The organism is Microbacterium sp. dk485 (assembly GCF_004570445.1).
Classification (GTDB): domain Bacteria; phylum Actinomycetota; class Actinomycetes; order Actinomycetales; family Microbacteriaceae; genus Microbacterium; species Microbacterium wangchenii.
This window is the reverse complement of the sequence record NZ_SPQW01000001.1, coordinates 339,600-396,827: the sequence shown is the minus strand read 5'-3', so window position 1 is coordinate 396,827 and position 57,228 is coordinate 339,600. Positions and strand designations below refer to the sequence as shown.

Here is a 57,228-nt window from a genome sequence, read left to right as displayed (position 1 = left end):
CTTCTTCGGCGTGGCCCCCGGGACGGGGGAGTCCACCAACGTCGCGGCGGTGGAGACGATGTGGGGCAACACCATCTTCACCAACGTCGCGCTGCGCCCCGACGGCGATGTGTGGTGGGAGGGTCTGACCGATGACGCCCCGCCGCACCTGACCGACTGGGAGGGGAACCCCTGGACGCCGGAGTCCGGCCGCCCCGCCGCGCACCCCAACTCCCGCTTCACCGTCGCGGCGGCCCAGTGCCCGCAGATCGCCGCCGACTGGGACGCGCCCCAGGGCGTGCCGCTGGATGTCATCCTGTTCGGCGGGCGCCGCGCCACCAACGTCCCGCTCGTGGTGGAGGCCACCGACTGGACGCACGGGGTGTTCCTGGGCTCCACGATCTCGTCGGAGAAGACCGCCGCCGCCGAGGGGACCGTCGGGGAGCTGCGCCGCGATCCCTTCGCCATGCTGCCGTTCTGCGGCTACAACATGGCGGACTACTTCGCCCACTGGCTGAAGGTCGGTCAGCAGCTGCGGTTCGACCGTGCGCCGCGCATTTTCCAGGTCAACTGGTTCCGCAAGGGCGCCGACGGCCGGTTCCTGTGGCCGGGCTTCGGTGAGAACGCCCGCGTGATCGACTGGATCATCCGCCGCATCGAGGGTCAGGCCGGGGCGGTGGAGACGCCCATCGGCCGCATCCCGCGCGCCGAGGACCTCAACCTCGACGGCATCGATGTGCCCGAGGCCGACCTGCAGGAGCTGTTCGCCGTCGACACCGACTCGTGGCTGCAGGAGGCCGACCTGACCGAGGAGTTCTACGCGACCTTCGGCGGCCGCATCCCCGCCGCCCTCAACGCGGAGCTGGCCTCCCTGCGCTACCGCCTGAAGCAGACCCGCGCCTGACGCCCCTGCCGCCCCCTGCCCGCTCGAAACACCACATCCCGGCCGAGACACCACGCGACGCGTGGTGTCTCGGCCGGGATGTGATGTCTCACGCCGCGGCGTTCAGACGAGCAGCTGGTGGCGGGCGAGCTCGCGATACAGGGGCGTGGATGCGACGAGCTCCGAGTGCGTGCCCTGGCCCACGACGCGGCCGTGGTCGAGCACCACGATGAGGTCGCTGTCGACGACCGTGGACAGGCGGTGGGCGATCACCAGGAGCGTGCGGCCCGCCGCGACGGCGTCGATGGCCTCCCGCATCCGCTGCTCGTTCACGCCGTCCAGGGACGACGTGGACTCATCCAGCAGCAGGATCGGGGGAGCGGCCAGGAGTGCGCGCGCGATCGCGAGACGCTGACGCTCGCCGCCCGAGAGCATGACGCCGGCCTCGCCCACGGGGGCGTGCAGGCCCAGCGGATCGCGCTCGAGCACGTCGCCGAGGTTCACCGCACGCAGCACGCGCTCGCAGTCGGCATCCGTCGCCTCGGGGGAGGCCAGGCGCAGGTTGTCGGCGATCGTGCCGGCGAGGGTCGGGGCGTCCTGCTCGACGTACCCGAAGCGCGCGCGGAGCGTGTCGCGGTCCAGGCGCCGGGCGTCGACGCCGTCGATGAGGATCGCGCCGCCGGTGGGATCGTAGAACCGCTCGATGAGGGAGAGCACGGTGCTCTTGCCCGCTCCCGAGGGCCCGACCAGCGCGACCCTGGCACCCCGCGGCACGTCGAAGGACACCCCGCGCAGCACGTCGCGGTCGGCCTCGTCCTCCGCTGCGGCGACCTCGTCCGCCGCCCGTTCGAGGTGCGCACCCTCCAGCACCGCGCGCGCCTCCTTGGCGGCGGCCTCGCGCGCCTGCACGACGTGCTCGGGGTAGCGGAAGCGCACGTCGCGGAACGCGATGGCGGGGGCTCCCGGATCGGACGCGGCCGTGGCATCCGGCTGGTCGGACGCGGTCTCGGTGGGCAGCTCGAGGATCTCCTGGATGCGGCCGAGGGCGCCGAGGGCCTGGCTGACCGAGGTGATCGCCCCGAACGTCGAGCCCAGCGGCGCGATCAGCATGAACAGGAACATGATGAAGGTCACCAGGCTCGCGATCTCGATCGCGCCGGAGGCCACGCGGAATCCGCCGACGCCCAGCACGACCAGCAGCGACACCTGCAGCGCGACGCTCGCGATGGGCACCACGAGCGCGGAGACCTTCGCGATCCGCACGCCCACGCCGTACGCCTCGCCGGCCAGGCCCGTGACCGATTCGGTCTCGCGTTCGGTCGCTCCGGAGGCGCGCACCGTGCGGATCGATCCCACCGCGCGCTCCACGGCGGAGGCGAGCTCGCCGACCTTCACTTGCTGCTCGGTGGAGGCGGTGCGGATCCGCCCGCTCAGGAGCACCACCACCAGCACCGACACACCGATCACCAGGACGATGAGCGCGAGGAGGACGATGTCGATGACCGCCATCGCGATGAGCGCGCCCACGAAGATGAGGACGTTGCCCACGGCATCGGCGAGACCCTGGGTGAGCACGGCGTACAGAAGCGTCGTGTCGGTGCCCACGCGCGAGACGAGGTCGCCGGTGCGGCGCGCGTCGAACTCGCTGATCGGCAGGTGCAGGATGCGGGCGATCAGGCGGCGCCGGCTCGAATAGACCACCGCGGTGCCGGTGCGCTGCAGGAGGTAGTGCTGGTAGCCGGAGATGACGGAGGCGGCCACGACGAAACCGACGAGGATCCAGATGAGGCTCCCGAGGTCCGAGCCGTCCTGCACCCGCGAGATCACTTCGCCCACCAGCAGCGGCTGGGCGAGGGTGGCGACGGCGCCGAGGACGCTGAGGACGGCCACGACGACGAGCACGCGCTTGTGCTCGAAGATGAACGGCAGCAGCTGGCCGAGGGTGGCGCGCGGGCCTTCGGGCTGGGCGCGACGCCCGCGGCGCGCGCGGGCGGGGGATGAGGTCGACATGGGTTTCCTCGATCGGGTGGGGGTCACTTTCGACCGTACTTCTTGTGCACGGCCTGCTTGCTCACGCCGAGGGCTCCGGCGATGGCTTGCCAGGAGAATCCCTGGTTGCGAGCGCGACGGACCTGCACCTCTTCGGCGCGGGCGAGCTCTCGGCGCACCTCGGCGAGGCGCCGCAGTTCGCGGATCGGCTCGGGTTCGGGCATCGCCCCGATGGCGGTCCGGATGCCGTCTCCGCTCATGAGCGCTCCTCTCGTCGTTGGTCAACAATAGTTGACGCACGACGACAGGTCAACATACGTTGACGCGTGCGGATGTCTCGTGCGGATGTCGGAGCGCGTGGCTAAGGTGGTCCGGTGCCAGAACCGGTGATCCATGCCCGCGACCTCGTGAAGGCCTACCGGACGAAGGGCAAGCCCGACTTCCTCGCCGTCGACGGGCTGTCCTTCGACGTCGCCCCCGGAGAGTCCTTCGGACTTCTCGGACCCAACGGCGCGGGCAAGTCCACGACCATGAAGATGATCGGCGCCGTGTCCACCCGCACAGGCGGAGACCTCAGCATCCTGGGCCTGGACCCCGACGCGTACGGTCCGGAGATCCGCTCGCGCCTGGGCGTCGTGCCGCAGCAGGACAACCTCGACGGCGAGCTCAACGCCCGCGAGAACCTCTACATCTACGGGCGCTATTTCGGCTTGCCCGGCAAGGTGTGCGCGCAGAAGGCCGACGAGCTGCTCGCCTTCGCGGCGCTGGAGGACAAGGCCAAGAGCAAGGTGGATCAGCTCTCCGGCGGCATGAAGCGGCGCCTCACGATCGCCCGCGGCCTCATCAACGACCCGCGCATCCTGCTGCTGGACGAGCCGACGACGGGTCTGGATCCGCAGGCGCGCCACGTGCTGTGGGACCGCCTGTTCCGACTCAAGGAGCGCGGCACGACGCTCGTACTGACGACGCACTACATGGATGAGGCCGAGCAGCTGTGCGATCGGATCATCGTGGTGGACAAGGGCCGCATCATGGCCGAGGGCACTCCGGCCTCCCTCATCCGCGAGCACTCCAGCCGGGAGGTGCTCGAGGTGCGCTTCGGATCCGACCGCAACGAGCAGGTCGCCGCGCAGGTGCAGGGGATCGGCGACCGCGTGGAGGTGCTGCCCGACCGGGTGCTCGTCTACGCCGGCGACGGCGAAGCCGCCCTCGAACGCATCACCGGGTTGGGCCTGCAGCCGATCACCTCGTTGGTGCGCCGCTCGAGCCTGGAGGACGTCTTCCTGCGCCTGACCGGAAGGTCGCTGATCGAATGAGCGACGCGACCCGCACCCACCCCTCGCTGGACGAGCTGCGCGCCGAGGCGCTGGAGTGGGGCCGCAAGCCGCGCGCGCGCGGATCCTGGTACGTCACCGAGCACATGGTGCGCGCGATGCGGGCCTACGGCTGGACGATCGTCGTGGGCGCACTCGGGCAGCCGATCCTGTATCTGCTCGGACTCGGGCTGGGGCTTGCCGCCCTCATCCAGACCGACATCGACGACGGCGGTCGGGCGGTGCCCTACCTCGTCTTCATCGCGCCCGCCCTGCTCATGACGGCAGCGATCTCGGTCGCCTCCGAGGAGTTCACCTACCCGGTCATGGCGGGGTTCAAGTGGCGCAGGTACTTCTACGGCTTCAACGCCTCCCCGCTGTCGTCGCCGCAGATCGCCAACGGCGTCATCCTCGGCGCGACGGCCCGCATGTTCATCGCCGTCGCCGCGTACTACCTGTTCATCTGGGTGTTCGGCGCCGTGCCCGATCCTTCTCTCGGCTGGATCGCGATCCCGGTGGGCGTGCTCGCGGGCGTGAGCTTCGGCATCCCGCTGATGGCGTACGCGGCATCCATCGAAGACGACAAGGGCCAGTTCGCCCTCGTGCAGCGGTTCATCTTCATGCCGATGTTCCTGTTCTCGGGCACCTTCTACCCGCTGGAGACGCTGCCGGGGTGGCTGCAGTGGATCGGGTGGATCTCGCCGCTGTGGCATGCGTCCGAGCTGGGCCGGATGCTCACGTACGGTCCGGTGGGCGGGGCGGCCGCCGGCGTCCACCTGGCGTATCTGCTGGTGCTCGCGGCGGTGGGCTACCTGCTCGGCCGGCGCATCTTCGAACGGAGGCTGGCGAAGTGACCCTCGCCGCCGCATCCGACACCACCCGCCGCCGGGGCGGCGTGCGCGCCCTGTGGGCGGGCAATCCGCAGGCCGTCGTGCAGCGCGGACTCCTCGCCGCGCGCTCGTCGAGCTGGATCGTCGTCCTGTCGGGATTCTTCGAACCCGTGTTCTTCCTCGCCTCGATGGGCATCGGGCTCGGTTCCCTCGTCGGCGACGTGCAGACCTCCGCCGGACTTGACGTCCCCTACGCCGCCTTCATCGCACCGGCGCTGCTGGCGGTGTCGGCGATGAACGGGGCGATCTACGACTCGACGTGGAACGTCTTCTTCAAGCTCAACTACGGCCGGCTCTACGAGGGGATGCTGTCGACCTCGCTGGGTCCGCTGGATGTCGCGCTCGGTGAGATCCTGTACGCCCTGCTGCGTGGGCTGCTGTACGCCACCGGCTTCATGATCATCATGCAGGTGCTCGGGCTGAACCTGGCGCCCACCGCGATCCTCGCCCTGCCGGCCGTGCTGCTGATCGCCTTCGGGTTCGCCAGCGTCGGCATGGCGATCACGAGCTACATGAAGACGTTCCAGCACATGGACTGGATCAACTTCGTCCTGCTGCCGATGTTCCTGTTCTCGGCCACCTTCTACCCGATCACGGTGTACCCCGAGCCCGTGCAGGTGATCGTGCAGGCGCTCCCGCTGTGGCACGGGGTCGAGCTCATCCGGGGGCTGACGACCGGGGCGCTGAGCGCCGGCATGCTGTGGCACGTGCTGTACTACGTCGTCATGATCGGCATCGGCCTGGTCTTCACGACCAAGCGGCTGCGCGCCCTCTTCCTGGACTGACGCCCGGCCGGCCGGCCGCGGCGGCGGTGGCGGCGGCGGTGGCGTCGGGCCCGGGGCGCGTCGGCGGCGGCGGAGGCTGTGACGCGTGGGTGTTTCGGTGTGCCCTGCGTTTCCGAACTCCTCAAAACCGCGGGCTCGCGCGGCTCCGAGGGCCCGAACCGGCGGTATCGGCGCCGGATTTGAGGAGTTCGGGCGAGTGGGTGGCGGCCGGGTCGGGACGGCGGGGTGGGCGGCGGGTGGCTGCGCCGGGGGTGAAGCCGCAGACGGATCCGCGGAGCGGAGGCCTGCGCCGCGTTCCGGACTGGTCGGCCGTAGGTCCTCCGGCCTCCCGAACTCCTCAAGAACGCGGACGAATGGGCCGAAACCGGCCCAGATCGGCGCCGTCCGGCGTGGTCTTGAGGAGTTCGGGAAGCTGGTGGCAGCGACAGGACAGCGGCGGCGGCGCGGCGGGGTGGCAGCGGCGGGTGGCAGCGGGAGGGGTGCCAGCGGCAGGACCCGGCGGATGCCGCGGAGCGAGGCCCCGCGGCATCCGCCCGCGCACGTCAGAGCGAGCCGGTGGCGCCCAGACCGATGTTCTCGTCGTAGTCGACGTCCTTGGTCTCCTTGGAGAGCACGAGCGCGATGAACGTCAGGATCGCCGAACCCGTCAGATACAGCCCGACGAGCCACGGCTGCCCGTCGGAGGCAGCCTACAGCGCGACGGAGATCAGCGGCGCCACGGCGGCGCCGAGGATCGACGACACGTTGTACGAGATCGCCGAGCCGGTGTAGCGCACGTTGGTGGGGAACAGCTCGGGCAGCACCGCGCCCATCGGCCCGAACGTCAGCCCCATCAGCAGGAAACCGAGAACGAGGAAGGCCTGGGTCAGGGCGCCGGTGAACTGCGGATCCAGCTGCGGCATGAGGAAGACGTTGAACATCACGCCGAACACGGCGATCGCGGCGGTCACCCACAGCAGGAGCTTGCGGCGTCCGATGGCGTCGGCGACGGGGCCCGACAGCAGCGTGAAGATGCCGAAGAAGACCACGCCGATGATCTGCATGATGACGAAGTCGGTGTACCCGAACCCGAGCCCGGGGACGTAGGCCGCCGCGTCGAAGGACTGCCCGGCCGCCTCGGCGGCCGCGCGTGCCCCCTCGGTGGTGGCCTTCGTGCCGTACGAGAGCGTGAAGCTGGTCATCAGGTAGAACAGCACGTACGTGGCGAGCATGATGAACGTGCCCAGCAGCAGCTGGCGCCAATGCCGGCGCACGACCTCGCCGAGGGGGAACTTGCGGATGGCTCCGGTCTTCTCGGCGCGCGCGAAGGTGTCGGATTCGACGAGCTTGAGGCGCACCCACAGGCCGATGATGACCATGACGGCCGAGAACAGGAACGGCACGCGCCATCCCCATGCGAGGAACTCCTCGGATCGCTGCGCGGGACCGTCGGGGTGCGGCAGCGCGAAGTTGATCACCAGGAACACGGTGTTGGCGATGATGAACCCGATCGGGGCGCCCAGCTGCGGGAACGTGCCGTACCACGCGCGCTTGCCGCGGGGGGCGTTCTCGGTGGCCACCAGGGCGGCGCCGGACCACTCCCCGCCGAGCGCGAAGCCCTGTGCGAGGCGGAGGAACAGGAGGATGAGCGCAGCCCACCATCCGATGTCGTTGTTGGTGGGCAGCAGGCCGATCAGGAACGTCGCGATGCCCATGGTGAGGAGGGAGGCGACGAGGGTGGCTTTGCGTCCGAACCGGTCGCCGAAGTGTCCGAAGACGACCGCACCGATGGGACGGGCGACCATCGCGGCGCCGAACACGGCGAACGACGACAGCAGCGAGGTGGTCTCGTTACCGGTGGGGAAGAAGAGGATCGGGAAGACGAGCACCGCGGCGGTGGCGTAGACGTAGAAGTCGTAGAACTCGATCGTCGTGCCGACGAGGCTCGCGGTGATGACGCGCGAGCGCGGGTTGGCCGGGGCGGGGGCGGGGGGATTGGCGGTGGTCATGGGTACCTGTCGGGGAGGCGCGGGAGCCGTCGTTGTGCGACATCACGGCGGTGGGTCGAGGCACCGGCGCGGGGTGGTGCGCCCGGGCTCGACACAGGGTCACCGAGTGCGTGCGGGAGGATCGCCGGCACGACCGATCAAGTCTACGCGCGGGCTCACCACAGCACGGCGATGGCCGCGTTGGCGAGGGTGAGGATGCCGACGAGCCAGAACATCACCGGGGGAAGGGACCCGGTGCGTCGCTGGCGCGCCGATCCGATGCCCAGCAGGGCGCCGATCACCACCAGGATGGCGAACTTGATCCCCAGCTTGACGTAGTTCAACTCGTAGTCGATGCCCCACGGCGCGGCGAGGATGAGCCCTGCCACGCCCGCGATGGTCAGACCCCAGTCCATGACGCGCGTGAACCGGATGCGGCGTGACACCGCTTCGGTCACCCACGCGCCGAGCAGGACGGCGAAGCCGACGAGGTGGAGCAGGACGACGACGGAACGGAGGATCTCCATGCCGGTAACCGTAGGGTCATCCGCGGTGCCGCGCCAGCGGGGCGTCGCCCGGCACCCCCGGAAGGAGGCCGTCAGCCGCGAAGATCCCGCAGGACGAGGGCGGTACGCAGCGCGGCTTCGGCAGCCTCGGCGCCCTTGTCCTCCTTCGAGCCGGGGAGGCCGGCACGATCCAGCCCCTGCTGCTCGTCGTCGAGGGTCAGCACGCCGAACCCGACCGGGCGCCCGGTGTTCAGCGCGACGCTGGTGAGTCCGTCGGTCGCGGCCGACGACACGTACTCGAAGTGCGGGGTCCCGCCGCGGATGATGACCCCGAGGGCCACCACTGCGTCGGCTCCGGATTCCAGCGCGACCTGCGCGGCGACGGGCAGCTCGAACGAGCCGGGCACGCGCACCAGTCGCCAGGACGCACCGGATGCGTCGAGCACGCGACGGGCGCCGGCGATCAGTCCGTCGGTGATGACCTCGTGCCACGTGCCCGCGATCACGACGACGTCCAGTCCGCTCCCGTCGATGCTGCCGGTCTCCGGCGATCCCTTGCCGCTCATGCCTCGGCCCCTTCCTTCATCTGCTGCAGCGCTTCGGTCAGGTCGGCCTCCGCGATGATGTGCCCCATGCGGTCGCGCTTGGTCTCGAGGTACTGGTGGTTGTTCGGTCCGACCCCCACCAGCAGCGGCACCTGCTCCACGACTTCCAGCCCGAGTTCCCGCAGCTGCGCGACCTTGTCGGTGTTGTTGGTCAGCAGGCGCACGCGGCTCACCCCGAGGTCGGCGAGGATCCCGGCCGCGGCAGCGTAATCGCGCGCGTCGGCGGGGAGTCCCAGCGCGAGGTTGGCGTCGACGGTGTCCAGGCCCTGCTCCTGCAGGCTGTACGCCCGGAGCTTGTTGATGAGGCCGATGCCGCGGCCCTCGTGTCCGCGCATGTAGACCACGACGCCGCCGTCCTCGTCGATCGCGTCCAGCGCGGCGTCCAGCTGAGGGCCGCATTCGCACTTCAGCGAGCCGAACGCCTCTCCCGTGAGGCACTCCGAGTGCACGCGCACGAGCGGTGCGTCCTCGGTGAGATCTCCCGAGACGACGGCGACATGGTCGGTGCCGGTGACGCGGTCCTTGTACGCCAAGAAACGGAACGCGCCGTGGGAGGTGGGCACGTGCGCCTCCGCGCGAAGGCTGACCCGCCGCGTGTGGCGCTCGCCCGCCGTCGTGGCGGCGACCGGCTCCTCCTCATCCAGGTACGCGATCAGCTGCTCGATCGTGATGACGGGGACGTCGTCCCGCGCCCCGAGCTCGATGAGGCCGGGCAGACGCATCATGCTCCCGTCCTCGGCGACGACCTCCGCGATCGCTCCGACCGGCTGGAGCCCCGCGAGGCGCATGAGTTCCACGGCCGCCTCGGTGTGTCCGCTGCGCTCGCGCACGCCGCCGTCCACCGCGCGCAGCGGAAGGACGTGGCCGGGACGGATGAGGCTGGCGGGGCCCGCGCCGGGATCGGCCAGGACGTTGAGCGTGTGGGCGCGGTCGGAGGCGCTGATGCCGGTGCTGTTGCGGTCGGCGGCGTCGACGCTCACGGTGTACGCCGTGCCGCGCGCATCCTGGTTCACCGCGACCATGGGCGGCAGGTCGAGGCGGTCGGCCCACTCGCCGGGCATGGGCGCGCAGATGAATCCGCTGGACCAGCGCACGGTCCACGCGATCCATTCGGGAGTGGCGAGCTCGGCCGAGAGGATGACGTCGCCCTCGTTCTCGCGATCCTCATCGTCCGCGACGATGACGGGGCGGCCGGCTCGCAGGGAGTCCAGGGCCTGGGGGATGGTGGCAAGGCTCATCGGGAGCCTCCTTCGGTGGGTGTGGGAAAAGCGAGGAGTCGCTGGACGTGACGGGCGAGGATGTCGGTCTCCAGGTTCACGGCATCGCCGACGGATGCTCCGCCCAGGGTGGTCGCGGCGAGGGTCTCGGGGATGAGCGACACCTCCAGCCACGGCTGGTCGGCGTCGGGCTCGCTCACGGCGCTGACGGTGAGGGAGACGCCGTCGATCGCGATGGAGCCCTTGTCCACGATGAGCGGCGCGAGGTGCGCGGGCACGGCGACGCGCACGACCTGCCAGCGCTCGCCGGGCCGCACGTCCACGACGGTGCCGGTGCCGTCGATGTGGCCCTGCACGATGTGGCCGCCCAGGCGGCCGTGCGCGGGGGTGGCGCGCTCGATGTTGACGGTGCGCCCTGGTGCGGCGCCGGCCAGAGTGGACATCTCGAGCGTCTGCTGCATGACGTCGGCGGTGAACCAGTCCGGGCCCTGGTCCACGACCGTGAGGCACACGCCGCTGACGGCGATCGAGTCGCCGTGCCCGGCATCCGTGACCGCACCGGGTGCCCGTACGGTCAGACGCACGCCGTCACCGGACGGTTCGACCGCGGTGAGGGTGCCGAGTTCTTCGACGATTCCGGTGAACATCAGAGTGCTCCTTCGATGGCGGGATGCGCGGTGATCAGCAGGTCGTCGCCGAGCGTCTCGACGGAGGAGACGACCAGGCGGCGCTGCTGGGTGATCGTGTCGACGCCGAGGCGGCCGAGAGCCGGACGGTCGGTGCCGTCGGCGCCGGAGCCGATGAGGGTGGGGGCGACGTAGGCGAGCACCTCGTCGACGAGGCCTTCGCGCAGGAACGCGCTGGCGATGGTGGGGCCGCCCTCGACGAAGACGCGCTGCGCCCCGAGTGTGCGCAGTTCGGCGAGCACGGCGGGCAGGTCGTTCCCCGGCCGCTGGATGAGCTGTCGCGGATGGCGGCGGAGCGCTGCGTCAGGGGGCACCGGACGGCCGCCGAGCACGACGGGGAGCGGCTGCTTCTCGTACAGGGCGCCGTCGGGGCGACGGGCGGTGAGCGCGGGATCGTCGGCGAGGACAGTGCCGGTGCCCGCGACGATCGCGTCCGCCTCGGCGCGGCGGCGGTGGACGTCGGCGCGTGCGGCGGGCCCGGTGATCCACTGGCTCGTGCCGTCGGGGGCTGCCGCGCGCCCGTCGAGGCTCTGCGCCCACTTGACGGTCACGAAGGGACGTCCGAGGCGCTGAACGGTGAGCCAGCCGTCGAGGAGCTCGCGCACGCGGTCCGCGTCGACGCCGCTCTCCACGGACACGCCGGCTGCGCGAAGGCGTTCGGCGCCGCCGGAGGACACCGCGTTGGGGTCGTCCAGGGCGTACACGACGCGGCCGATTCCAGCCTCCAGGAGGGCGACCGCGCACGGTCCGGTGCGTCCGGTGTGGTTGCACGGCTCCAGCGTCACGACGGCCGTCGCCCCGCGGGCGCGCCCCGCAGGCAGCTTCGAGAGCGCGTCGACCTCGGCGTGCGCCGTGCCTGCTCCGCGGTGCCAGCCCTCGGCGAGCACCTCGCCGTCGGGGGAGAGGATGACCGCGCCTACCTGGGGGTTGGCCCCCACCGGGCCGCGCGCGGCGAGCTCGAGAGCTCGCGCCATCGCCTCGCGTTCCGCGGCATCCGCCATGTCGATCCTCCGGTCGGTCCGGGGTCGCTGCGGCAGGGCGGCGCGTCGCGCCGACCGTGCTGCCTCCCATCCGGACTCGCGACGGAGGACCGTCGCATCACCGTCGGTTCCGGATTTCCACCGGATCGGCCTTCGTCCCCGCTAGGCGGACACTCGGGCTCGCGGACTGTCACCGCCGGTTCGGATTCTCACCGACCCCGGAGCACGTTGATAACTCGATACTAGTCAACGCGCCGACACCAGGATCATTCCCGATCCGTCTCGCCCGCTCACTTCAGCAGGCGCGACAGCCGCCGGTCGGCGAGGATCTTCCCGCCGGTCTGGCACGTCGCGCAGTACTCGAGGGAGTTGTCGGCGAAGAACACGCTGCGCACCTCGTCGCCGCACACCGGGCAGGCTTCACCGCGCCGGCCGTGGACGCGCATGCCGCGACGCTTGGCGTCCTTCAGGTCGGCCGGCGGCTTGCCGGATGCTGCGGCCACGGCATCGGCGAGGGTCGCCGTCATCGCCTCGAACAGGCGGTCGATGTCGGAGTCTTCGAGGGTGGAGGCCAGGGCGTAGGGAGACATCTTCGCGACGTGGAGGATCTCGTCCGAATAGGCGTTGCCGACCCCGGCGATGATCGACTGGTCGCGCAGCACGCCCTTGATCTGCGTGCGGCGCCCGGCCAGGAGCCGGGCCAGGTCGTCGCGCGTGAAGCCCGGGTCGAGCGGGTCGGGCCCCAGACGTGCGATGCCGGGGACCTCGGCCGGATCGCGGACCGCGTAGACGGCGAGCGACTTCTTCGTGCCGGCCTCGGTCAGGTCGAACCCCGAGCCGTCGTCGAAGCCGACGCGCAGGGCGATAGGGGTCTTGCCGGGCTTGATCACCGTGGCCGGGAGCGCGTCGTACCAGCGCAGCCATCCCGCTTTGGCGAGGTGGAAGACGAGGTGGACGCCGCCGTCGGTGGCCACATCGAGGAACTTCCCGTGCCGCTGCACATCGGACACCGTGGTGCCGGTGAGAGCGGTGATCGGCGGGTCGTAGGTCTTCAGCGCCGCGATGGCGGTGACCGTCGCGCGTGTGATGGTGCGGCCGACGACTCGTCCCCGGAGGAAGTCGGCGAGCCCCTGCACCTCGGGCATCTCCGGCATGCGGTCATCCTGCCACGGATCGCGGCCTCAGTCTCCGAGAACGCTCCACGGCTGCGGGGTGCGGTCATCGCCGGGGAGGAGGCCCGCGATCCACGCGTCGTCACGTCCGAAGGAGTTCACCAGCGCGTGGCGGAGGGTCCCTTCGTAGCGGAAGCCCAGTGCGCGCGCCACCCGGGCCGACGCACGGTTGCCCACGACGGCGCGCCACTCCAGGCGTGCGGCGCCCAGGCCGTCCGGCGCCAGGGCCCACTCCACCACCGCGGCGGCGGCCTCGGTGAGCAGGCCCCGTCCCCGCGCGCCGCGCGTCATCCAGTACCCGATCTCAGGGGAGCCGGTCGTGAGGCGGTGCATCCCCAGCATGCCCACGAGGCGGTCGTCGAGGCGGATCGCCCACGTGGCCTCGATGCCATCGGCCCAGCGGCCGGGCACCGCGTCGACGAAGGCCTCGGCGTGCTCGAGCAGGTACGGCGAGGGCACCGCCGTGTAGCGCTGGATGTCGGCATCCTGGCACGCCTGGAAGATCGCCGGCACGTCGTGGCGCGTCGGCGGCGACAGCTCGGTTCGCGGCGTGCGCAGCTCCACGGGCTCCATGCGGGCACCCTACCGCCGCATCGGCCGGCAGGTCGCGCGCGGGTGCGCTGTCGTGTCACGTGTGGACGCGCTCACACGGCGGCGGGCCGCCGCTGAGGGACGCGCGCTCACACGCGGACGCGGATCACACGCGGCGGAGCAGTCCGATGCGGTCGTAGACGTCGGCGAGGGTCCGGTCGGCGACGGCGGCGGCACGCTCGGCGTTCGCGGCGAGCACCCGGTCCAGTTCGGCGGGATCGTCGAGCATCGCGAGGGCGCGGTCGCGCACGGGGGTGAACTCGTCCACCACGACCTGTGCGAGATCCTTCTTGAAGTCGCCGTAGCCGCGGCCGGCGTACTCGTCCTCCAGCGCGGCGATCTGTCGGCCGGTGAGCGCGGCGTAGATGACGAGCAGGTTCGACACCCCGGGCTTGGCCTCGCGGTCGAAACGCACGCTGCCTTCGCTGTCGGTCACGGCGCGCATGATCTTCTTCGCCGTCACAGACGGGTCATCCAGCAGCCCGAGGACTCCCGCATCCGATTCGGCGGACTTCGACATCTTGGCCGAGGGGTTCTGCAGGTCGTAGATGCGTGCGGTGTCGCGCTGGATCACCGGCGTCGGCACGGTGAAGGCCTCGCCGTAGCGGGAGTTGAACCGTTCGGCCAGGTCGCGGGTCAGCTCGATGTGCTGCTTCTGGTCGTCGCCGACGGGAACCACGTCGGTCTGGTACAACAGGATGTCGGCGGCCATGAGAACCGGGTAGGTGAACAGCCCCACGTTGGTCGCATCGGCGCCGTACCGCGTCGATTTGTCCTTGAACTGCGTCATCCGCCCGGCCTCGCCGAAGCCGGTGAGGGTGGAGAGGATCCACGCGAGTTCGGTGTGAGCGGGGACGTGCGACTGCACGTACAGCGTCGAACGCGACGGCTCGATCCCGGCGGCGATGTACTGCGCCGCGGTGCGTCGCGTCTTCTCCCGGAGCTCGCCCGGGGCGTTCGGCTGCGTCAGCGCGTGCAGATCGACGACGGAGAAGAACGCGTCGTAGGAGTCCTGCAGGTCCCGCCACTGCATGAGCGCGCCGATGTAGTTGCCGATGTGGAGCGAGTCGGCGGATGGCTGCATGCCGGAGTAGAGGCGGGGCTTGGTCACCCGCCGATTCTAGTCGCGGCAGGTGTCGCCCTCGGTACGTCCGCCCCGCCCCGCTCCCGCCCTCCCGCTCCCGCCCGCCCGCCCGCTCCCGCCCGCCCGCCCGCTCCCGCGCGCCCGCCCGCTCGCCCGGGATGGCCGCGCCCGCCCGCCCGCGCGCCCGAGATGGCCACGTCCCAGGCGCACCGGGGATGCCCGCTCCCCGACTGACCCTCCCCGGTGCCTGCGCCCCGTACAGCAGTCACAGTCGCCCGAACTCCTCAAGAACGGCGGGGAGGGCGGCCGAAAGCCGCCGAACCGGCGGCGAAAACGGCGAGATTGAGGAGTTCGGGCGGCGGCGGCCGGGGTAGCGGGTGGATCAACGGCCACCGGAGCGCGGGCGGATCAGCGGCGGGCGGATCAGCGGCCACCGGAGCGCGGGCGGATCAGCGGACCGGGCGGATCAGCGGACCGCGCGGCGCGCCGGGTCGGGATGGGTCAGCGACCGCGGCGGCGGAGGGTCAGTGGCCGAGGGTGTAGTCGGCGATGACGGGGGCGTGGTCGCTCCACCGGGTGTCCCACGAGGCAGCGCGCACCACGCGGTAGTCCACCACGCGCTCAGCCAGGGCGGGGGTCGCGAGGTGATAGTCGATGCGCCAGCCGGTGTCGTTGTCGAACGCGCGGCCCCGCATCGACCACCACGTGTACGGGCCGTCGACGTCGCCGGCGAAGCGACGGCCGACGTCCACCCAGCCCAGGCCCGTCCCGGTCGTGCCGTCGGCGCCGGTCACATCGGCCCCGGCGTCTCCGAGGAAGCGGTCGAAGTAGGCGCGTTCCCGCGGGAGGAAGCCGGCCTTCTTGACGTTTCCCTTCCAATTGCGGATGTCGAAGGTCTGATGGCCGACGTTGAGGTCGCCCATGATCAGGGCCAGCGGATGCTCCGCCGCCAACTGCGGCATGCGCCGCTCCATCGCGTCCAGGAACGCCCACTTGGCGTCCTGCCGCGGCGTCTCGGCCTCACCGGTGGGCACGTAGGCGCTGACGACGGCGAGGCTCTCGCCGTCGATGTCGAAGTCGGCCTCGATCCACCGCCCCGCCGAATCGAGGGGCTCGGGCCCCAGGACCGTGCTCATCCGGGCGTGCGGGAGGCGGCTCGCGATGGCGACGCCCGCGCGCCCCTTGGCCAGCGCCTCGTCGTGGACGACCTCCCACCCGGGGAGGGCGGCCTGCAGCTCGGCCGTGGTGGCCCGCACCTCCTGGAGGGCGAGGATGTCGGCGCCGGCTTCGGCGAGCCATTCGTCCATGCCCTTGCGGGCGGCGGCGCGGATGCCGTTGACATTGATGGAGACGATGCGGACGCGACGAGGCACGACGACGAGCCTAGCCGCGCCCCCCGACACCGAGTCTCGACGCCGAGCGGATGGTACCGAGTGCCCGCGCCCGAGCAGCCCGCGGCCGACCGCTCCGCGGCCGAGCGCACACGGCGGCGCGGCTCAATCCCAGGGCAGGGCGGAGTCCGGCACGGCGGGGGCGTTGCGCTCGGCCTCCCGCAGTTCGGCCTCCGCCTGGGCCACGCGCCGTCGCGCCGCGCGCCGGGCGTACCACGGTGCGTCCGCGGCCGCACGCTCGGCCTCGCGCACCCGCACCCGGGCGGCGATCACGAGCGCCGCGCGCTCGGTGGCGCGGGCATCCGCCTCGCTCTCGATGCTCTCGAACCGGTCGGCCGCGGCCACCGCGATCCACGCGGCCGACACGAGGAGCACGATGCCGTTGAGGCGGAACCACAGGAGGAATCCGATGAAGACCGCGAACGTCGCCAGGAGGGGGTTGGCCGGGGTGTAGACGAGGAGGAGGCCCGCACCCAGCTGCAGCACGACGATGGCCGCGGCGCCCAGCAGCGCGCCCGGCCAGATGCGCTGCCAGCGCAGCGACGCCCCGGTGAGGAAGCGGAACAGCGACGCGAGGGCGAGGGTGTTGAGACCGAACGCCACCACCAGCGACACGGCGCGGGTGAGCACGGCCGACCATGCGCCGTAGTCGTCCCAGCCGACCAGCTGGAACAGGAGGTCCACCGCGCCGGTGGTGATCGAACCGAGGCCCGCGCCCAGCAGCAGAGCCAGACCGAACAGGGTGGCCGCCAGGAAGTCGCGCGCCTTGAGCAGCAGGTAGTTGCGGCGATCGAACGGCAGCCCGAACGTGTCGCGCACCGCGCGGCGCGTGTAGGTGACGAATCCGATCGCCGTCCAGACGACCACGACCGCCGCGACGGCGCCGGTGACCGTCAGGAGTCCGGTGCTGCCGGTGGCGACCGACCGCACCTGCTCGGGCTTGACCAGTCCGGAGTCGCTGATGAGGTCGGGGATGTAGCCGTTGATGATGTCGATCAGTGCCCGGATGGCATCGGAGCTGCCGCCCAGCCACGCCCCGACGGCCGCGAAGGCGAGGTAGATGACCCCGAAGATCGCGAACAGCGACTGATAGGAGATGCCCGCGGCCAGCAGGAAGCCGTTGTGCTGCAGGAAATGCCGCCACACCCGGATGGGGAACCACTCCAGCGTCCGCCGTGTGATCGCCGTGGCCCGTTCCAGCGGCTGGTCGAAACGCTGCCGCAGGGAGCCCGGGAGGGGCGCGGGGTCCGCGCCGGCGGATGCGGCGGACGAGTCGGTCACGCTGCCAGGATAGCGAGCGGCATCGGATGCGCCCGGGGTCCCGGTACGCCGCTGGGAACGCCGATGCCACACGCCGCAGGGACGCCGACGCCGCACGCCACCGGGAACGCCGACGCCGGCCGGGCGAGCCCGGCCGGCGTCCACGTGAAGGTCAGCGCTTGCCGCTGAGGACCGCCTGCTTCACCTCGGCGATCGCCTTGGTGACCTCGATGCCGCGGGGGCACGCCTCCGTGCAGTTGAAGGTCGTGCGGCAGCGCCACACGCCTTCCTTGTCGTTGAGGATGTCCAGGCGCACCTCGGCGGCGTCATCGCGCGAATCGAAGATGAAGCGGTGCGCGTTGACGATCGCGGCCGGGCCGAAGTACTGTCCGTCGGTCCAGAACACGGGGCACGACGAGGTGCACGCGGCGCACAGGATGCACTTGGTGGTGTCGTCGAACACCTCGCGGTCCACGATCGACTGGACGCGCTCCTTGCCCGGTTCGGGCTTGGAGCCCGCGATGAGGAAGGGCTGCACCTCGCGGTAGGAGGCGAAGAACGGCTCCATGTCGACGATGAGGTCCTTCTCCAGCGGCAGGCCCTTGATGGCCTCGACGTAGATCGGCTGCGAAATGTCGAGGTCTTTGATGAGGGTCTTGCACGCGAGGCGGTTGCGGCCGTTGATGCGCATGGCGTCCGAACCGCAGATGCCGTGCGCGCACGAGCGGCGGAACGACAGCGAGCCGTCGACCTCCCACTTGATCTTGTGCAGGGCGTCGAGCACGCGGTCGGTGGAGTACAGCTCCACGTCGTAGTCGACCCAGCGCGGCTCGCTGTCGACCTCCGGGTCGAAGCGGCGGATGTTGAAGGTCACCAGGAACGACTGGATGCCGGTGGGCTCGGGTGCCTGCTCGACGCTCTGCGGATCGTTGGCGACGTCGATGGTGGCGGTGGCGGTGGCCATCTCAGTACTTCCTCTCCATCGGCTGGTATCGCGTGATGACCACGGGTTTCCAGCCGAGTTCGATGTGGTCGGCGGGATGCGACGAGTGCGGGTCGCCCGTGAGGTAGGCCATCGTGTGCTTCATGTAGTTCTCGTCGTCGCGCTTGGGGTAGTCGTCGCGCATGTGGCCGCCGCGGCTCTCCTTGCGGTTCTGCGCGGCGTAGACGACCACCTCGGCGAGGTCGAGGAGGAAGCCGAGCTCCACAGCCTCGAGCAGATCGGTGTTGTAGCGCTTGCCCTTGTCATCGACGTGCACGTTGAGGTACCGCTCACGCAGGTCGGCGATGACATCGAGCACGTGGGCGAGCGACTCCTCGGTGCGGAACACCTGCGCGCCCTTGTCCATCTCGTCCTGCAGCGCCTTGCGCAGCACGGCGATCCGCTCGGTGCCGGGGTTGGCGCGCAGGCCCTCGATCATGCCGCGCACCTCCTTCGCCGGGTCCTCCGGCAGCGGCACGAAGTCGGCGGTCTGGACGTACTTCACGGCGTTGCGGCCGGCACGCTTGCCGAAGACGTTGATGTCCAGCAGCGAGTTGGTGCCCAGGCGGTTCGAGCCGTGCACCGACACGCACGCGCACTCGCCGGCGGCGTACAGGCCCGGCACGACGGTGGTGTTGTCGGCGAGCACCTCCGCCTCGACGTTGGTGGGGATGCCACCCATCGCGTAGTGCGCGGTCGGCATGACCGGAACGGGCTCGACGACGGGGTCAACGCCCAGGTACGTGCGGGCGAACTCGGTGATGTCGGGCAGCTTGGTCTCCAGCACCTCGGCGCCCAGGTGCGTGCAGTCCAGCAGCACGTAGTCGCGGTGGGGTCCTGCGCCGCGGCCCTCGGCCACCTCCTGCACCATGCAGCGGGCCACGATGTCACGCGGCGCGAGGTCCTTGATCGTGGGGGCGTAGCGCTCCATGAACCGCTCGCCGCTGGCGTTGCGGAGGATCGCGCCTTCGCCGCGGGCACCCTCGGTGAGGAGGATGCCGAGACCGGCGAGACCGGTCGGGTGGAACTGGAAGAACTCCATGTCCTCCAGCGGCAGGCCCTTGCGCCACACGATGCCGACGCCGTCACCGGTGAGGGTGTGGGCGTTGGAGGTGGTCTTGAAGATCTTGCCGAAGCCGCCGGTGGCGAAGATGACGGCCTTGGACTGGAAGACGTGCAGCTCGCCCGTAGCCAGGTCGTACGCGACGACGCCGGCGACCTGCGTGGCGCCGGCGGCGTCCTTCACCGTGATGAGGTCCAGGACGTAGAACTCGTTGAAGAAGTTGATGCCCAGCTTGACGCAGTTCTGGAACAGCGTCTGCAGGATCATGTGGCCGGTGCGGTCGGCGGCGTAGCACGCGCGGCGCACGGGGGTCTTGCCGTGGTCGGCGGTGTGCCCGCCGAAGCGGCGCTGGTCGATCTTGCCCTCGGGGGTGCGGTTGAACGGCAGACCCATGTTCTCCAGGTCGATGACCGCGTCGATGGCCTCCTTGGCGAGGATCTCCGCCGCATCCTGGTCGACGAGGTAGTCGCCGCCCTTGACGGTGTCGAACGTGTGCCACTCCCACGAGTCCTCTTCGACGTTGGCGAGGGCGGCGGCCATGCCGCCCTGTGCCGCGCCGGTGTGCGAGCGCGTCGGGTAGAGCTTGGAGATGACGGCCGTCTTCGCGCCGGGCCCGGCCTCGATCGCCGCGCGCATGCCGGCGCCGCCGGCGCCCACGATCACGATGTCGAACTGGTGGTAGTGCACGCCGTCGCGGACGACGGAATCGGCGGTGCTGGGGATGCTCACGGGTTGGATGCTCTCGTTCTTCAGTCGGAGGGTCAGGCGCCCTGGCACATGGCCCACAGGGAGCTGGACTCGGTGACGCCGATGCAGGGGTCGAAGGTGAAGACCACGAGCGTGCCGAGCAGGATCAGGAATCCGGACGACAGCCACAGCGCCCACACGAGCACGCGGCGGACGGTGGGGGAGGTGACGTAGTCGTTGACGATCGTGCGCATGCCGTTGGCGCCGTGGATGAGGGCCAGCCACAGCATCAGCACATCCCACCACTGCCAGAACGGCGAGGCGAACTTGCCGACGACGAAGGCGAAGTCGATCTGGTGGATGCCGTCACCGGTCATGAGGTTGACGAACAGGTGACCGAAGATGAGGACGATCAGCAGCACGCCGGAGGCGCGCATGTAGACCCAGCCCCACTTCTCCAGGTTCGAGCCCTTGTTGCGCGTGCGCGGTGCGGGGATGGTCGAGGCCAGCTGAGCGGTCATCAGTGCGCCCCTCCGAAGTCGGCGAACACGTTGATCAGGTGACGCGGCGTGAAGGCGAGCATCGTGACGAGCCACACGCCCAGCACGATCCACCACAGCTGGCGCTGGTGGCGGGTCGCCCAGCCCCAGAAGTCCACCAGGATGATGCGCAGGCCGTTGAACGCGTGGTACGCGATCGCCCCGACGAGGGCGACCTCGCCGATGCCCATGATCGGGTTCTTGTACGTTCCGATGACCGCGTCGTACGCCTCGGGGGAGACGCGGATGAGCGCCGTGTCCAGGATGTGCACGAGGAGGAAGAAGAAGATGGCGACGCCGGTGATGCGGTGCAGGACCCACGACCACATGCCTTCTCGGCCGCGGTACAGAGTGCCCCGCGGAACCTTCGAGGTGGTCTCGGCCACCGATAGCGTCACGCGCGCTGGTTCAGGCACGAGCGTCCTCCCTGATCGAACACGGCTTGGCGGGGGTGGTCCGTAGCCCCGCGGAGCGGGAAGCTCCTGCGACACACGGGCGCTCGATCATCCTACGACCGGGGGCATAATCACGGGGATTAGGCAGGCCTAACTATCTCGATGTCGAGATACCCGCGCACGACCCGCGGATGCTCCGTCACGGCGCCGTCACGTGGATGACACGGTGCGGCGAACCGGCACGGCTAGCCTGTTCGCATGCCTCAGCAGCCCATCGACGACTTCTACGCCGTGATTCCCGCCGGAGGGATCGGCAGCCGCCTGTGGCCGCTGTCGCGAGCCGAGGCCCCGAAGTTCCTGCACGACCTGACCGGGTCGGGCCAGACGCTCCTGCGCGACACGTGGAACCGCCTCGAGCCGCTGGCCGGCCCCGACCGGATCGCCGTGGTCACCGGGCGTGCCCACCGCGCCGCCGTGGAGCGCGAACTGCCCGGCATCCCCGACCACAACGTGTTCCTCGAATCCGAGCCGCGCGACTCGTCGGCGGCCATCGGGCTGGCCGCGGCGATCCTGCATCGCCGTGAGCCGGACGTGATCATCGGATCCTTCGCCGCAGACCACGTCATCCGCGGGACGCGCACTTTCGAGTTCGCCGTCCAGCAGGCCGTCGCCGTGGCCCGCGCGGGATACATCTGCACGATCGGCATCCAGCCCACCGAGCCCTCCGTCGGCTTCGGCTACATCCGCAAGGACGGTGAGCTGGACGTCGACGGAGCGCCCGAGGCGGCGCAGGTCGAGCGGTTCGTGGAGAAGCCCGACCTGGAGACCGCGCGCACCTACTACGCCGACCGTGCGTACCTGTGGAATGCCGGCATGTTCATCAGCCGCGCCGACGTGCTCCTGGCGGAGCTGGCCGCCAACGAGCCCGAGCTGCACGCGGGTCTCCTCGAGCTCGCCGAGGCCTGGGACGACCGCGAGCGCCGCGGTCCGGTGGTCGATCGGGTGTGGCCGGATCTGAAGAAGATCGCGATCGACTACGCCGTCGCCGAGCCGTCGGCCGAGAAAGGCCGCCTCGCGGTCATCCCCGGTCACTTCGACTGGGACGACGTGGGCGATTTCGCGAGCCTGGCCAAGCTCAACTCCCATGGCGGCAAGAACGAGCTGGCGATCCTGGGCAGCCACGCGCGGGTGCTCGCCGATGCCTCCAGCGGCATCGTGGTGTCGCAGACCGAACGCATCATCAGCCTCATCGGGGTGCAGGACATCGTCGTGGTCGACACCGCCGACGCGCTCCTGGTCACCACGAGCGAGCACGCGCAGCGGGTCAAGGGCGTCGTCGACGCGCTGAAGCTCACCGGCCGCGGTGACGTGCTCTGACGCCGTCGCGGACCCGTCGACCGGCCGAATGCGGCGGCCAGGTTTCGAAACGATCGCAAATCTGTAACTCTTCTGGCGCGCGCGCCTATCAGAGTGTGTGGTCGCGCGTCTCGCGACGTAACGTTCTGGGTATCCCGACCGGGGGCCTGATGTTTGCGCGCCCGGACATCTCAGAGAGGACTGCAGTGTCTGCATTCACCCCCAAGCGGACGGCCGCCGCGATGGCGTTCATCGGAGCCGCCGGCCTTCTGCTCTCGGCATGCGCGCCCGCGCCTGAGGAAGGCGACGCCGGCGCGGAAAGCACCGACTTCCTCGCCTGCGCCGTCTCCGACGAGGGCAGCTGGAACGACAAGAGCTTCAACGAAGCCGCCTACCAGGGCCTGCTCGACGCGGAGTCGGAGCTCGGCATCAAGATCGCCGACGCGGAGTCGGCCAGCAACGAGGACTTCACCCCGAACCTCACGCAGATGGTGGAAGCCGGCTGCGACGTGACCTTCGCGGTGGGCTTCAACTTCTCCATCAACGACGTCATCTTCGACGTCGCGGACGACAACCCCGAAGCGCGCTTCGTGTGGATCGACGGATGGAACCAGGGCCAGGAGAACCTCAAGCCCATCACCTACGCGATGCAGGAGTCCAGCTTCCTCGCCGGCTACCTCGCGGCGGCGTACTCCACCACGAAGACCATCGGCACCTACGGCGGTGACGACATCGAGTCGGTCACCTCGTTCATGACCGGGTACTACAACGGCGCGAAGTACTACGAGCAGGAGACCGGCACCCCGATCACCATCGTGGGCTGGGATCCGGCCACCGGCACCGGCGACTTCGTCGGCGACTTCTCCAACACCGGCGTCGCCAAGACCTTCTCCGAGGGTCAGCTCGCCGCCGGCGCGGACGTCCTCTTCCCCGTCGCGGGCACGCTGTTCACCGCCACGGCGGAGGCCATCCGTGAGGCCGGCACCGGCGTCATGCTGGGCGTGGACAAAGACATCGCCGTCACGCAGCCCGAGCTCGCCGACATCACCCTCACCTCGGTGGAGAAGCGCATGACCCAGCCCGTGCTGGACGTCATCACCGCCATCATCGAGAGCGACGAGTTCACCGCGGAGCCCTACGTCGGCACGCTGGAGAACGACGGCACCGCCCTGAGCGGCTTCGGCGACTTCGACAGCGAGATCCCGCAGGAGCTGAAGGACAAGCTCGACGAGCTCAAGCAGGCCATCATCGACGGGACGATCGACCCGCTCGCGGGCGCCTGACCCCTCGTCACACCCTGGCACACGCCGGGGCGGCAGAGTCCGCCTCGGCGTGTGCCGTTTCACGCCGGTTCCGGCAGGATGGGTCGCACCATGAAACTCGAGCTCCGCGGGATCACGAAGCGGTTCGGACCGCTCGTGGCCAACGACGCCGTCGACCTCACCGTCGAGTCAGGGCAGATCCACGCCCTGCTGGGGGAGAACGGCGCCGGCAAGTCGACCCTCATGAACGTGCTGTTCGGTCTCTATCAGCCCGATGAGGGCGAGATCCTCCTGGACGACGTCCCGCAGCACTTCTCCGGGCCCGGCCAGGCGATGGCCGCCGGCATCGGGATGGTGCATCAGCACTTCATGCTGATCCCCGTCTTCACCGTGGCAGAGAACGTGATCCTCGGCCATGAGCCCAGCCGCGGCGGGGTCCTGGACCTGCCGGCGGCACGGGCTCTCGTGCGGGAGATCTCCGACCGGTTCGGGTTCGACATCGACCCGGATGCGGTCGTCGGCGACCTGCCCGTCGGTGCTCAGCAGCGCGTGGAGATCATCAAGGCCCTCGCCCGTGATGCTCGCGTGCTCGTCCTGGACGAGCCCACCGCCGTCCTCACCCCGCAGGAGACCGACGAGCTGATGGCGACGATGCGCCGCCTCGCCGACGGCGGCACCTCCATCGTCTTCATCACCCACAAGCTCCGCGAAGTGCGCGCCGTCGCCGACACGATCACCGTCATCCGGCTCGGCCGGGTGGTGGGCGAAGCCGCCCCCACCGCCACCAACGACGAGCTCGCCGCCCTCATGGTCGGGCGCGCCGTCGAGCTCACCGTGCACAAGGACCCGCCCCGGCTGGGCGCCGAGGCCCTCGTGGTGGAGAACCTCACCGTCTTCGGTCCGGCCGGCGAACGCCTGCTCGACGACGTGTCGTTCACGATCCGCGCCGGCGAGGTGCTGGCCGTGGCCGGCGTGCAGGGCAACGGCCAGACCGAGCTCACCGAGGCCCTCGTGGGCCTGCGCGACCGCGTGCAGGGCAGCATCCGCCTCGACGGTCAGGAGCTCTCCTCCGCGCACGTGCGTCACGTGCTGGACAGCGGTGTGGGATTCGTCCCGGAAGACCGCAAGGTCGACGGGCTCGTCGCCGAGTTCACGGTCGCCGAGAACCTCATGCTCGACCGCTCCTTCGCCGGCCCGTTCACGAAGGGCCCGGCCATCGACTTCGCCCACCGCGACCGGTTCGCCGACGAGGCGATCGCCGAATTCGACATCCGCACGCCGCACCGCGACGTCCTGGTCGGGCGCCTGTCCGGCGGCAACCAGCAGAAGGTGGTGCTGGCCCGCGAACTGGGGCGCGACCTCAAGCTCTTCGTGGCCTCCCAGCCCACGCGCGGGGTGGACGTGGGGTCCATCGAGTTCATCCACGAGCGCATCGTGCAGATCCGCGACTCGGGCATCCCCGTGCTGATCATCTCCACCGAGCTGGACGAGGTGGTCGCCCTCGCCGACCGGATCGCGGTCATGTACCGCGGCGCGATCATCGACATCGTCCCCGCCGACGCCCCGCGTGAGCGCCTCGGCCGCCTCATGGCAGGAGTGCACGAATGAGCCAGGCGCAGACGGACCCGGCGGCGACCGAGCAGCCCCCGCGCACCCGCCCCTCCCTGGGCGACGTGCTGCACGACATCGCCTCGGGCGGAATCGTCCGCACCGCGGCGGCGATCGTGCTCTCGCTGGTGGTCGCCTCGGTGCTGATCGTCGTCACCAACCAAGACGTCGGGCGCACGCTGCCGTACTTCTTCTCCCGCCCCACCGACTTCCTCCAGGCGGCCGGCCAGGCGATCGGCGACGCGTATGCGGCGCTGTTCCGCGGCTCGATCTACAACTACACGGCGTCCTCGGCGGAGTCGGCGATCCGTCCGCTGCTGGAATCGCTGCGCTTCGCCGGCCCGCTCATCGCGGCGGGGCTGGGTGTGGCGCTGACCTTCCGTGCGGGCCTGTTCAACATCGGCGGCCAGGGCCAGATGGTCATCGCCGCGATCTGGGCGGCGTGGGCGTCGTTCCAGCTGCACCTGCCCTACGGACTGCACCTCGTCGTGGCGATCCTCTTCGGGCTCGTCGGTGCCGCGATCTGGGCCGGCATCGCCGGGTTCCTCAAGGCGGCCACCGGTGCGCACGAGGTCATCGTGACGATCATGATGAACTACATCGCGGTGTCGCTGGCGACCTTCCTGATGCGCACGCCGGTGCTGCACGACATGGACTCCGGCAACAACCCCACCACCCGGCCGCCGGATCCCACCGCCGTCTTCCCGCGGATCTTCGCGGAGTTCGACCTGCGGTGGAGCTTCGTGCTGTGCATCGTGGCCGTGGGAGTGTTCTGGTGGCTCATGGAGCGCTCGTCGCTCGGCTTCCGGTTGCGGATGGTGGGGCTGAACCCCGATGCGGCCCGCACCGCCGGCGTCGACGTCAAGCGCATGTACATCGTCGCGATGGTGCTGTCGGGCATGTTCATCGGGGTGGCGGGGCTCAACCAGGCCCTCGGCCGCGACGGCAACTTCGGCCCGACCATCGACGCCGGCATCGGCTTCGACGCCATCACCGTGGCGCTGCTCGGCGGCTCGCGTGCCGGCGGCGTGCTGCTGGCCGGGCTCCTGTTCGGGATGCTGCGGGCCGCTGGCCCCACCATGCAGCTGGCCGACGTGGCCCCCGAGATCCTCGGCGTCATCCAGGGGCTCATCGTGCTGTTCATCGCCGCGCCGCCGCTCGTGCGGGCGATCTTCCGGTTCCTGCCGGTGCCCCGCGAGGTCACAGAGCTGAACACCGGCCGCAAACCGCAGCTCGAGGCGAAGGAGGCGGGACAGTGACCACGACCGCGCCCGTCGCCCCCGCCGCCGCGCCGCACACGGCCTCCCTCGCCCCGCGCGCGTGGCGAACGCCGATCCTCCTCGGCGCCCTCGCCCTCATCACACTGGTCTTCTTCGGCCTCCTCGGAACCGACGAGTCGGTGTCGTTCACGTGGTCCAGCCGCGGCGACGCCGTCCAGCTCGACCCCTTCGTCGCCTCCGCGCGCGTGATGGGGCTGGTGGCCGGCGTGCTGGCCGTGGCCGCGGCGGCGTTCGCGTTCTGGCTCGCGGCGCGCCGCCGCAAGGTGCCGGTGTGGGTGACCCTCATCGTGGGCCTGGCGTTCCTCGTCGCGCTCGTGTCGTGGGTGGGCGCGGGCGGCTCGGTGCCGGTGATCTTCCTCCTCACCGGCACGATCGCCCTGTCCACGCCGCTGGTGTTCGGGGCGATCGCCGGTGTCATCGGCGAACGCGTCGGCATCGTGAACATCGCGATCGAGGGCCAGCTGCTGGCGGGCGCGTGCACCGCGGCCATGGTGGCCTCGGCCACCGGCAACCAGATCCTGGCGCTGGTGGCGGCGATGGTCTCCGGCGCCCTCATCGCGATGGTGCTCGCCTGGTTCGCCATCAGCTACCTCGTCGACCAGGTGGTCGTCGGCGTCGTGCTCATCGGCCTGGTCACCGCGGTGACCAACTTCCTCTACTCGGCGGTGCTGTCACCCAACTCCGCCACGCTGAACGACCCCGGCACGCTGCCGCGCATCGCCATCCCGCTCCTGTCCGAGATCCCCGTTGTCGGACCGGTGCTGTTCGAGCAGCGCCTGACGACCTACATCATGTTCCTGCTGGTGCCGCTGGCGTGGTTCGTGCTCTTCCGCACCACGTGGGGCCTGCGCATCCGCGCCCTCGGGGAGCACCCCCTGGCGGCGGACACGGTCGGCATCAACGTCAACCGCTGGCGATTCTGGACGGTGACCGTGGCGGGCCTGGTCGCGGGCCTCGGCGGGGCCACCCTCACGATCGGCTCCGTGGGCGCCTTCGTCCGGGAGATGAGCGCAGGCCAGGGGTTCATCGCGCTGGCCGCCGTCATCCTCGGGCGGTGGAACCCGTGGGGCGCGGCGATCGCGGCGCTGCTGTTCGGGTTCGCGAGCAACTTCCGCATCTGGGCCGGTCAGGCCGGATCCCAGGTTCCCACCGACATCATCGAGATGGTGCCCTATGTGGTGACCATCGTGGCCGTGGCGATCGTGGCCGGCCGGGTCATCGGCCCCAGGGCCGCCGGCAAACCGTACATCAAGGAGTGACGTGACCGACATCCACTGGGACGAGCTGCGTTCGGCCGCGACCGACGCCATGCAGCGGGCCTACGCCCCCTACTCGCGCTACAAGGTCGGTGCCGCCGCGCTCGTCAGCGACGGTCGCATCGTCTCGGGCTGCAACGTGGAGAACGCCTCGTACGGCGTGGGCCTGTGCGCCGAATGCGGGCTCGTGTCCGACCTGCACATGTCCGGCGGCGGCCAGCTGGTGGCCTTCGTGTGCGTCAACGGCGAGGGGCAGACCATCATGCCGTGCGGCCGGTGCCGGCAGCTGCTGTTCGAGCACGCCATCCCGGGGATGCTGCTGGAGACGGTATCGGGCATCCGCACGATCGACGAGGTGCTGCCCGACGCGTTCGGGCCGCGTGACCTCGACGTCCGGCAGACGCGCAGCGAGGACGCCGGGAGATGACCGATCCGGCAGCATCCGCCCCGGTGGAGCCGCACGACGCCATCGACGTCATCCGCGCCAAGCGCGACGGCGGGACGGTGCCCGAGCCCGCGCTGCGCTGGATGATCGACGCCTACACGCGCGGGTACGTCACCGACCCGCAGATGTCGGCGTTCACGATGGCGGTGCTGCTGAACGGCATGGACCGCGACGAGATCCGTGTGATGACCGACGCGATGATCGCCTCGGGGGAGCGCATGGACTTCTCCTCCCTGGGCAAGCCCACCGTCGACAAGCACTCCACCGGCGGCGTGGGCGACAAGATCACCCTGCCCCTGGCTCCGCTGGTCGCCAGTTTCGGCGTGGCCGTGCCGCAGCTGTCCGGGCGCGGACTGGGGCACACCGGCGGAACCCTGGACAAGCTCGAGTCGATCCCCGGCTGGCGCGCCGCGCTGTCCAACGACGAGATCCTCGCGCAGCTGGCCGACGTGGGCGCCGTGATCTGCGCCGCCGGGTCGGGCCTCGCGCCCGCCGACAAGAAGCTCTACGCGCTGCGGGATGTCACCGGCACCGTCGAGGCCATTCCGCTGATCGCTTCCAGCATCATGTCGAAGAAGATCGCCGAGGGCACCGACGCGCTCGTGCTGGATGTCAAATTCGGCTCCGGCGCCTTCATCCCCGATCTCGACCGGGCGCGGGAGCTCGCCCGCACGATGGTCGCGCTGGGCACCGATTCGGGCGTTGCCACCACGGCCCTCCTCACCGACATGAGCACGCCGCTGGGCCGTACGATCGGCAACGCCAACGAGGTGCGCGAATCGGTCGAGGTGCTCGCCGGCGGCGGCCCTGCCGACGTGGTCGAGCTGACGGTCGCCCTGGCGCGCGAGATGCTCGCCCTCGCCGGCCGCCCCGACGCCGACGTGGAGAAGGCGCTGGCCGACGGACGTGCGATGGACGTGTGGCGCCGGATGATCCGCGCCCAGGACGGCGACCCGGATGCGGCCCTCCCGCAGCCGCGCGAGACCCACACCGTCACCGCCGATCGCGGCGGGGTCGTGACCCGCGTCGACGCCCTCCCCTTCGGCATCGCCGCCTGGCGGCTGGGTGCGGGCCGAGCGCGTGCGCAGGACCCGGTCATCCACGCGGCGGGCATCGACCTGCACGTCCAGCCCGGCGACACCGTCACCCCGGGGCAGCCGCTGTTCACGCTGCTCGCCGACGACGGCGCGCGCTTCGGCCGTGCCCTGGACGCGCTCACGGATGCGTGGAGCATCGGCGACGACCCCCTCGAGCCCGCCCCCCGCGTCCGCGAACGCATCACCGCTTGACCACCGCCCCCCGGAGGAACCCATGGCTATCGATCCCGACGGCGACACCCGCATCCAGGGGCGGTCGCTGCGCGCGCTGCCCAAGGTGTCGCTGCACGACCACCTCGACGGCGGCGTGCGTCCCGCGACCGTGCTCGACCTCGCCGATGCCGCAGGGCTCGAACTGCCCGCATCCGACGTCGACGGCCTCGCCGACTGGTTCGCCGAGCAGGGCGATTCCGGCTCGCTCGAGGAATACCTGAAGACCTTCGAGGTGACCGTCGGGGTCACCCAGTCCCGCGCGGCGCTCACGCGCGTCGCGCGCGAATTCGTCGAGGATCTCGCCGCAGACGGCGTCATCTACGGCGAGGTCCGGTGGGCACCCGAACAGCACGTGACCGGCGGGCTCGCCCTCGAGGAGGCCGTCGAGGCCGTGCAGGAGGGCATCGAAGAGGGTGAGGACGCCGCGCAGGACGCCGGTCGCGACATCCGCGTCAGCCAGCTGCTCACCGCGATGCGTCACACCGACCGGTCACTGGAGATCGCACGCCTCGCGGTGGACTGGCGCGACCGCGGCGTCGTCGGGTTCGACATCGCCGGGCCCGAGGACGGCTTCCTCCCGGCCCGCCACCGGGCGGCGTTCGACCACCTCGCGGAGGAGTTCTTCCCCGTGACGGTGCACGCCGGCGAAGGCGCCGGGCTCGACAGCATCCGTTCGGCGCTGCTGGACGGCCGCGCCCTGCGGCTCGGGCACGGCGTGCGCATCGCGGAGGACCTCGACGTCATCGACCGTGAGGGCGACGAGGTGCGAGTGCACCTCGGCGAGCTCGCGCGGTGGGTGCGCGACCGTGAGATCGCGCTGGAGCTGTCGCCGTCGTCGAATCTGCAGACCGGTGCCGTCGCGGCGTGGGGAACGACGCTGGAGGACCACCCGTTCGACCTGCTGTACCAGCTCGGATTCGCGGTGACGGTCAACGTCGACAACCGCACGATGAGTCGCACGTCGCTCACGCGCGAGCTCGCGCTGCTCGCGGAGGCCTTCGACTACGGGCTGGATGACGTGGAGGCCTTCCAGCTGAACGCCGCTGCCGCCTCGTTCCTGCCGATCGAGGAGCGCGAGGAGCTGATCGACATCATCTCCGACGCCTTCGCCCGCCGCCGCTGACCCGGCCCGGTGGCTGCGGCCGGTCGGGCCGGTGCGGGTGCGGCCGGCCCGCGCTGCCGGCCCGCTGCTGCCCGTTGCTGCCCGCTGCTGCCGCTCTCGCCCGAACTCCTCAATGGCGACGCATCCACCGCCGGTTCGGCCGGTTTTCCCCGCGGCGGCGCGAAGTCTTGAGGAGTTCGGGGAAGCCGGAGGCGTCCCGAGCCGCGAGGACTGCCTTCATCGCGGCGACGACGTCCTCGTACCGGAACAGGATGTCCTCGGCGACGGGGCGCACGGTGGTGTAGCCGAGCGCCGCGGCGGCCAGGTCGCGGCGACGATCGCGCCGTTGCGCCTCCCACCCTTCGTGATAGGCGCGACTGTCGCACTCGACGATGAGCCAGCCGTCGATCACGAGGTCGACCCGGCCCACCGTGGGGATCCGCACCTGCACGTCGACGCGGCATCCGAGCGCCCGGAGGAGGAGGCGCATCAGGGTCTCCGGACCGGATTCGCTCCGTTTGTCCAGGAGGCCGCGGAGGGCCCGATAGCGGAGGGGCAACCGGGCGAAGATGCCGGCGATGTCGGCCTCATCCACCACACCGAGATGCCACGCGGAGTCGAGGGTGGCGACGGCATCCCGGGGAGCCTGGCACCGTACGGCCTGGGCGAGGGCCTCGATGATGTCGGCGGCGAGGGTGTGCGATGCCCCGGTGGAGGGACGCCAGTGCGGCACCGCCTCGACGGGGCGAGGTGGGAGCCGGCTCGCGCCGTTGTCGAACTGCACGTGCAGCGTCGCGACGGAACGGACGAACACGCCGAGGAGGGCGAGCAGAGTGACGCAGTCCAGCCGCCCGCCCAGGCGTGCTGCCTCCAGGAGCGGGGCGGGCAGATCGCCGGGAGCGTAGCGACCTTGGCGCACCCGGATCAGGCGACCGAGGTCGACCATCGCACGGAGCTGCACCTTGGTCCAGCCGGCGGCCCGCAGCTCCGCTGTCCGCCAGAACCGCGCCGCGAGGACCGGCACCACCTCGGGATCTGCTGTCGTCATCCCCCCAACCAACCGCGGCGACGCCCTTCGGGGTGGGGGACGGCACGCATTCGTGGATGAGGGCGCTCGAACCGTACCTGGGGAGGAGTCCCCGCCACTTCCCGAACTCCTCAAGAACGGGTGGGAGGCGGGCGGAGAAGGACCGTATCGGTCTCTTCGCCCGCGAATCTGAGGAGTTCGGGATGCGTCGAGACGTCGACGCAGTCGCGCGGGGGCGCGGCGCGCGGAGGCGGACGGGGGGGTGACGCGGCTCGCCCCGTGCCGAACTCCTCACATCCGCGCCCGCAGGGGGTGCGGAAAGGCCGGATCGGGCCGATCCGCGCCGGAATTGAGGAGTTCGGGAAGTGCGGAGGCCGAGAGGCAGAGGAGGGCGGCGGAGGGAGGAGGCGTCAGGGGACGGGGAGGAAGGCGGAGAGGGCGGCGGTGAGCGCAGCGGCCATCGTGGCGTCGGAGACGGCCGGCGTGCCGTCGCCGTCCTGCGGCCCGTAGGCGCCGAAGGAGGAATGCGAGGCGCCCGGGATCTCCACGAACACCGTGCCGGAGGGGAGGGTCGCCGCGGCGTCGGCGATCTTCTCGGGCGTGGAGAGGCCGTCTTCCGACCCGGAGATGCTCAGCACCGGAAGCCCGCTGCCGCTGAGGTCGGCCCCGCAGTACGAGGCGAAGAGCACCAGAGCGTCCGCCTCCGTCGCGAGCTGACACGCGCGCACTCCGCCCAGCGAGTGCCCGCCCACCGCCCACGACGACACGTCGGGGGCGAGCTCGGTGAACGCCGACAGCGCCCGCGGGTCGAAGAACGCGACGCCCAGCCACGGCCGCGTGATGACGACCGTGAGCCCCTCCTCGGCCACCGCCCCGGCGAGGGTCGGGGCGTACGCCCACGGATCGACCTTCGCGCCGGGGATGAAGACGAGCCCGTCGCCGCTCCCGCCGCCTGCTGGAGCCAGCACGATCCCGGCCGCGCCGTCGGTCACCGCGATCGCGGAGTCCGCCCGCACGTCGGCGACCGGCCGGGGCTCGGCGCGGTACACCCCGACCTGACTCCAGATGACGACGCCTGCCAGCGACAGCACGGCAACGCCCCCGACGGCCCCCAGAACCCACGCGAGGATGCGCCGGCCGCGGCGTCGCGGAGACGCGGGGGAGCCGCCCGCCGTCACGAAGGGATCTCGGCCTGGCGGGATTCCACGATGCGCTGGATGCGGGGGAACAGCGGATGCTGCGGCTCGAGGCCCGTGACGGCCTCGGTGAACTCCGCCGCCGGCAGTTCGCGCAGCATCCGCTGCATGTCCACGGCCTGGGCGTCCTCGGGGTCGTCGAAGGCGAGCGCTGCCGCCATGGCCGCGACGAGGGCGTCGACGGGGAGCCCGTGTTCGATCGCCTCGGCGGCAGGCCCGACGAACCGCTCGTGGCGGGAGAGCTTGCGCAGCGGCTGCCGTCCGACGCGCCACACGGTGTCCGGGAGCGCGGGATTGCGGAAACGCCGCAGGATCGTCTCCCGGTACTCGTGCTGGGCGGCCGGATCGAGGTCGTGCTTGCGGATGAGCAGCTCGGAGGTCTCCCGCAGCGCCGCGTCGACCTTGCCGGCGATGGCGGGTTCGGCGAGGGCGTCGGAGATCCGCTCGATGCCGGCGGCGGCGCCGAAGTACGCCGTCGCGGCGTGCCCGGTGTTGACCGTGAAGAGCTTGCGTTCGATGTAGGGCGCGAGGTCGTCGACGAAGTGCGCGCCGGGGATGTGGGGCGGCTCGTCGCCGAAGGGGCCGCGTTCGATCGCCCACTCGTAGAACGGCTCGACGGTCACGTCGATGCCGCCGCCGGGCTCCTGGGCGGGGACGATGCGGTCAACGGCCGTGTTGGCGAACACGGCGCGTGCGGAGACGGCGTCCCACGCGTCGCCGGCCGCGGCGGCCATCTCCTCCCGCAGGGTGTCGGTGGCCCCGATCGCGTTCTCGCACGCCATGACCTTCAGCGGCGCCGCGGCGGGGTCGCGCAGCCCCAGACCTGCCACGATGTGCGGCGCGACGAACCTCAGGATCGTGGGTCCGACGGCCGTCGTCACGATGTCGGCCGAAGCGATCGCCTCGACGAGCGCCGGCGCATCCGTGGCGCTGTTGATGGCCCGGAAGCCGGTGACGACCGTGTCGACGCCGCCCTCGCCCACCTCGTGGACGGTGTACTCGGATGCGGCGTTGATGGCGTCCACGAGAGGCTCGGACACGTCGGCGAAGACGAGGTCGTACCCGCCCTGGTGCAGCAGCAGCCCGACGAATCCGCGCCCGATGTTGCCGGCGCCGAAGTGGACGGCGGTGCTCACTGGTTGACCGCCGAGAGCGCCGTGTACAGCTCCTCGGGGGTCTGCGCCTTCTTCAGCCGCTCCACCTCGTCCTCGTCGGAGAACAGGATGGCGATCTGGGAGAGGATCTCCAGGTGCTCATCGCCCTTGCCGGCGATGCCCACGACGAACGTCACCGGCTCGCCGCCCCAATCCACGCCGCCGTCGTAGCGCACGACCGACAGTCCCGACTCCAGGATGGTCTGCTTGGTCTCGTTGGTGCCGTGGGGGATGGCCAGCTCGTTGCCCATGTAGGTCGAGACGGTCTCCTCGCGCTGCTGCATGGCGTCGAAGTAGCCGCTCGTGACGGCGCCCGCGGCCTCGAGGATGTCGGCGGCCTCCTTCATCGCCTCCTCCCGCGTGGCACTGCCGGAGTGGATGCGCACCTGCCCGATTCCGAGGACTTCCCGTGTCATGGTCCTGCCTTTCGATTGATCGTCGTGATCCCACCCTCCCAGCCGGGAGCGCGGACGGAAAGGCCGTGGGGCCGGGGGCATCACGCCGGCCCGGCCCCGCGGCTGTCGTGTCAGTGGGACTCGTCGTGCTGGTCGCGCACGAGCTCGACCACCTCGTCGTACTTCGGGGAGTTCATGAAGTTGTCCACCGACACATGGATCGCATCCGGGCTCTGCCGGCGTGCCCGGTCGGTGAGCTGGTTCTGCGTGATCACCAGGTCGGCGGAGTCGTCGAGGTTCGCGATCGCCTTGTTCACGACCGTGACGTCGGCCACTCCGGCCTTCTTGATCTTGTTGCGCAGCACGCTCGCGCCCATCGCGGAGGAGCCCATGCCCGCGTCGCACGCGAACACGATGTTGCGCACCGGCTTGGTGGTCACGACGCGACCGCCGTCGAGCTGTCCGCCGGTGCCCTCCTCGGTCTCGAGCCGGTCCACGGCGTCCTCGGCGCTGCGCACGGTGGCGCGGTCCTTGCCGTCGGAGGCGCGCAGCGCGTCCAGTGCGGCGGAGGACTTGCCCTTGTTCGCGGCGGTCTTGGACACCGCCTCGGAGAACTGGTCGGCCTCGGCCAGCAGGTCTCGCTTGCGCGAGGCCCGCAGGATCACCGACGCGATCAGGAACGTCACCGCGGCCGACAGTACGACCGAGAGGATGACGGCGAAGTACGATCCGTTGGCGGTCTGCGCCACCACCGCGACGATGCTTCCCGGCGCCGCGGGCGCGCGCAGCGCACCGCCCAGCAGCATGTTGGTGGTGACGCCGGTGGCGCCGCCGGCGATGAGGGCGACGATGAGCACCGGCTTCATGAGCGCGTACGGGAAGTACACCTCGTGGATGCCGCCGAAGAACTGGATGATCGCGGCTCCGGGTGCCGACGCGCGCGCGGCGCCGATGCCGAAGAACGTGAAGGCCAGCAGGAGGCCCACGCCGGGGCCGGGGTTGGCCTCGAGGAGGAACAGGATCGACGAGCCGTCCTGCGACGCCTGCTCGATGCCCAGCGGAGTGAGCACGCCGTGGTTGATGGCGTTGTTGAGGAAGAACACCTTCGCCGGCTCGATGAGCACGCTCGTCAGCGGCAGGAGGTTGGTCTCGACGAGCCATCCCACCGCCGCGCCGAGCACGTCCATGAGGCCGTTGATGAGCCATGCCAGCGGGTAGAACCCGAGGATCGCCATCGCGAAGCCCCAGATCCCGGCCGAGAACATGTTGACGAGCATCTCGAAGCCGGCACGGATCTTGCCGTCCCACAGCTTGTCGAGCTGCTTCATCGTCCACGCGGCGATGGGCGCCATGATCATCGCGCCGATGAACATGTTGATCTCGCCGAGCTGGTTGTCGGCGGGGAGGGTCTCGTTGATCTGGGCGATCAGGTAGTCCGAGCCGGCGATGACGCCGAATGTCGCGATGGAGCCGACCACGCCGCCGCGCACGCCGTACACGATGTGACCGCCGAGGTAGGCGATCAGGATCGGCAGCAGGTAGTGGATGAAGGGCCCCACGATCGTGGCGAGCTGCGCGTTGGGCGTCCAGCCCTTCTCGATGAAGAAGGCCGTGAAGATGCCCCACGCGATGAGCGCGGGGATCAGCGGCATGATCATGCCGGAGAGGAAGGTGCCGAAGCGCTGGACGGCGACGCGCGCGCCGCCTCCTGAACGCGTCGCGGGTGCGGACGCCGTTGTCATGGCTGTGTCACTTTCTGTGAAGCGGAGGCGGCTCGTGCCGCCTCGCGAGCGGAGGCCGCGCCGTCTGCGGCCAAGGCGGCCTCGGCGACGCGGCGGGCGTCGTCGAGGGTGTGGGAGAGCAGGCTGGCGCGCACGTCGGCGAGAGCCGTGGGCGCCATGGACAGCGTGGTCGCGCCCAGGCCCACCAGGACGACGGCCAGGAGCGGATCGGCTGCCGCCTCACCGCAGATCCCCACGGGCTTTCCCAGGGCGGCGCCGGCGTCCCCGACTTCGCGCACGAGGCGCAGGACGGCCGGATGCCACGGGTCCTGGAACGCCGCGACGGAGCCGAGGAGGCGGTCGGCGGCGAGGGTGTACTGCGTGAGGTCGTTCGTGCCGATGGAGGCGAAATCGGCGTGGGCGAGGATGCGGTCGGCCAGCAGCGCCGAGGAGGGCACCTCCACCATGACCCCGGCCGTCTTGACCCCGTACTCCCGCGCCAGGGCGACGAAGTACTCGGTCTCCTCGACCGTGGAGACCATCGGCGCCATGACCCACAGGTCGGCGGGGCCCTCCGGCGTCGCCCGGGTGGCGGCATCCGCCTCGGCCAGCGCGGTCAGCTGCTCGCGCAGGATGTCCTCACTGGCCCGCAGCGCCCGCAGACCCCGCAGGCCCAGCGCGGGGTTCTCCTCGTGCGAGTCGTTGAGGAACGGCAGCGGCTTGTCGGCGCCGGCGTCCAGCACCCGCACGACGACCTTCTTCCCGGGGAACGCGGAGAGCAGGCGCGTGTACGCGTCGCGCTGCTCGGCCACCGTGGGGGCGGCGTTGGCGCTGAGGAAGAGGAACTCGGTGCGGAACAGGCCCACGCCCTCCGCGCCCAGCTCGACGGCCTGGACGGCGTCCTGCGGCTTGCCGAGGTTCGCCAGCAGCGGCACGGCGGTCCCGTCGGCGAGGGCCCCGGGGGTGACCGGGGCGGCCGCCGCGGACGCGCGCTCGGCGGCGCGGTTCTCCGCGCGGTCCAGTTCCTCCTGGCTCGGGGCGACCGTGACGACTCCCGCGGCGGCGTCGACGATCACGACCGTGCCGTCGGCGAGGGAACTCGCGTCGGCGGCCCCCACGACGGCGACGATGTTCTTCTCCCGCGCGAGGATCGCCGTGTGCGAGGTCGGCCCGCCCTCGGTGGTCACCAACGCGAGCACCATGTCGAGGTTCAGCAGCGCGGTGTCGGCGGGGGCGAGGTCTTTCGCGACGAGCACGAACGGGTGCCCCGGGTCGGGGATGCCGGGAGCGGGAACGCCGCGCAGGCGCGCGATGACGCGCTGGGCGACGTCGTCCAGGTCGGCGGCGCGCTCGCCGAGGTAGCCGCCGAGTGCCGTGAGCTGGTCGCGGAACGACGCGAACGCCTCCCACACCGCCCGCTCGCCGGTCTTGCCGTCGGCCACGCGCGTGTCCACCTCGGTGAGGAGGGCGGGGTCCTCGGCCATCATCGCCTGCGCTTCGAGCACGTCGCGCGCCGCGCCACCGGCCTGGGCACCGCGCTCCTCGAGCTCTCGGGCCACCGCCCTCACCGCGTCGCGGACGCGCGCCCCCTCGTCCTCGGCGGACCGCGTGCTGGCGACGTCCTCGGGTGGGGGGAAGGGCTCGGCCATGCGTGCCACGGGGCCCTGGGCGACGCCCAGTCCGATCCCCACGCCACGAAGCTCGGTCATCTCCGCGGTCCCCTCACTGTGCGTCATGGTCGGTGCTGAGCAGGTCGGCCAGCGTGTCCAGCGTGGCCTCGGCACCCTCGCCGTCGGCGGTGAGGGTGACGTAATCGCCCTGTTCGATGCCCAGGGCGATGACCCCCAGGATGCTCGCGGCGTTCACGGGGGCGCCAGAGTCCTTGGCGATCGTGACGGGGATGCCGGAGTCCTTGGCCGCCTGGGCGAACATCTTCGCCGGGCGGGCGTGCAGTCCGTGGGACGATCCGATCCGCACCGTGCGGGTGAGGGAGGGCATGCTTCCTGCTTTCTCGCGCTTACGCGTTCGTTTCCGTGGTGGAGAGGGGGTCGGGTCGGTCGGCGAGGGTCGCGCGCACGAGGTCGAGGGTGCGCTCTCCCGTGAGGTCGCTGAAGACGTCGTCGGGGAGGACTGCCACGGCGACGTCGAGGGCGGCGGCGCTGCGTTCGATCCGCTCGCGTTCGGCAGCCAGGTGCGGGCCCACCAGGATGATGTCGGCGGAGTCCAGGTCGATCGCGAGCGAACCGGTGGTCCCGGCGACCGCCGAGTACGGCAGACCCTGCTCGTGGGCGGCGCGGCGCACGCGCTGAGCCACGAACGTGCTCGACGCACCCGCTCCGCAGATCACCAGGATCCTCATCGACCAGCCTCCTCCCCGGCCATTGTTCTTCGTCGGCGCGGGCCGGACAACCAGGTCCCTTTCCCACCCCCCGGAACGACGGATCGAGCCGGGGCCTCCGACCCTGCTCGGCGCGTGCGGCGCCATGATTGACTGGTGACGGCCCCGTACCCGGCCGTGGAGGACGATCGTGACGGCAGCGAGGACGGCGACGCCATGACGCGAGCCCGTCAGGACCGGCTTCTGAGCCTGCTTCTGCGCGACGGACGGTGGGCGACGGCCGCCGCGCTCGCCGATCTGCTGGGGGTCACCCCCCGCAGCATCCGGTCGTACGTCACGGCGCTGAACGCGCGCGCCGGCGGGGGGACGGCGGTGGAGTCCGGTCCTCTCGGCTACCGGGCCGGGCCGGATGCGGCGGCGGCTCTGCGTGCGGGGCCCGCCGCGGATGCGGGGACTCCGCGCGACCGGCTGCACACGCTCGTGCGCGCGCTGCTGGGCCGTGCCGAGGGGATCGACGTGTTCGAGACCGCCGACGCGCTGCACGTGAGCCCGGCAACGCTGGAGGCCGACCTCGCCCGCGTGCGGGGGCTGCTGGGCGGGACCGAACTGACGCTGGAGCGCTCGGCGTCGATCGCGCGGCTGCGGGGAACGGAGATGGCCCAGCGACGCCTGCTCAGCCGACTGGCGCACGACGAGATGGATGCCGGCTCCTTCGATCTGGAGGCGCTGCGCCGGACGCTGGGCGAAGGGTCGGTGGGGGCGGAGGCCTTCGGGCCGTTCAAGGCCGACCTGGCCGCGGAGCTGACGGCACTGGGCTACTACGTCAACGAGTACGGCATCGGCGACGTCGTGATGCACATCGCCATCGCCGCCGACCGCATCGCCCGCGATCGCGCCATGGACGGCACGGCGGGGGAGATGCCTCCCGCGCACGAGCAGGTCGCCGAGCTCCTGGACCGGCTCGCCCAGAGGCACCTGGGCGTGCGTCTGGGCGCCGGGGACCAGCAGCATCTGGCGACGCTCGTCCTCACGCGCGTCGTGGCCCCCGGGGCACCTGCCGCGGATGACGCGCGCACGCGGCTGGATCCGCGCGTGGAGAGCGCGGTGCGCACGGTGGTCGAGCGCGCGGCATCCGAATTCCTCGTCGACATCGCGCACGAGGGGTTCATCCTGCGCCTGGCCCTGCACGTGCAGAACCTCCTGCACCGCTCCCGCGCGCAGGCGTGGTCGCGCAATCCGCTGACGCGGTCGCTGAAATCGACTTATCCGATGATCTTCGAAGTGGCCGTGTTCATCGCCAGCCAGCTCCACGAGAGCCTGGGCATCCCCATCGTCGACGACGAGATCGCCTACATCGCGATGCACGTGGGCGGTCGCCTGGAGCGCAGCCGGCGCGAGGAATCGCTCCTGACGGCCACCATCGTGTGCCCGGGGTACTACGAGCTGCACGAGCTGCTGCGCTCGAGCGTCGACCGCTCCCTGGGTCAGGCGATCGAGGTCGTCGGGGTCGAGACGCGCGTGGATCCGGACTGGTCGGCGATCGACACCGACCTGATCCTCACCACGATCGACCCGCCGGAACCGGGGGAGCGCATCGTGCGGATCCAGCCGTTCCTCACCGACTCCGACATCGACCGCGTGCAGGCCGCCGCCGCGCGCATCCGTCGCGGCCGGCGTCTGCGGCGGCTCCGCGGCGAGCTGGAGCGCTACTTCGACTCCTCCGCTTTCGTGCGGGGCCTGGAGCCGGACGGGGGAGAGGCCGGGGTCATCCGTCAGCTCGGGGGCATGCTCGTGCGGCAGGGCGTCATCGACGACGACTACGTCCAGCGCGCCATCGAGCGCGAGCGGCTGTCGTCGACGGCGTTCACGGATGCCCTCGCCGTCCCGCACGCCATCGGCATGACCGCATCCCGCACGCAGATCGCGATCGGCATCGCCGACCCCTCGATCCCGTGGGGGGAGGGGCGCGTGCAGGTGGTCGCGTTCGTGGCCTTCTCCGAGGCGGATCGCGAGGCGTTCCAGACGGTCTTCGAGCAGTTCGTCGAGGTGTTCTCCGAGCGCGACAGCGTGCAGCGCATCGTGCGGCGCGCGACGGATTTCACGGCGTTCCTCGACGAGCTCGTCGCCGTGATCGACGGCTGAGCCGGGGCCCCGCTGCGCGCGTCAGGCCGACGCGTCGCCCCGATCCAGGCGCGCCTGGAGCCCGCGGCGCACGGCGGGCCACTCCCCGGGGAGGATGGAGTACACCACCGTGTCGCGCAGGATCCCGTCCGCGCCCACGCGGTGGTTGCGCAGGACACCGTCCTGCTTCGCGCCGAGTCGCTCGATCGCGGCGCGGGACTGCCGGTTGTGCCAGTGCGTGCGGAACTCCACGGCGATCGCATCGCACGCCTGGAAGGCGTGCGTCAGCAGCAGGAGCTTGGCGGCCGTGTTCACGGCCGTGCGCTGGACCGGCAGGCCCAGCCACGTGTGGCCGATCTCGACGTGCCGGTTGGCCTGGTCGATGTTGCAGAAGGTGGTCTCGCCCACGGCGACGCCCTCGTGCACCACCGCCCACGGGTTCATGACGCCCTCGTCCCGCCACCGCAGGCGCCGCGCGATGTCGTCGGCGACCGCATCCGGTGCGGGGATCGTGGTGTACCACGCGTGCTCGAGGCCCCGCGCGGCGGCGGCGAGGTCGTCGGCGTGGGCAGGGGTCAGCGGCTCCAGCCGCACGTGCGCGTTCTCCAGCACCACCGGGTCGGCCAGATCCATGCCGCAGATCCTACGACGGCGGCCGCTGCCGGCGCTCCTCCAGCAGCGCCCGCGCGCCGTCGGCGAGGGCGGTCAGTCGTGCACCGGCCTCCTCCTCGGACGACCCGTGCACGTCGAGGTACATCTTGAGCTTGGGCTCGGTGCCACTGGGGCGGACGATCAGGCGCGCGCCGTCGTCGAGCCACATGCGCAGCACGTCGCCCGGGGGCAGCCCGTCGACGCCGGTGAGCAGGTCGTCGATGCGTGCGACGGTGCTGTCGCCCACGTGCGCGGGCGGGTCGGCGCGCAGTGACGCCATCATGCCGGTGATCTCCGATACGTCCGAGACCCGGATGGAGATCTGGTCGCTCGCGAACGCGCCGAACTCCTCGCGCAGGTCGTCCAGCTGCCCCTGCAGGTCGGAGCCCTCTGCGCGCGCCCGGGCGGCGAGGTCGAGCAGGGCCACGACGGCGGAGATCCCGTCCTTGTCGCGCACCGTCCCGGGGTTGACGAGGTAGCCGAGGGCCTCCTCGAAGCCGTAGACCATGCCGGGCGCGCGGGAGATCCACTTGAAACCGGTCAGCGTCGCGTGGAAATCCAGCCCGTAGCGCTCGGCGATGGCCTGCAGTCCGGGGGAGGACACCAGCGAGCACGCCAGCGAGGCGCCCGCGGTGCCCGCCGCGGCCCGCGCGGCGCGGCGCCCGAGCAGCAGCCCCACCTCGTTGCCGCTCAGCCGGCGCCAGCCGCCCTCGGCGGAGGCGTCGGGAATGGCGACGGCCATCCGGTCGGCGTCGGGATCGTTGGCCAGGACGAGCTCGGCTCCCGCCGCCCGTGCCGTCTGGAACGCCAGGTCCATCGCACCCGGCTCCTCGGGGTTGGGGAAGGCCACGGTGGGGAACGCTCCATCGGGCTCGATCTGCTCGGCCACGACGGTCGGCTCGGGGTAGCCCGCTGCCGCGAGGATGGCCCGCAGGGTCTCCCACCCCACGCCGTGCATGGCCGTGTACACCCAGTTCAGCCCGGCCGCCCCAGGGGGTGCCGGCGCGACGGCGGCGGTGGCGGCGACGTAAGCGTCGACGACCTCCTCGGCCGCGTTGGCGTACCCCACCGAGCGCGGGATCGCACCGATGTCACCGCGATCGGCGACGGCCTGGATGTGCGCGGCGATCTCGGCGTCGGCGGGGGAGACGATCTGCGCGCCGTCGTCGGCGCCGCCGAGGTACACCTTGTACCCGTTGTCCTGCGGGGGGTTGTGGCTGGCGGTCACCATGACGCCGGCGGCGGCGCCGAGGTGGCGCACGGCGAAGGCGAGCACCGGGGTCGGCAGCATCCGCGGCAGCAGCACGGCGTGCAGGCCCGCACCGGCGAAGATCTCGGCGGAGTCGCGGGCGAACACGTCGGAGTTGCGGCGGCCGTCGTAGCCGACCACCACGACGGGCGTCTCGCCGGGCGCCGACCGCTCGCGGACGTAGGCGGCCAGACCCGCGGCGGCCTGCGCCACGAGCACCCGGTTCATGCGGGTGGGGCCTGCCCCGAGGGCTCCGCGAAGCCCCGCCGTCCCGAACGCCAGCCGGTGCGAGAACCGGTCCACCAGCTCCGAGGCGGCAGCGGCGTCCTCCGCCTCCGCGCGGGTGAGCAGGTCGCTCAGCTCGGCGCGCGTCTGTGGGTCGGGATCCTGAGCGAGCCACGCCCGTGCGGCGGCGAGCGGCTCCTGCGGGACGCCGTTCACAGCGCCTCGATGATGCGGGCGAGCAGGGAGGAGATCACCGGCTCGGCCTCCCGGCCCGCCTCGAGCACCTCTTCGTGGCTGAGAGGCGTGGTCTGGATGCCGGCGGCGAGGTTCGTCACGAGCGACATGCCGAGGATCTCCATGCCGGCCTCGCGCGCGGCGATGGCCTCCAGCGCCGTGGACATGCCCACGATGTGACCGCCGATGGTCTTGGCCATCTGCACCTCGGCGGGCGTTTCGTAGTGCGGCCCGCGGAACTGGCAGTACACCCCCTCGTCGAGGGTGGGATCGATCGTCCGGGCGAGTTCGCGCAGGCGCGGCGAGTACAGGTCGGTGAGGTCGATGAAGGTGGCGCCCTCCAGCGGCGAGGCCGCCGTGAGGTTGATGTGGTCGCTGATGAGCACGGGCTGGCCGGGGCGCCACGTCTCGCGGATGCCGCCGGCGCCGTTGGTGAGCACCATGGTGCCGGCGCCGGTGGCCGCCGCCGTGCGCACGCTGTGCACGACGCGGCGGACCCCGTGGCCCTCGTAGAAGTGCGTGCGGGCGCCGATCACGAGCACGGAGCGGCCCGCGGGCGTGCGGACGCTGCGCAGCGTGCCGACGTGGCCCGCGAGGGCGGGCCTGCTGAAGCCGGTGACCTCGTCGGCGGGGACGGTGGCGACGGTCTCGCCGAGCAGATCGGCGGCCCGGCCCCATCCGCTTCCGAGCGTCACGGCGATGTCGTGGCGCTCGACACCGGTGTGGCGGGCGATGTCGGCGGCGGCGCGTGCGGCGATCTCGAACGGATCGGCGGTGGGGTCGTCGAGGGGGTTCCCCGCTGTGTGTGGCATCCCCCCACTCTAGGAACGAGCGCACCGCTGTGCCACACGGACGGGACGGGGCCGCAGACCAGACAGAATGGATGCCATGTCCCTCAGCTTCGAGCGCACCCAGAGCGTCGCCATCCTCGGTGGCGGACCCGGCGGCTACGAGGCGGCGCTGGCAGCCGCGCAGCTCGGCGCGGAGGTCACCGTCGTCGAACGGCAGGGGATCGGCGGTGCCGCCGTCATCACCGACGTCGTGCCTTCCAAGACCCTCATCGCGACCGCGGACGCCGCCGTCGCCATCGCGGGAGCGAGCGATCTGGGCGTGCAGGTGTTCGCCAAGGACGGCGACGGACGGCCGCTGACGCCGCAGGTGGCGGTGAACATGGCCGCCGTCAACCGGCGCGTGCTCTCCCTGGCACGCCAGCAGTCCGAGGACATGCGGGCGGCGCTCGTGGAGGCCGGCGTGCGTGTCATCTCCGGGCACGGGCGCCTGGACGGCGATTCGGCGGTGATCGTCTCCAACGAGGCCGGCGGCACCGACTTCGACCGCGTCGAGGCCGACACGCTGGTGGTGTCGGTGGGCGCGTCGCCGCGCGAGCTGCCCTCCGCGCGGCCGGACGGAAAACGTATCCTGACGTGGACGCAGCTGTACGACATGCGGGCGCTCCCCAAGCACCTCATCGTCGTGGGATCGGGTGTCACGGGAGCGGAGTTCGCGTCGGCGTACATGAACCTCGGCTCGCAGGTGACGCTGATCTCCAGTCGCGACCAGGTGCTGCCGGGGGAGGACCCGGATGCCGCGGCGGTGCTGGAGAACGTCTTCCGCCGCGGGGGGATGACGGTGCTGTCCAAGTCGCGTGCGCAGAGCGTCGTGAACACCGGCGACGGCGTCGTGGTCACCCTCTCGGACGGCCGCACCGTGGAAGGCAGCCACTGCCTCCTGGCCGTGGGCGCCGTGCCCAACACCGCCGGCATCGGCCTGGAGGAGGCCGGCGTGCAGCTGACCGATTCGGGGCACATCCAGGTCAACCGTGTCGCCCGCACGTCGGTGCCCAACATCTACGCCGCCGGCGACTGCACGACTTTCGTGCCGCTGGCATCGGTGGCCTCGATGCAGGGGCGCACGGCCGTCTTCCACGCGCTGGGCGATGTCGTGATCCCGCTGGAGCACCGCCGGATCGCGGCGAACATCTTCACCGCCCCCGAGATCGCCACCGTCGGGTGGACCGAGCAGGACATCGCCGACGGCCGCATCAACGGCGTCGTGCGCAAGCTGCCGCTCTCGGCCAACCCGCGCGCGAAGATGCAGCGCATCACCGACGGATTCGTCAAGGTCATCGCACGTCAGGGCAGCGGAACGGTCATCGGCGGCGTCATCGTCGCCCCGCGCGCGTCCGAGCTGATCTATCCGCTGGCCATCGCCGTCGAGCGGCGCCTCACGGTCGACCAGGTCTCCCGCGTGTTCGCGGTCTACCCGTCGCTGTCGGGGAGCATCACCGACGCCACGCGGGCGATGCACATCGTCGACCGTCAGGACGCCGAGGAGGTCTGAGCCGCCGCATCCGCGGTCGCGGGCGCCGCGAGGCGGATGTCAGGCGAACGTCAGGCGATCGTCAGCAGGAGGTGACCGGCGGCCACCGTCGTGCCGGGAGCGGCGTCGATCAGGCCGACGATGCCGTCCTTGTGCGCCTGGATGGGCTGCTCCATCTTCATCGCCTCCAGCACCACCACCAGGTCGCCCTGCACGACGGACTGGCCCTCTTCGACGGCGACCTTGACGATCGTGGCCTGCATCGGCGCCTTCACCGCGTCGCCGGTGGCTCCCGTCACGGCGGATGCGGCGTGCGAACGTCGTGACGGCGGCACCGCCGCGGGGCGGCCCGGCGCGTGCGGGGCGGTCGCGATGCGCTCGGGGAGGTTCACCTCGAGGCGCTTGCCCCCGACCTCCACGACGACCGTATGACGCGCCGGCGGGGCCGTGACGGGCTCGGGCTCGCCGTCCCACGGCGGGATGTCGTTGTCGAACTCGGTCTCGATCCAGCGCGTGAACACGCCGAACCGGCCGTCCTCGGCGGTGAAGGCGGGGTCGCGCACGACACGGCGGTGGAAGGGGAGCACGGTGGGGAGCCCGGCGACTTCGAACTCGTCCAGCGCCCGGCGCGCCCGTTCCAGCGCCTGCGCGCGGTCGCGGCCGGTGACGATGATCTTCGCCAGCAGGGAGTCGAACGACCCCGACACGGTGTCACCGGCGGTCACCCCGGAATCCAGTCGGATGCCGGGTCCGCCGAACGTCTTGAAGACGTGGATGGGGCCGGCCTGGGGGAGGAAGCCGCGCCCGGGGTCTTCGCCGTTGATGCGGAACTCGATCGAGTGGCCGACCGGCTGGGGGTCGCCGTAGCCCAGTTCCGCGCCCTCGGCGAGGCGGAACTGCTCGCGCACGAGATCGATGCCGGTGACCTCCTCCGACACGGGGTGCTCGACCTGCAGCCGCGTGTTCACCTCGAGGAAGGAGATCGTGCCGTCGGCGCCGATGAGGAATTCGCACGTGCCGGCGCCGACGTAGCCCACTTCGCGCAGGATCGCCTTGGACGCGGTGTAGAGGATCTCGTTCTGCTCCGCGGTGAGGAACGGCGCGGGGGCCTCCTCGACGAGCTTCTGGTGCCGGCGCTGCAACGAGCAGTCGCGCGTGGAGACGACCACGACGTTGCCCGCCGCATCCGCGAGGCACTGGGTCTCCACGTGCCGCGGGCGGTCGAGGTACTTCTCCACGAAGCACTCGCCGCGCCCGAAGGCGGTGACAGCCTCGCGGGTGGCCGACTCGAACTGCTCGGGCACTTCTTCCAGCGTGCGGGCGACCTTCAGGCCGCGTCCGCCGCCGCCGAAGGCGGCCTTGATGGCGATGGGGAGTCCGACCCGCTCGGCGAAGGCGACGACCTCGTCGGCGCCGGCGACGGGACCGGGCGTGCCGGGGGCGAGCGGAGCACCGACCTTCTCGGCGACATGGCGCGCGGTGACCTTGTCGCCGAGCGCCTCGATGGCCTCCGGCGACGGGCCGATCCAGGTCAGCCCCGCCGCGATGACGGCGCGGGCGAAGCCGGCGTTCTCGGCGAGGAACCCGTAGCCGGGGTGCACGGCGTCGGCGCCGGAGCGCCGCGCGATCGAGAGGATTTTCTCGATCGACAGATAGGTCTCGGCGCTCGTGGCTCCGGAGAGGGCATACGCCTCGTCGGCGAGGCGGGCGTGGAGGGCGTCGCGATCCTGGTCGGCGTACACCGCCACACTGGCGCGACCGGAGTCGCGGGCGGCGCGGATGACTCGGACTGCGATCTCGCCGCGGTTCGCGACCAGCACCTTGGCGATTTCCGGCATGGGTGTCAGCCTACTCACGGCCCGCGGTGCGCTTTTGCGCCACCTGCACAAGAAACGGCGAAGAACGTGTGGGGGAGTCTACGAAGGGGTCGCACGGTTCCACAGCGCGGTCCACTCCCCGCCGAGGTCGCGGATGAGCCCGCGCACCGTGGACAGCGACATCCCGACGACCGTCGAAGGGTCGCCCTCGACCCGCTCGATGAACGCCCCGCCGAGGCTGTCGACGGTGAAGGCGCCCGCGACGTGCAGGGGCTCGCCGGTGGCCACATACGCCGCGATCTCGTCGTCGGTGACGTCGGCGCGGAAGCTCACGGCGGCCTCGGCCGCCGCGTGCGCCTCCGCCGCCGGCGTGTCGGGGGACAGACGGATGACGCTGTGCCCGGAGTGCAGCACGCCCGTGCGGCCCCGCATCGCCTGCCACCGTACGGCCGCCGCATCCGCGGTGTACGGCTTCCCCAGGATCTCGCCGTCGAGCTCGAACATCGAGTCGCCCCCGACGACGAAACCGGCGAAGTCCGGTTCGGTCGCGGCCAGCCGTGCGGCCACGTCGGCCGCCTTGCGCCGGGCGAGCAGCAGCACGTGCTCGGCCGGGGGCAGACGCCGCCCTTCGGTCCGCTCGGTGTCGGCGATCACCGCATCCTCGTCCACGTCGGGCGCGAGCGTCCGCGGCTCGATCCCGGCCTGCCGCAGAAGCTGGAGGCGGGCGGGGGAGGTGGAGGCCAGGCACACGTGCATGCTCACACGGTAGCTGTCGCGTGAAAGGCTGGCGGGATGGAAACCGGAGACCTCGTCGAGCTGGAGATCACCGATGTCGCCCACGGCGGCGTGTTCGTGGCACGCCTGGAGGGTCGTGTCGTCTTCGTCGCGGACGCGATCCCGGGCGAGCGCGTCCGCGCACGCCTGAGCGACACGCGCAAGAAGTCCTTCTGGCGCGCCGAGACGGTCGAGGTGCTGACGTCCTCGCCCCACCGCAGGCCGCACGTGTGGGCCGCGGCCGACGTGACCACGCCGCCGGAGCAGCGCCCCGGTGGGGCCGACTTCGGGCATATCGACCTGCCGCACCAGCGCGAACTGAAGCTGAAGGTGTTCCGCGACGCGCTGGAGCGCATCGGCAAGGTGGATGTGCCGGTCACGATGCAGGAGGCGGTGCCGATCGTCGACGCATCCGGTGCCGTGCTCGCGCAGGAGAGCCCGGATGCCACGCAGTGGCGCACGCGCGTGAGCCTGCACGTGGACGAGGACGGCCGCATCGGCCCGTTCGCCGCGCGCAGCCACCGTGTGATCGAGGTCGACGACCTGCCGCTGGCCACGCCCGCCGTTGCGCGGGCCGCGGCCGGGCTGCGCGGCCAGCGACCAGGACGCGTCGACCTTGTCCAGCCCGCGGATGGCCGCGCGCGGATCCTCCCGCGCCCCGACGGGGAAGCGCCCCCACCGGCGGAGGTGATCCTCGAGCAGGCCGGCGGGCGGGAGTTCCGCGTGGACGCCGGCGGATTCTGGCAGGTGCACCGCCTCGCCGCGCACAGCCTCACCACGATCGTCGCCGAGGAGCTGCGGGCCGTGGCGGCGGTGGACCCCGACGCCGCGCACCTGGACCTGTACGGCGGCGTCGGCCTATTCGCCGCGACGCTCGGCGACCTGGGCGGGCCGGGCACACGGGTGACGTCGGTCGAATCCGATCCGCGCGCCACCGAGCACGCCGGCGAGAACCTTGCCGAGTGGGTCGGCGCGCGCGCGGTGACCGCCCGCGTCGACCGCTTCGTGCGGCAGCTGGCGGCGGAATCCTCGCCGGTGGAGCGCGAGCGGCTCTCGCGCGGAGTCGTCCTGCTCGACCCACCGCGGGCGGGAGCCGGACGCGACGTGGTCGAGGGGATCCTCGCCCTCGCGCCGGCTGCGGTCGTGTACGTCGCGTGCGATCCGGTCGCCCTGGCACGGGATCTGGGGATCTTCCGCGACGCCGGATACCGCGCGCCCCGCCCCGTTCGCGCGGTCGATCTCTTCCCGCATTCGCACCACGTCGAGGCGGTCGCGGTGCTGACCCCGTGACACCGATACCATGACGACTATGACGCGAGTCGCCCTGATCGATGATCACGAGTCGGTGCGGCTCGGGCTCGAAGCCGCGATCGCCCGCGAAGAGAGCATGGTGGTCGCCTTCTCCGGCAGCACCGTGACCGAGTACTTGGTGTGGCGCCGCGAGTCCACGCGCGCGCAGGCACCGGCCGACGTCGTGGTGCTGGACCTTACGCTCGGCGATGGCACCACGGTGTCCGAGAACGTCACCCGCCTGTTCGCCGACGGCTCCAGCGTCATCATCCACAGCGTCGCCGACCGGCCCGCGGCCGTGCGCGAGGCGCTGTCGGCGGGAGCTGCGGGCATCGTCAGCAAGGCCTCCCCCATTCACGAGGTGCTCGGGGCCATCCGCACCGTCGCGCAGGGCGAGCTGCTCAACAACGTCGAGTGGGCCAGCGCCGTGGAAGCGGACCGGGAGTTCGCCGACGCGCAGCTGTCAGCGCGCGAACGCGAGGTCCTGCGCCTGTACGCCGCGGGCCTGCCGCTGAAAGCCGTGGCCGACCGGCTCGGCGTGGCCTATTCCACCGCCAAGGAGAACATCACCCGCGTGCGCGTGAAGTACGTCGAGGTCGGCCGCCCGGCCCCCACGAAGATCGACCTGCTGCGCCGCGCGATGGAGGACGGCATCCTGCAGCGCCCCGAGGGCGAACTCGATGGTTGAGGCCGGCAGGTCGGTGCTGGAAGCGGCCTGGGGGCGCCTGCCGAACTCGCGGGAGGCCACCGAGAACCTCGGTTCGTTCACCCGCGCGCGCATCGAACGCGTCATCACGCTGCTGGTCGGCCCGGGCTCCCTGATCCTGGGGGCGCAGGCCGTCTTCGCCTCGTTCGGCCCCGGCGACGAGCGCCCCGGCTGGCATCTGCCCATGGTGCTCGCCGTCTTCGTGCCGCTGACGGCCATGGTCATCGCGTGTGTGGCAGGGCGGTTCCCGCGCCTGTTCAGCGGACTGTTCGCGATCATCTACGTCATCGCCCTCGCGGTGTGGCCGTTCGCGACCGCCGGGGGCGCGCGGCCGGTTCCCACCGAGGAACCGTGGATCTTCTACCTCATCAACGTCGCCACCGTCGCCACGATCGTCGCCTTCCCCCTCGCGCTGCAGATCGTCTGGACCGTGCTCACGCCGCTGCTGTTCGGCTTCGTGCGTCTGGTGCAGGCGGGCTTCGACGAGCGGTTCTTCCTGCCGGTGGGCCTGGACGTCTCGTTCGCGCTGATCCTCGGCAGCGTCGTGGTGGTGCTGGGGTGGACCTACCGCTCCGTGGCGGCCAACGTCGACGAGACGCGGGCGCGCGCGGTGGCCAGCTACGCCGCGGCTGCGGCGGCGGCGGCGACCGAAGGGGAGCGGGTGGCCGTGGCGGCCCTCATGCACGACAGCGTCCTGGGGGCGCTCCTCGCCGCCGAGCGGGCTACGACGCCCCGCGAGCGGACCCTTGCCGTCAGCATGGCGCGGGAGGCGCTCACCCGACTCGCCAATGCCGAGAAAAACCCCTGGGAGGGCAGCGACGAGCCGGTCGACGCCGACCGGCTGGCCGACGACCTGGAAAGCGGTGCGCGGGAGATGGGCGTGCAGCTGCAGGTGGCCCGATCGATCGATCCCGAGGCGCCCCGCGTCCCCGGGCGGGTGGCGCGCGCTCTCGTCCTGGCGGCGCTGCAGGCCGTGGCCAACGCCGTCCAGCACGCCAACGCGCAGGGCCTGGCCGTGCAGCTGCGCGGACGCGCCGAACCCGGCGGCGTCGTCGTGCGCGTGCGCGATGCCGGCGACGGATTCGACGTCGACCAGATTCCGGAGGATCGCCTCGGCATCCGCGGCTCGATCCTCGCGCGCGTGACGGCCGTGGGCGGACGCACCGAGATCGAGTCCGGCTCGAACGGGACGACCATCACCCTCGAGTGGGACAGCGGGGACCGCTGGTGAGCGTTCGCACGATCGTTTCCGTCCTGGCCGTGGCCTTCACCGCCTACCTGGCCGCGCGGGGGTTCTGGTGGGGCACGGGCGAGGTCGACCATCCGGTGGTCATCTACCTCGCGCTGCCGCTGTACCTGGTCGTGACGTGGCTGACGGTGTTCTGGGGCGTGGGCTCGAGCTCGGCGGCACCGGCAGCCACCCCGTCCACCCGCAAGGGCGGGCTGCCCCTGTGGGCGTGCGCGCTGGCGCTGGCCGTGGCCGTGCTCGTCCCCAACGCGATCCTCTTCGCCGTGGCCCCCGGCTCGCGCACGCAGCCGTTCGCGACGTGGGTGATCGGTGGCATCGGGGCGCTCATGACCATCATCATGGTGCGCCGCCGGCCGTTCTTCGCGTGGGCGGGCCTCATCCTCGCCGGGGTGTCGATCTCCCTGTGGATCGGGCCCCTCTCCGCCCTCGCTCTCGGGCTCGTCGGCTCCATCGTCTGGGTCGCCGCGGCCCAGCTGCTGATGTTCGCGCTGGACAACGCCGCGCGCGACACGGTGCGTCTGGCGGAGCTGCAGCAGACGGCATCCGCATGGCAGGCCTCGCAGTCGGGGCGGCAGCGCGAGCGACGCGTGCAGGTGCAGCGCGCCCTGCAGACGGCGGGGCCGATCCTCGGGCGCACGATCGAGACCGGCGGCAACCTGCGGCCCGCCGAGCGCCTGGAGGCGCGCCTGGCCGAGGGGCGCCTGCGCGACGAGCTGCGCGGTCCGCGCCTGCTCGACGACGTCGTGCGCGAGCAGCTGGAGGCCGCCCGCCGCCGCGGCATCGCCGTGACGATGCTCGACGAGGGCGGCCTGGAAGACCTCGCCGAGCCGGAGCTGGCGGCCATCAGGGCCGAGCTGGCTGAGATCCTGCGCTCGGCGTCGTCGACGCGGCTGATCATCCGCACATCGCCGCACGAGGAGGTCGCCGTGACCATCGTGGGCCGCTCAGGTGAGGGCGACCGCCTGTCGGACGAAGACAGCGTCGAACTCTGGCACGAGATCTCCCGCACCCACTGAGCCGCCGGCAGAGTGCGCGCGCCGTATCTGCCGCACGGCGAAAGTGCATCGTCTCGCCGAAAGTGCACCGGATCCGGTGCACTCTCGCCGAGGTGATGCACTCTCGGGGGCGCGGACGGGGCTGGCCCACCCGACTCACCGATCCGGCCGGGGGAGGTTCCGGATCGGTGAGTCGGGGGGAGGCGAGGGGCGGCGAAGCCGCCCGCCCCTCGCCCTGGCGAGCGGTTACCCGAAAACCGCCCGCGAGATCGAAACCGGCTGAAGAGCGGTTCCGACCGAACGCGTGATGCGTTCCAGCTCATTCAGTATGCGACGGGCGCAAGCCCCCCGTCTGTAGGCATTTCGGGGGACAGGCCGCGGGACCTTCGGGGGACACGCCGGGACCTTCGGGGGACACCTCAGCCGGAGAATCCGCCCCATCCGGCCTCGCGGGACAGGGTCGCACGCGCTGCCCTGGCGGAGAGCCGCCACCGCGACCGCGCCCGGGATGCGGGGGCCGTGGCCTGGGCCGACTCCTCCGTGTACGCCTCGCTCACGACGGCGAGCAGGGCGGCGAGCTCGTCCTCGGTCGGGTTTCCCCGGCGCACGTCGAGCGACACGGGGGCGTCGGCGGGATCGGGGGTCACAGCGGGATGTTCCCGTGCTTCTTGGCGGGCAGGCTCGCCCGCTTGCCGCGCAGCGCCCGCAGCGCCTTCGCGATGGCCACGCGTGTCTGGGCCGGCTCGATGATGCCGTCCAGTTCGCCGCGTTCGGCGGCGAGGAACGGGGAGGCGACGCTGTAGGTGTATTCGCTGGCCAGGCGCGCGCGGACGGCCGCGACGTCTTCGCCGGACTCCTCGGCGCGCTTGATCTCACCGCGGTAGAGGATGTTGACCGCCCCCTGACCGCCCATGACGGCGATCTCCGCGGTCGGCCATGCGAGATTGATGTCGGCGCCGAGCTGCTTGGAGCCCATCACGATGTAGGCGCCGCCGTAGGCCTTGCGGAGGATCACCGTGACCAGGGGCACCGTTGCCTCGGCGTAGGCGTACAGGAGCTTCGCGCCGCGGCGGATGACGCCCGTCCACTCCTGGTCGGTGCCGGGGAGGTAGCCCGGCACGTCGACCAGCGTGACGATGGGGATGGAGAAGGCATCGCAGAAGCGCACGAACCGGCTGGCCTTCTCGCCCGCGTCGATGTTGAGCGTGCCGGCCATCTGCGACGGCTGGTTGGCGATGATGCCGACCGTGCGGCCCTCGATGCGCCCGAACCCGATCACGATGTTCGGCGCGAACAGCGGCTGGACCTCGAGGAAGTCGCCGTCGTCCACGACGTGGGAGATGACGCTGTGGATGTCGTAGGGCTGGTTGGGGGAGTCGGGGATGACGGTGTTGAGGAAGCGATCCGCATCCGTCGTTTCGAACTCGAACGCCGTCTCGTAGACGGGGATCTCGTCGAGGTTGTTGTCGGGCAGGAACCCCAGCAGCGTGCGGGCGTAATCCAGCGCGTCGTCCTCGTCCTCGGCGAGGTAGTGCGCCACGCCCGAGCGGGTGTTGTGCGTGTACGCGCCGCCGAGCTCCTCCATGCCGACGTCCTCGCCGGTGACGGTCTTGATCACGTCGGGGCCGGTGACGAACATCTGGCTGGTCTTGTCCACCATGATCACGAAGTCGGTGAGGGCGGGGGAGTAGACCGCACCGCCGGCGGCGGGACCCATGATGATCGAGATCTGCGGGATGACCCCGGAGGCGGCGGTGTTCAGGCGGAAGATCTCGCCGTACTTGCCGAGGGCGACCACGCCCTCCTGGATGCGGGCGCCACCGGAATCGAGGATGCCGATGATCGGGATGCCGCCGCGCAGGGCGAACTCCATGACCTTGATGATCTTGTCGCCGGCGACCTCGCCGAGCGATCCGCCGAAGGTGGAGAAGTCCTGCGCGTACACCGCGACGGTGCGGCCGTGGATGGTGCCGGTGCCGGTGACGACAGAGTCGCCGTACGGGCGCGCGCGGTCCATCCCGAACGCCGTCGTGCGGTGGCGGACGTACTCGTCCAGTTCGACGAAGGATCCCGGGTCCACGAGCAGTTCGATGCGCTCGCGCGCCGTGAGCTTGCCCTTCGCGTGCTGCTTCGCACGCGCGGCCTCCTCGGGATCGACCACCGCGGCCTGATACCTGCTGCGCAGGTCGGCGATCTTGCCGGCGGTGGTGGAGAGATCGGGCTGCTCGGTCACGCGTTCCACCCTATCGGCGGGGTGCTCCGCGGCGTTGGAGGGTGCGCACAAGGCATCACCGCATCCGCTGTGCGCTCCAATCCATCGGGCGCCGGATCGGGCGCCGTTCTTCATAATCGGCGCGTGGCGGTCCCGCGCGCGGATCGCGATCGCAGTATCGTCCTGCCACGGTGACTCACAGATCCCCCCTCCGCAGGTCCCACGTCGCACGAGCTTCGGCGCTCGTGCTGGCAGTGGTGTGCGTCCTCGCGTCGTCGTTGACGACGTCGTCCGGCGCCGTGGCGGCACCGACGCCCGAGACCACCGTGTCGCCGCCGTCCCCGTCCCCGTCAGCCACCGGGGAGGAGCCCGCGCCGCCGCCGTCTCCCGAGCCCCCTGCGCCCGCGGACGTCGAAGACCGCGCGCAGCCCGCGACTCCTTCGCCGACTCCGAGCCAGAATCCGCTGGCGCCCGACCGGGTGACGCCGCCCACCGACGAGGTCCCCGACGACCGCCCCACGCCCGTGGAGCCGGAGCCGCGCAGCGCTCCGAGGGCCGTCGTGCCGCAGGATGAGGCGGCCGTTCCCAACGCCTCGCGGGTGTCGGGGCACGATCGCTTCGACACGAGCGTGGCGGCATCCCGCAACGCCTTCCCGAGCGGAGCGGCGACGATCCTCATCACGTCGGGCAACGCGCCGGCCGACGCGATCGTGGCCGCGGGCCTGGCGGCGCGCCTGCAGGCTCCCCTGCTGTACGTGCGCGCGAGCTCGATACCGCCGTCCATCGGCGCCGAGATCCAACGTCTCGGCCCGGAGCAGATCGTCGTGGTGGGGGGACCGGGTGTGGTGGCCGATGAGGTCCTCACGCAGTTGCAGCGGTCCGCCCCTGACGTGCGCAGGTACGGCGGCGGCGACCGGTACGAGAGCTCGCGCATCGCGTTGACCAGCGGTGCGGACACGATCGACACTGTGTACCTCGCCGGCGGGCTGTCCAACGTCGACTCCGCCTTGGCATCGGTCACCGCCGCATCGAACGCCCGCGGGGTGCTCCTCGTGCGAGGAACGCACGCCGTGGACGAACCGACGGTGACGGCACTCCGCTCGATCGGGGCGAGCAGGACTGTCATCGTCGGCGGCCTCGGTACCGTCAGCGCGCAGCACGAGGAGTCGCTGCGTGCGGCGGGGTTCACGGTCTCACGGCTCGTGGCCCCGAACCGTTATGCGCAGTCCATCCTCATGGCCGGTCAGCGCACCGCACCGGCCCAGCGGGCGATCGTCGTCAACTCCTTCACCGACGCCGACTTGGCCGTCGCGGCTGCCCTGGCCGCTGCCAGCGCGCAGCCCCTCTACTACGCGACCGAACCGTGCACGCCCGACGGTGTCGCCGCCGACATCAGCGCCCGTGGAGTCGGGGTCACGGCGGTGGGCGGACCGGCATGGCTCGGTCCGGCGGTCCTGGTGAACCGGAGCTGCTCGGCAGAGAAGGATCTTCGGCAGCGGAACCTCAATGCCGCCATCCGGGCCACGGCGGCACAGTATGCCGGTTCTTTCTCCGTGTCGGTTCGTCAGATGGACGGGCTCGGGGTCGTGACAGATGTGAATGGTGGGGTGCTCCGCGAACCGGCCAGCATGATGAAGCTGTATGCGGCATGGGCGGTGCTGCACAAGATCGAGCGCGGGGAAGCGTCCTGGGGGACGATGCTCCCGTCAGGTCTGGATCTCTCCACGTGCGTCTACGTGATGATCCACGCCTCGGACAACGGATGCCATTCCGACATCGTCCACTGGATCGGCATCGGAAACCTGAACGCGTTCATCCGCGCTTCGGGATGGGGTCAGACGACCTACGGGAGCGTGCCCTACGGCACCAGTGTGCTCTATGCGGGCAACCGGACCACGACGAACGACCTGGTGCTCCTGCTCGACCGGCTCCACGGCGCGAAGATGATCTCCCGCCCGTACGCGGATCACCTCCTCACCCTGATGTCGGCACAGATCTGGCGCTCCCGGATCGCGTCGGGCATCCCCCCGGGCGTCCGCCAGGCCACCAAACCCGGCGCGCTGTGGATCGACTCCGGTCTGCTGCAGGGCGACAGTGGAGTCGTCTGGGGAACCAAGTCGACCTATGTCATCTCGATCGTCGGCGATCAGGCACCGCCACAGGCGGCGCTGAGGGCGATCTCGCGTACCGTCTACGAATTCTTCAACGGGTCCTTCGGAACAGCCGCGTGGTATCCCGTCGAGCAGATGGTGACGGTGCGTGCGACGGCGCTGCGCACGTCCCCAGCGGGGGCGATGACAGTCGTCGTGCCTGCGGGCGTGCCGATCGAAGTCCTCGACGCGGATCGCAACTGGTACAAGGTCCGTTACGGGAACCGGCAGCTCTGGACTGTGGTCAACGACCTCCGCAACCGCTGAGACCTCGCACGGCGGCGCCGCCCCGCGCCGCCGTGCCCGGATCAGGAGGAACGCCGAGATCAGGATGCCGCGCGGCCTTTTCGTCCTGATTCCGGAGAATCTCCTGATTTCGGAGGATGGGCGCCGCCGCTGTCAAGGCCGGACGACGAGCCAGGCCCCGGCCTAGGGTGGGGCCATGCCGATCCCCGAAGAGGGCTACCCGCTCGCCGCCGCCGTCAGCCCGCGTGTCCAGGTCGTGGAGACCACCGACTCCACCAACGCCGATGTGCTCGCCGCCGCCGAGGAGGACCCCGCCGGCTGGCCGCACCTGTCGATGCTCGTCACCCACGACCAGCGCGCCGGACGCGGCCGCCTCGATCGCGCCTGGACCGCCGCCCCCGGGACGGCGCTCGCCCTGTCGGTGCTCGTGCGCGTCCCGGGGCTCCCCGCGCACGCACGCGGGTGGATCCCGCTGGCCGCGGGTGCTGCCATGACGCGGGCCGTGGCGGCGCAACTGGCCGGCACCGGCAACACCGCGGCGCTGAAGTGGCCGAACGACGTGCTCGTTGACGGCGG

Annotated in this window: 51 protein-coding genes and 1 pseudogene (2 of these 52 running past the window's edge); 20 read left to right on the top strand and 32 right to left on the bottom strand. The window is 71.2% G+C overall.

Annotated features, from left to right (window positions below; genetic code table 11):
- Positions 1 to 883, top strand: partial view of a phosphoenolpyruvate carboxykinase (GTP) gene (locus E4V99_RS01880; protein WP_135116259.1) — the 3' portion only. Its footprint begins 1,004 nt before the window's first position; 883 of the gene's 1,887 nt are visible here — the last part of the coding sequence; the start codon falls outside the window, past its left edge; it ends in the stop codon at positions 881 to 883.
- Between the two features lie 102 nt (positions 884 to 985).
- Here E4V99_RS01880 and E4V99_RS01875 read toward each other — a convergent pair whose 3' ends face one another.
- Both E4V99_RS01875 and E4V99_RS01870 read right to left on the bottom strand, forming a co-directional pair.
- Positions 986 to 2,872 carry an ABC transporter ATP-binding protein gene (locus tag E4V99_RS01875; protein WP_135116257.1) on the bottom strand — a complete coding sequence of 629 codons (1,887 nt, stop codon included), beginning with the start codon at positions 2,870 to 2,872 and terminating at the stop codon, positions 986 to 988.
- Between the two features lie 23 nt (positions 2,873 to 2,895).
- Complete coding sequence (locus E4V99_RS01870) at positions 2,896 to 3,075, bottom strand: AsnC family protein (RefSeq protein ID WP_205805933.1); 180 nt, start codon at positions 3,073 to 3,075, stop codon at positions 2,896 to 2,898.
- 150 nt (positions 3,076 to 3,225) lie between these two features.
- Between E4V99_RS01870 and E4V99_RS01865 the strand changes: the two genes are divergently transcribed.
- The 3 genes from E4V99_RS01865 to E4V99_RS01855 are packed head-to-tail and all read left to right on the top strand — an operon-like array spanning position 3,226 to position 5,839.
- The gene (locus E4V99_RS01865) at positions 3,226 to 4,167 is read left to right on the top strand and encodes an ABC transporter ATP-binding protein (protein WP_135064104.1); all 942 of its coding nucleotides are present in this window, start codon (positions 3,226 to 3,228) and stop codon (positions 4,165 to 4,167) included.
- Positions 4,164 to 5,018, top strand: a complete 855-nt coding sequence (locus E4V99_RS01860; RefSeq protein WP_135116255.1) for an ABC transporter permease — start codon at positions 4,164 to 4,166, stop codon at positions 5,016 to 5,018. Before E4V99_RS01865 ends, E4V99_RS01860 begins: the two co-directional genes overlap by 4 nt.
- Positions 5,015 to 5,839 carry an ABC transporter permease gene (locus E4V99_RS01855; RefSeq protein WP_135064110.1) on the top strand — a complete coding sequence of 275 codons (825 nt, stop codon included), beginning with the start codon at positions 5,015 to 5,017 and terminating at the stop codon, positions 5,837 to 5,839. The genes E4V99_RS01860 and E4V99_RS01855 overlap by 4 nt, the downstream gene beginning before the upstream one ends.
- A gap of 542 nt (positions 5,840 to 6,381) precedes the next feature.
- Here the strand turns inward: E4V99_RS01855 and E4V99_RS01850 are convergent.
- The 15 genes and pseudogenes from E4V99_RS01850 to sdhC form a co-directional block, all read right to left on the bottom strand.
- A pseudogene (locus tag E4V99_RS01850) lies at positions 6,382 to 7,827 on the bottom strand (MFS transporter).
- Between the two features lie 155 nt (positions 7,828 to 7,982).
- Positions 7,983 to 8,333, bottom strand: a complete 351-nt coding sequence (locus E4V99_RS01845; protein ID WP_135116254.1) for a Fe-S protein — start codon at positions 8,331 to 8,333, stop codon at positions 7,983 to 7,985.
- A 71-nt stretch (positions 8,334 to 8,404) separates the two neighbouring features.
- Positions 8,405 to 8,878, bottom strand: a complete 474-nt coding sequence (gene ribH / locus E4V99_RS01840) for a 6,7-dimethyl-8-ribityllumazine synthase (protein WP_135064119.1) — start codon at positions 8,876 to 8,878, stop codon at positions 8,405 to 8,407.
- Positions 8,875 to 10,155: a GTP cyclohydrolase II gene (gene ribA, locus E4V99_RS01835; protein ID WP_135116252.1), complete on the bottom strand. Its 1,281-nt coding sequence runs from the start codon at positions 10,153 to 10,155 to the stop codon at positions 8,875 to 8,877. The genes ribH and ribA overlap by 4 nt, the downstream gene beginning before the upstream one ends.
- Positions 10,152 to 10,781, bottom strand: coding sequence for a riboflavin synthase (locus tag E4V99_RS01830; protein WP_135064125.1), 630 nt, complete (start codon positions 10,779 to 10,781; stop codon positions 10,152 to 10,154). Before E4V99_RS01830 ends, ribA begins: the two co-directional genes overlap by 4 nt.
- A complete protein-coding gene (ribD, locus tag E4V99_RS01825) occupies positions 10,781 to 11,821 on the bottom strand; it encodes a bifunctional diaminohydroxyphosphoribosylaminopyrimidine deaminase/5-amino-6-(5-phosphoribosylamino)uracil reductase RibD (protein WP_135116250.1) in 1,041 nt (346 codons plus the stop codon). Before ribD ends, E4V99_RS01830 begins: the two co-directional genes overlap by 1 nt.
- Before the next feature lie 269 nt (positions 11,822 to 12,090).
- Complete coding sequence (locus E4V99_RS01820) at positions 12,091 to 12,954, bottom strand: DNA-formamidopyrimidine glycosylase family protein (RefSeq protein ID WP_135064131.1); 864 nt, start codon at positions 12,952 to 12,954, stop codon at positions 12,091 to 12,093.
- A 27-nt stretch (positions 12,955 to 12,981) separates the two neighbouring features.
- Positions 12,982 to 13,545 carry a GNAT family N-acetyltransferase gene (locus E4V99_RS01815; protein WP_135064134.1) on the bottom strand — a complete coding sequence of 188 codons (564 nt, stop codon included), beginning with the start codon at positions 13,543 to 13,545 and terminating at the stop codon, positions 12,982 to 12,984.
- 124 nt (positions 13,546 to 13,669) lie between these two features.
- On the bottom strand, positions 13,670 to 14,674 hold the full coding sequence (gene trpS, locus E4V99_RS01810; protein ID WP_135064137.1) for a tryptophan--tRNA ligase: 1,005 nt from the start codon (positions 14,672 to 14,674) through the stop codon (positions 13,670 to 13,672).
- Between the two features lie 497 nt (positions 14,675 to 15,171).
- Entirely contained in the window at positions 15,172 to 16,020 is an 849-nt protein-coding gene (locus tag E4V99_RS01800) for an exodeoxyribonuclease III (protein WP_135116248.1), read from the bottom strand.
- A 123-nt stretch (positions 16,021 to 16,143) separates the two neighbouring features.
- Positions 16,144 to 17,319: a YihY/virulence factor BrkB family protein gene (locus tag E4V99_RS01795; RefSeq protein WP_135064142.1), complete on the bottom strand. Its 1,176-nt coding sequence runs from the start codon at positions 17,317 to 17,319 to the stop codon at positions 16,144 to 16,146.
- A gap of 151 nt (positions 17,320 to 17,470) precedes the next feature.
- Positions 17,471 to 18,262, bottom strand: coding sequence for a succinate dehydrogenase iron-sulfur subunit (locus E4V99_RS01790; protein WP_135064145.1), 792 nt, complete (start codon positions 18,260 to 18,262; stop codon positions 17,471 to 17,473).
- 1 nt (position 18,263) lies between these two features.
- A complete protein-coding gene (sdhA, locus tag E4V99_RS01785; RefSeq protein WP_187270394.1) occupies positions 18,264 to 20,072 on the bottom strand; it encodes a succinate dehydrogenase flavoprotein subunit in 1,809 nt (602 codons plus the stop codon).
- Between the two features lie 32 nt (positions 20,073 to 20,104).
- Complete coding sequence (locus tag E4V99_RS01780; RefSeq protein WP_135064148.1) at positions 20,105 to 20,551, bottom strand: succinate dehydrogenase hydrophobic membrane anchor subunit; 447 nt, start codon at positions 20,549 to 20,551, stop codon at positions 20,105 to 20,107.
- Positions 20,551 to 20,985, bottom strand: a complete 435-nt coding sequence (gene sdhC, locus E4V99_RS01775; RefSeq protein WP_135064151.1) for a succinate dehydrogenase, cytochrome b556 subunit — start codon at positions 20,983 to 20,985, stop codon at positions 20,551 to 20,553. The genes E4V99_RS01780 and sdhC overlap by 1 nt, the downstream gene beginning before the upstream one ends.
- A 237-nt stretch (positions 20,986 to 21,222) precedes the next feature.
- Here sdhC and E4V99_RS01770 point away from each other — a divergent pair, with 237 nt between their 5' ends.
- The 8 genes from E4V99_RS01770 to E4V99_RS01735 all read left to right on the top strand — a co-directional run bounded on the left by E4V99_RS01770 (position 21,223) and on the right by E4V99_RS01735 (position 30,604).
- On the top strand, positions 21,223 to 22,341 hold the full coding sequence (locus E4V99_RS01770) for a mannose-1-phosphate guanylyltransferase (protein ID WP_135116246.1): 1,119 nt from the start codon (positions 21,223 to 21,225) through the stop codon (positions 22,339 to 22,341).
- A 185-nt stretch (positions 22,342 to 22,526) separates the two neighbouring features.
- Entirely contained in the window at positions 22,527 to 23,603 is a 1,077-nt protein-coding gene (locus E4V99_RS01765) for a BMP family ABC transporter substrate-binding protein (RefSeq protein ID WP_167747737.1), read from the top strand.
- 90 nt (positions 23,604 to 23,693) lie between these two features.
- Positions 23,694 to 25,190, top strand: a complete 1,497-nt coding sequence (locus E4V99_RS01760) for an ABC transporter ATP-binding protein (protein WP_135064160.1) — start codon at positions 23,694 to 23,696, stop codon at positions 25,188 to 25,190.
- On the top strand, positions 25,187 to 26,449 hold the full coding sequence (locus tag E4V99_RS01755; RefSeq protein ID WP_135064163.1) for an ABC transporter permease: 1,263 nt from the start codon (positions 25,187 to 25,189) through the stop codon (positions 26,447 to 26,449). The genes E4V99_RS01760 and E4V99_RS01755 overlap by 4 nt, the downstream gene beginning before the upstream one ends.
- A complete protein-coding gene (locus E4V99_RS01750) occupies positions 26,446 to 27,729 on the top strand; it encodes an ABC transporter permease (protein WP_135116244.1) in 1,284 nt (427 codons plus the stop codon). The genes E4V99_RS01755 and E4V99_RS01750 overlap by 4 nt, the downstream gene beginning before the upstream one ends.
- Before the next feature lies 1 nt (position 27,730).
- Positions 27,731 to 28,153: a cytidine deaminase gene (locus E4V99_RS01745; RefSeq protein WP_135064169.1), complete on the top strand. Its 423-nt coding sequence runs from the start codon at positions 27,731 to 27,733 to the stop codon at positions 28,151 to 28,153.
- Positions 28,150 to 29,460: a thymidine phosphorylase gene (locus E4V99_RS01740; RefSeq protein WP_135116242.1), complete on the top strand. Its 1,311-nt coding sequence runs from the start codon at positions 28,150 to 28,152 to the stop codon at positions 29,458 to 29,460. The genes E4V99_RS01745 and E4V99_RS01740 overlap by 4 nt, the downstream gene beginning before the upstream one ends.
- A 22-nt stretch (positions 29,461 to 29,482) precedes the next feature.
- Entirely contained in the window at positions 29,483 to 30,604 is a 1,122-nt protein-coding gene (locus E4V99_RS01735) for an adenosine deaminase (protein ID WP_135116240.1), read from the top strand.
- 109 nt (positions 30,605 to 30,713) lie between these two features.
- Here E4V99_RS01735 and E4V99_RS01730 read toward each other — a convergent pair whose 3' ends face one another.
- The 8 genes from E4V99_RS01730 to E4V99_RS01695 form a co-directional block, all read right to left on the bottom strand.
- Positions 30,714 to 31,631, bottom strand: coding sequence for a type IV toxin-antitoxin system AbiEi family antitoxin domain-containing protein (locus tag E4V99_RS01730; RefSeq protein ID WP_187270393.1), 918 nt, complete (start codon positions 31,629 to 31,631; stop codon positions 30,714 to 30,716).
- Positions 31,632 to 32,020: 389 nt separating this feature from the next.
- Complete coding sequence (locus E4V99_RS01725; RefSeq protein WP_135116238.1) at positions 32,021 to 32,788, bottom strand: alpha/beta hydrolase; 768 nt, start codon at positions 32,786 to 32,788, stop codon at positions 32,021 to 32,023.
- Positions 32,785 to 33,942, bottom strand: a complete 1,158-nt coding sequence (locus tag E4V99_RS01720; protein ID WP_135064181.1) for a mannitol-1-phosphate 5-dehydrogenase — start codon at positions 33,940 to 33,942, stop codon at positions 32,785 to 32,787. Before E4V99_RS01720 ends, E4V99_RS01725 begins: the two co-directional genes overlap by 4 nt.
- Positions 33,939 to 34,376, bottom strand: a complete 438-nt coding sequence (locus tag E4V99_RS01715) for a PTS sugar transporter subunit IIA (protein ID WP_135064184.1) — start codon at positions 34,374 to 34,376, stop codon at positions 33,939 to 33,941. Before E4V99_RS01715 ends, E4V99_RS01720 begins: the two co-directional genes overlap by 4 nt.
- Positions 34,377 to 34,486: 110 nt before the next feature.
- Positions 34,487 to 36,097, bottom strand: a complete 1,611-nt coding sequence (locus E4V99_RS01710) for a PTS mannitol transporter subunit IICB (protein ID WP_167747738.1) — start codon at positions 36,095 to 36,097, stop codon at positions 34,487 to 34,489.
- The gene (gene ptsP, locus E4V99_RS01705; RefSeq protein WP_135116236.1) at positions 36,094 to 37,785 is read right to left on the bottom strand and encodes a phosphoenolpyruvate--protein phosphotransferase; all 1,692 of its coding nucleotides are present in this window, start codon (positions 37,783 to 37,785) and stop codon (positions 36,094 to 36,096) included. The genes E4V99_RS01710 and ptsP overlap by 4 nt, the downstream gene beginning before the upstream one ends.
- 13 nt (positions 37,786 to 37,798) lie before the next feature.
- Entirely contained in the window at positions 37,799 to 38,074 is a 276-nt protein-coding gene (locus tag E4V99_RS01700; RefSeq protein WP_135064190.1) for an HPr family phosphocarrier protein, read from the bottom strand.
- A gap of 19 nt (positions 38,075 to 38,093) precedes the next feature.
- Complete coding sequence (locus tag E4V99_RS01695) at positions 38,094 to 38,435, bottom strand: PTS sugar transporter (RefSeq protein ID WP_135116234.1); 342 nt, start codon at positions 38,433 to 38,435, stop codon at positions 38,094 to 38,096.
- 195 nt (positions 38,436 to 38,630) lie between these two features.
- On the opposite strand from E4V99_RS01695, the gene E4V99_RS01690 reads away from it, so the two are divergent.
- On the top strand, positions 38,631 to 40,556 hold the full coding sequence (locus E4V99_RS01690) for a PTS sugar transporter subunit IIA (protein ID WP_135117196.1): 1,926 nt from the start codon (positions 38,631 to 38,633) through the stop codon (positions 40,554 to 40,556).
- A 21-nt stretch (positions 40,557 to 40,577) separates the two neighbouring features.
- Here E4V99_RS01690 and E4V99_RS01685 read toward each other — a convergent pair whose 3' ends face one another.
- From E4V99_RS01685 to E4V99_RS01675, 3 genes are read right to left on the bottom strand one after another with little or no spacing between them, the layout of a single operon-like run.
- Complete coding sequence (locus E4V99_RS01685; protein WP_135064196.1) at positions 40,578 to 41,168, bottom strand: GNAT family protein; 591 nt, start codon at positions 41,166 to 41,168, stop codon at positions 40,578 to 40,580.
- A gap of 10 nt (positions 41,169 to 41,178) precedes the next feature.
- Entirely contained in the window at positions 41,179 to 42,876 is a 1,698-nt protein-coding gene (locus tag E4V99_RS01680) for a phospho-sugar mutase (protein ID WP_135116232.1), read from the bottom strand.
- Positions 42,873 to 43,706: a purine-nucleoside phosphorylase gene (locus E4V99_RS01675; protein ID WP_135064200.1), complete on the bottom strand. Its 834-nt coding sequence runs from the start codon at positions 43,704 to 43,706 to the stop codon at positions 42,873 to 42,875. The genes E4V99_RS01680 and E4V99_RS01675 overlap by 4 nt, the downstream gene beginning before the upstream one ends.
- Before the next feature lie 67 nt (positions 43,707 to 43,773).
- On the opposite strand from E4V99_RS01675, the gene E4V99_RS01670 reads away from it, so the two are divergent.
- Positions 43,774 to 45,234: an NAD(P)H-quinone dehydrogenase gene (locus E4V99_RS01670; protein WP_135116230.1), complete on the top strand. Its 1,461-nt coding sequence runs from the start codon at positions 43,774 to 43,776 to the stop codon at positions 45,232 to 45,234.
- A gap of 50 nt (positions 45,235 to 45,284) precedes the next feature.
- On the opposite strand, the gene E4V99_RS01665 is transcribed toward E4V99_RS01670, so the two are convergent.
- On the bottom strand, positions 45,285 to 47,051 hold the full coding sequence (locus E4V99_RS01665; protein WP_135116228.1) for a biotin carboxylase N-terminal domain-containing protein: 1,767 nt from the start codon (positions 47,049 to 47,051) through the stop codon (positions 45,285 to 45,287).
- A gap of 78 nt (positions 47,052 to 47,129) precedes the next feature.
- Positions 47,130 to 47,786: a Maf family protein gene (locus tag E4V99_RS01660; protein ID WP_135116226.1), complete on the bottom strand. Its 657-nt coding sequence runs from the start codon at positions 47,784 to 47,786 to the stop codon at positions 47,130 to 47,132.
- Between the two features lie 36 nt (positions 47,787 to 47,822).
- Between E4V99_RS01660 and E4V99_RS01655 the strand changes: the two genes are divergently transcribed.
- Genes E4V99_RS01655 through E4V99_RS01640 form a run of 4 tightly spaced genes read left to right on the top strand, consistent with a single transcriptional unit; the run spans position 47,823 to position 52,065 of the window.
- Positions 47,823 to 49,094: a TRAM domain-containing protein gene (locus tag E4V99_RS01655; protein WP_135116223.1), complete on the top strand. Its 1,272-nt coding sequence runs from the start codon at positions 47,823 to 47,825 to the stop codon at positions 49,092 to 49,094.
- Positions 49,095 to 49,113: 19 nt separating this feature from the next.
- Positions 49,114 to 49,782 carry a response regulator transcription factor gene (locus tag E4V99_RS01650; protein ID WP_135116221.1) on the top strand — a complete coding sequence of 223 codons (669 nt, stop codon included), beginning with the start codon at positions 49,114 to 49,116 and terminating at the stop codon, positions 49,780 to 49,782.
- Positions 49,775 to 51,031 (top strand): ATP-binding protein, encoded by a 1,257-nt coding sequence (locus E4V99_RS01645; RefSeq protein WP_135116219.1) that lies wholly within the window; start codon positions 49,775 to 49,777, stop codon positions 51,029 to 51,031. The genes E4V99_RS01650 and E4V99_RS01645 overlap by 8 nt, the downstream gene beginning before the upstream one ends.
- Entirely contained in the window at positions 51,028 to 52,065 is a 1,038-nt protein-coding gene (locus E4V99_RS01640) for a hypothetical protein (protein ID WP_348630726.1), read from the top strand. The genes E4V99_RS01645 and E4V99_RS01640 overlap by 4 nt, the downstream gene beginning before the upstream one ends.
- Before the next feature lie 398 nt (positions 52,066 to 52,463).
- Here E4V99_RS01640 and E4V99_RS01635 read toward each other — a convergent pair whose 3' ends face one another.
- Together E4V99_RS01635 and E4V99_RS01630 are read right to left on the bottom strand one after the other, a co-directional pair.
- Positions 52,464 to 52,691 (bottom strand): acyl-CoA carboxylase subunit epsilon, encoded by a 228-nt coding sequence (locus E4V99_RS01635; RefSeq protein WP_135116217.1) that lies wholly within the window; start codon positions 52,689 to 52,691, stop codon positions 52,464 to 52,466.
- Positions 52,688 to 54,277: an acyl-CoA carboxylase subunit beta gene (locus E4V99_RS01630; protein WP_187270392.1), complete on the bottom strand. Its 1,590-nt coding sequence runs from the start codon at positions 54,275 to 54,277 to the stop codon at positions 52,688 to 52,690. Before E4V99_RS01630 ends, E4V99_RS01635 begins: the two co-directional genes overlap by 4 nt.
- Before the next feature lie 170 nt (positions 54,278 to 54,447).
- Between E4V99_RS01630 and E4V99_RS01625 the strand changes: the two genes are divergently transcribed.
- Complete coding sequence (locus E4V99_RS01625; protein ID WP_135116215.1) at positions 54,448 to 56,673, top strand: serine hydrolase; 2,226 nt, start codon at positions 54,448 to 54,450, stop codon at positions 56,671 to 56,673.
- 175 nt (positions 56,674 to 56,848) lie between these two features.
- Positions 56,849 to 57,228 carry the beginning of a biotin--[acetyl-CoA-carboxylase] ligase gene (locus E4V99_RS01620; RefSeq protein WP_135116213.1) on the top strand. 415 nt of this gene lie beyond the right edge of the window, so the window shows 380 of its 795 coding nt (coding positions 1–380); its start codon is at positions 56,849 to 56,851; its stop codon lies beyond the right edge, outside the window.

Bases quoted from the DNA above. Each gene is read 5' to 3' on its own strand.
- E4V99_RS01710 (WP_167747738.1), bottom strand. From the start codon at position 36,097: ATGACAACGGCGTCCGCACCCGCGACGCGTTCAGGAGGCGGCGCGCGC.
- E4V99_RS01670 (WP_135116230.1), top strand. From the start codon at position 43,774: ATGGATGCCATGTCCCTCAGCTTCGAGCGCACCCAGAGCGTCGCCATC.
- E4V99_RS01650 (WP_135116221.1), top strand. From the start codon at position 49,114: ATGACGCGAGTCGCCCTGATCGATGATCACGAGTCGGTGCGGCTCGGG.
- E4V99_RS01875 (WP_135116257.1), bottom strand. From the start codon at position 2,872: ATGTCGACCTCATCCCCCGCCCGCGCGCGCCGCGGGCGTCGCGCCCAG.
- E4V99_RS01790 (WP_135064145.1), bottom strand. From the start codon at position 18,262: ATGGCCACCGCCACCGCCACCATCGACGTCGCCAACGATCCGCAGAGC.
- E4V99_RS01700 (WP_135064190.1), bottom strand. From the start codon at position 38,074: ATGCCCTCCCTCACCCGCACGGTGCGGATCGGATCGTCCCACGGACTG.
- E4V99_RS01645 (WP_135116219.1), top strand. From the start codon at position 49,775: ATGGTTGAGGCCGGCAGGTCGGTGCTGGAAGCGGCCTGGGGGCGCCTG.
- E4V99_RS01740 (WP_135116242.1), top strand. From the start codon at position 28,150: ATGACCGATCCGGCAGCATCCGCCCCGGTGGAGCCGCACGACGCCATC.
- E4V99_RS01845 (WP_135116254.1), bottom strand. From the start codon at position 8,333: ATGGAGATCCTCCGTTCCGTCGTCGTCCTGCTCCACCTCGTCGGCTTC.
- E4V99_RS01735 (WP_135116240.1), top strand. From the start codon at position 29,483: ATGGCTATCGATCCCGACGGCGACACCCGCATCCAGGGGCGGTCGCTG.
- ribH (WP_135064119.1), bottom strand. From the start codon at position 8,878: ATGAGCGGCAAGGGATCGCCGGAGACCGGCAGCATCGACGGGAGCGGA.
- E4V99_RS01695 (WP_135116234.1), bottom strand. From the start codon at position 38,435: ATGAGGATCCTGGTGATCTGCGGAGCGGGTGCGTCGAGCACGTTCGTG.
- E4V99_RS01690 (WP_135117196.1), top strand. From the start codon at position 38,631: ATGACGCGAGCCCGTCAGGACCGGCTTCTGAGCCTGCTTCTGCGCGAC.
- E4V99_RS01715 (WP_135064184.1), bottom strand. From the start codon at position 34,376: ATGACACGGGAAGTCCTCGGAATCGGGCAGGTGCGCATCCACTCCGGC.
- E4V99_RS01675 (WP_135064200.1), bottom strand. From the start codon at position 43,706: ATGCCACACACAGCGGGGAACCCCCTCGACGACCCCACCGCCGATCCG.
- E4V99_RS01665 (WP_135116228.1), bottom strand. From the start codon at position 47,051: ATGCCGGAAATCGCCAAGGTGCTGGTCGCGAACCGCGGCGAGATCGCA.
- E4V99_RS01830 (WP_135064125.1), bottom strand. From the start codon at position 10,781: ATGTTCACCGGAATCGTCGAAGAACTCGGCACCCTCACCGCGGTCGAA.
- ribA (WP_135116252.1), bottom strand. From the start codon at position 10,155: ATGAGCCTTGCCACCATCCCCCAGGCCCTGGACTCCCTGCGAGCCGGC.
- E4V99_RS01660 (WP_135116226.1), bottom strand. From the start codon at position 47,786: ATGCACGTGTGCCTGGCCTCCACCTCCCCCGCCCGCCTCCAGCTTCTG.
- ribD (WP_135116250.1), bottom strand. From the start codon at position 11,821: ATGGCGGATGCCGCGGAACGCGAGGCGATGGCGCGAGCTCTCGAGCTC.
- ptsP (WP_135116236.1), bottom strand. From the start codon at position 37,785: ATGACCGAGCTTCGTGGCGTGGGGATCGGACTGGGCGTCGCCCAGGGC.
- E4V99_RS01760 (WP_135064160.1), top strand. From the start codon at position 23,694: ATGAAACTCGAGCTCCGCGGGATCACGAAGCGGTTCGGACCGCTCGTG.
- E4V99_RS01815 (WP_135064134.1), bottom strand. From the start codon at position 13,545: ATGGAGCCCGTGGAGCTGCGCACGCCGCGAACCGAGCTGTCGCCGCCG.
- E4V99_RS01780 (WP_135064148.1), bottom strand. From the start codon at position 20,551: ATGACCGCTCAGCTGGCCTCGACCATCCCCGCACCGCGCACGCGCAAC.
- E4V99_RS01870 (WP_205805933.1), bottom strand. From the start codon at position 3,075: ATGCCCGAACCCGAGCCGATCCGCGAACTGCGGCGCCTCGCCGAGGTG.
- E4V99_RS01820 (WP_135064131.1), bottom strand. From the start codon at position 12,954: ATGCCGGAGATGCCCGAGGTGCAGGGGCTCGCCGACTTCCTCCGGGGA.
- E4V99_RS01655 (WP_135116223.1), top strand. From the start codon at position 47,823: ATGGAAACCGGAGACCTCGTCGAGCTGGAGATCACCGATGTCGCCCAC.
- E4V99_RS01755 (WP_135064163.1), top strand. From the start codon at position 25,187: ATGAGCCAGGCGCAGACGGACCCGGCGGCGACCGAGCAGCCCCCGCGC.
- E4V99_RS01860 (WP_135116255.1), top strand. From the start codon at position 4,164: ATGAGCGACGCGACCCGCACCCACCCCTCGCTGGACGAGCTGCGCGCC.
- E4V99_RS01730 (WP_187270393.1), bottom strand. From the start codon at position 31,631: ATGACGACAGCAGATCCCGAGGTGGTGCCGGTCCTCGCGGCGCGGTTC.
- E4V99_RS01685 (WP_135064196.1), bottom strand. From the start codon at position 41,168: ATGGATCTGGCCGACCCGGTGGTGCTGGAGAACGCGCACGTGCGGCTG.
- E4V99_RS01770 (WP_135116246.1), top strand. From the start codon at position 21,223: ATGCCTCAGCAGCCCATCGACGACTTCTACGCCGTGATTCCCGCCGGA.